Source organism: Gordonia aichiensis (genome assembly GCF_039946255.1).
Taxonomy (GTDB): Bacteria; Actinomycetota; Actinomycetes; order Mycobacteriales; family Mycobacteriaceae; genus Gordonia; species Gordonia aichiensis_A.
The window spans coordinates 1-57,671 of sequence record NZ_JBCDWL010000025.1; the positions used below are offsets into that span (position 1 = coordinate 1).

Sequence of the window (57,671 nt, forward strand, 5' to 3'; positions counted from 1 at the left end):
TGTAGGTGTGGCCGGCGAAGCTGATGCCTCCGGGAACCTTGTGGACGAATGGGTGTGCTTCTGCTGGTCTGCAGTCGTTGCAGTAGCGCGTGATGGACTTCGTCGTTCGGTTGCAGTCGATGCAGTATTTGGTCGGACGTTTGCGAACCATCAGGCGATCTCCTCTGTGTTCGATGTGACGGGTTGGCCGCTGCCTCGCCAGACTCCGACCGGGCGAGAGTCCTGGCGTTCGATGGCCCCGTTGTGGACGACGACGGGCCGGGGCCGGTCGGCTTCGGGGTGCTGCAGGAACTGGGTTGCTGGGTCGGCGCACTCGTCGCACTGGTCGTTGGTAGCGGTCGCCGGAAGGGCGATATTGCAGTCACGGCAGACCTTTGGACGCAAGGGAGCGGGGAAGGGGGTACACGTGCTCCCTTGCTCCCTTGGGGAAGGGAGCACCTCGGATACACCCTCTGACCTGGAAGGGAGCAAGGGAGCAAGGGAGCGCGCATGGGGTGCACCCTTGCTCTCTTCCTCGACTTCGCCGTCGACGATGGTGGGGAGCTGCCAGAACCAGCTGGGGCCTTCCTTGACCGCCTGGACTCCGACGCGCTTCTTGGCTCGCTTCACCTGATCCTTGGAGAAGCCGTTGGCGTCGGCGGCCTGGAAGACGTCGGTGGCCTTGCGCCGTTCGAGCTTGAGGTAGTCCGCGAGCCAGTCGTCGACGTCCCGGTTCGACTGACCGTCTTCACCTGAGAGGAAGTCTCGGGCATCCGAGGTCGTCTCTCCCAACCATTCGAGTGCACCGATCTCGGTCTGCTCGCCGTCGATCATGACCGCCTTGGAGACGATGTGCGCCTCGACTGATCGGGTACGAGGAGCGAGGTTGCCCTTCGTGTTGGTCACGACCAAGTTGCCGGTATCGGGGTCGGCGGCGACGGACAGGACCGAGCGTGCGACCTGGGACCAGGCGATGCTGCCGAGGATCAACTTGCCGCTGTCGGCTCCGTCTCGCTTGCCGAAGTGGACGAGCCCGAGAATCACAATGTTGTGCCGCGCAGCGAGTTGGGACAGCGGTTCAAGGTACTGGCGAACCTGGCGGTCATCCTTGCCCGAGAGGTTCGAGGACATGGCGCTTGTCGCCGCGTCCAGAACGATGAACGTGACCTGGTAGTCAACGATGAGTTCTTCGAGGGCTTCCAGGTCGTACGGCAAGATCACGGTGCCGTTGTCGGTGTACTCAGTCTCGACGTCGACGAAGATCACGTAGTCCAGGTCGGCACCGGCTGCGAGGAGTCGCGGGACGACCGTGTGCTCGCGGGAGTCTTCGGAATGGAAGTAGATGACGTATCGGCCGGCGCGGGTCTCTCGTGCGGCCCAGTGCACTGCGATCGTGGACTTGCCGAGGCCTTCTCGTCCAGCGAGGAGTGTCAGTGCTCCGAGGGCGATCCAGAACGGTTCCCACCATTCGATGCGCTTGGGCTGTACGGCTGCACCGAGGGTTACCCGGAGCCGACGACCCGTGTGTGAGTCGGTCAAGATGCTTTCCTTCGTAGGTCGGGGTGCTCGCGGTAGAAGGCGTCTCGGTCTGCGATGACCTTTGAGACTCGCTTCCAGTCGATTTCCTGCGAGGCGATGACAGCTGCTTCTTTCAGTGCTTCTCTGGCCTGCTGACGCTGTAGAAGGTCTTGTTCGAGTGCCCATCGGTCACCGGCGACGAGGATGGCGGCGACCTTGGCCGGATCACTGTCTTCGAGGTCTTGCCATTCCTGGGTGCCGAGGATGGGGAGGTTTCCGTACTGGCCCCGGAGGACGCGGCGCACGTACGGGTGCACCGCGTCCCAGTTGACCGCGTAGGTCACTGGCTACCGCCGGTTCCTGCAGGGCTTGCAGTGGAGGGCCGGTTTCAGTCCCAGCTTGACTGCGATGCTGGCGAGGGCGTTCGAGACGAGCCATTCACTGCAGGCGGCGGGGATCGGGGTGCCGGTCTGGCGGGAGAAGGCGACGTCGCCGATCTTGAAGCGGTGGAGGACGACCGGCTCGTCGTCCTCCTCGTCGTCGGCTTCGGCGGGGGCGATCATCAGATCGGCGGCGGCGATGCACCCGCGGTGGATCTGACCTTTGGAGTCGATCAGGTCGACCTTGACCATGTACTCGCCGAACAAGTCGTCCCAGTAGTAGCCGTGAATCGAGTCGATCATGTCGACTCCGCAGCGGTCGATCAGGGTAAGATCAGGCATATCTTCTGTCTCCTTCTGTGTGGTGGAAGTGGTGGAGCTGGTGGCGTTCTTGGCGGAGTGCACCAGCTCCTTTTTCATGTCGAGGTCGGTCATGCTGCGCCGCCAGGGACGACAGTGTTCGCCGTGATGTAGGCGTCGACGTCGGACCAGCGGTAGAGGACTTTGCGGCCGTGCTTGATGTACGGGATGCCGCGGCCGAGGTACCGGTCCTGTGCGAGCGCACTCGTGGTGGTGTGCATCGCTTCTGCGACTTCCTTCGGTGTAGCGAGGTTGGTCATTTCTCGTCTCCATTCAAGACTTCCTCGGATTTCCGAGGCTTGAGAAGAATGACAGCACATCACTACTCATCTCGTCAAGCCTCGGAAAATCGAGTACCGTTCTTTGGCATGGACGAAGGCGAGACGATCTCGGTGATCGTTGGCGAGAACGTAAGGCAGCTACGGACCGGCGGAGGACACACCGGCGACGCACTTGCTCGAGAGCTAAGACGGTTCGGGAAGTGGAACTCCGCGCGCGTTTCAGACCTTGAGAAAGGTCGCGTATCCCCTACCATCCCAACACTCTTCATCCTTACCCAGGCTCTCGGAACACTCCTTCGCAGGCCGGTAATGGTCGCTGAACTTCTCGATGCCACGGGCTGGGTGTCGCTGGGTTTCGTCGCTGTACGGGCCGAACGAATCACCGAGGCGTTCGACGGCAAGGGGTTCGCCCTGACGAATGCCGACGTCATGGGATGGGAGGAAGCACCTTCATACACGGGGCCGATCGTCGATTTGTCCGTGCTCACAGCAGTTCGCCAGGCAGCTGGCGAAGCAGAAATGCGTACGGCGCGCGAACTCGGGCTCACCAGCGATGAGATGGCCGGATATTCAACACTCCTTTGGGGGCAATCCCTCAGCGCACGCCGGGACCAACTCGCAGGTGACGGGGCCAACGCCCAGAAACGAGGCCGCATCAGCCGCGAGCTCAAGGCGGAGCTGCGCGAACTCGTTGAGAACGTCACGCGGAATTTCGACGATCAGGACGACCCCAGTGGCGACGATTGAGCCGTACGACACCAAAGCCGGTCGCCGCTACCGGGTGATCTACCGGCGGCCAGACGGGAAGCAGACCAGCAAGCGCGGCTTCACAACGAAACGGGACGCCGAACAGTGGTCGGCGAAGAACACAGTCGACATAATGACGGGCGCGTACGTCGCACCAGCAGCTGGTCGACGACTGTTCAGCGACGTCGCCGCCGACTGGGCCGGATCACAGCATCACCTTGCGCCGTCGACGACCGCTCGCTACAGGCACATCGGCGACCAGCTCACCGAGAAGTTCGGTCATCTCCCCCTGTCCAAGGTCACCAGACCGCTACTGCGCTCGTACGTCGCCGAGCTCGTCGACGACCGCACCCCGGCCGAGACCATCCACAAGACGGTAGGTGTCCTGCGCCGCATTCTGGCGCTCGCTGTCGAAGATGGTCGTCTCGCAGTCAATCCGGCCGAGGGGCTGCGTCTACCGCCGATCGTTGCCACAGAAATGCGGTTCCTAGACCTTGAGCAGCTGCGGGCGCTCGCCGAGGCGGCAGGACCGGATCAGGCCACCATTTGGACGCTCGGAGTGTGCGGGCTGCGCATGGGTGAACTCGTCGGCCTGCAGCACCAGGACGTGGACAGGTCCGCCGGCGTCCTGCACATCGTGCGATCGGTGACCATCGTCAACTCAAAGCTGACAGTCGGCCCGCCGAAGAACGGAAAGCGTCGAGCCGTACCACTGCCGTCGTTCGTCGCCGAACAACTACCGGCCGGGATAGGAGAGTCGCCGGTGTTCCCGTCCCCAACCGGCGGGCTGATCCGTCACAACAACTGGCGGCGGCGCGTGTTCGACCCAGCCGTCAAGAGGGTCGGCCTCGAGCTGCATCCCCATGAGCTGCGGCATACCGCGGCATCGCTGGCAATCGCCGCAGGGGCGAACGTAAAGGCCGTTCAGGCGATGCTTGGGCACGCTCGGGCGTCGATCACGCTGGACCGGTACGGACACCTCTACCCGGCCGACGTCGAGGCGATCACCAGCACCTTGAACACCCTGCTGATGCCCTCTACGTGACTGTGCATCACCGGCCGTTGTTGCCGGAATGTTGCCACGAATGAATCAGGCCCGGCATGAGAACGTCTCTCGTACCGGGCCTGACCTCTGTCTTCATTTGTGGAGCCTAGGAGATTCGAACTCCTGACATCTGCCTTGCAAAGGCAGCGCTCTACCAACTGAGCTAAGGCCCCGAACCGGGTGTCCGGTCGGTGAAATTGTGGTGGGCCTAGGAGGACTTGAACCTCCGACCTCTTCGTTATCAGCGAAGCGCTCTAACCGCCTGAGCTATAGGCCCTTGACCGAGACTGAAGATTACCCGAACTCGGATAGTTCTCCAAAACGGCTGGTCAGAGACTCAATCCAGATCGGCGAGCGTGACCTCGACGCCACCGACCATGTCGGCGAAAACGTTGTAGATGTACGCCGAGATGGTCGTGAGCGCCGTCACGAGGACCGCGGAGACGACGCCGAAGAGTGCGCTGAACATGAACACTTGGCCACCGCTGATCAAGTCCTGACCGCTGGTGCTTCCATCGCCGTTGACGATGGTGCCGAACGAGCTGTTGATCTGATCCCAGATGCCCATTCCGCCGAGCACGCCGTACAGGATCGCCACCGCGATCATCCAGATCAGGAAGCCCGTGACCGACAGCACGCCGGCGACCTTGAACACCGACCACGGGTCCACGCGGCGGACCTGAACCGATGCACGCAACGGAACCCCGACCGCACGGGCCGGGATCGTCTGGCTCGACGCCCGCGCGATCGCCTCCTCCTTCGCGTGCTCTGCGTGGTGGATGGAGTCGAGGTCGGGCAGCTCGTCCTTCGGCGCCAGATCCTCCCGCGGAATGTTGCGGGTCGCCGACTCCACGAAGGGTGCCGGTCCGGCCGACGGCGCCGATGCACCCGGCGCGGCCGGGTTCGGTTTCGCCGGTCCGGGTTGGCCGGGCCCCTGCCCAGCCGGTCCCCGCTGGCCGGAACCGGGCGGGGTCGGCGCCGGCCTGCCCGACGAATCCGAGGCCGACGGCTTGGCCACCGGCATCGGCCCGGACGCCGGACTCGACGCAGGCCGGGGAGCAGCCACTGGATTCGGCCCGGTCGCAGGATTCGGACCCGTCGGCGGCTTCTGCCCAGACTGCGGATTCGGGCCGGACTGCGGATTCGCTGCCGGCATCGGTCCCGATGCGGGCTTGCTCACCGGGATCGGCCCGGACGCCGGACCCGTTGCCGACTTCGGTGCGGCCTGTTCGCCCGGATCGGTCTCCGGTCGCGGCGTCGACCCCGAGACCACTCCGCGCGGGGGCGGCCCGCCGGCGCGTTGACCCTTCAACGCGCCGGCGGCCTTGGCCATCTCCCCCGCCGTCAGCCCGGTCGCGGCGGCGTTCTCGGCGCGCTTCCACGGCGGGGGCACCGCCCCGCGTTCGACGTTGCTGTCGTCCGGCTGACTCGGTGTGCTCACAGGCCAATCCTCACAGGGCGATTCCTCACTGAACAGGTGCTACCCAACACTAACCGCTGAACGGGTCAGTTCTCGTCTGCCGCGCCCTCGTCCTCGTCGGGCTCATCGGCGTTGCGGGCGATCGCGATCAGCGTGTCGCCGTCCGACAGGTTCATCAGACGCACGCCCTTGGTCTGTCGGCCGGCCTTGCGGACCTGCTTGGCCTTGGTGCGGATGACGCCGCCGCCGGAGGTGATCGCGTAGATCTCGCTGTCGATGTCGACCACCAGGGCGCCGACCAGGTCGCCGCGCTTGGGATCGTGCTGAATCGTCAGCACGCCCTTGCCGCCACGACCCTGCGCCGAGTACTCCTCGATGTCGGTGCGCTTGGCGTAGCCACCCGACGTCGCGACCAGCAGGAAGGTGTCGGGTCGGACGACGGTGAGGCTGAGCAGCTCGTCGTCGTCGTTGAACCGCATGCCCTGCACGCCGGAGGTCTGCCGCCCCATCGGCCGCAGCGTCTCGTCGTCGGCGGTGAAGCGGATCGACTGGCCCTTCTTCGACACCAGCAGCAGATCGTCGTCGGCGCTGCACAGGCGCGCACCGACCAGCTCGTCGTCGCCGCGCAGGTTGATCGCAGCGATGCCGCCGGACCGGTTGGAGTCGAAGGCGTCCAGGCGCGACTTCTTCACCAGACCGTTGCGGGTCGCCAGCACCAGGTACGGCGCGTCCTCGTAGCCGGAGATCCGGATCACCTGGGCGATCCGCTCCTCCGGCTGGAAGGCCAGCAGGTTCGCCACGTGCTGACCGCGCGCGGTGCGGTTGGCCTCGGGCAACTCGTACGCCTTGGCGCGGTAGACGCGCCCCTTGGTGGTGAAGAACAGCAGCCAGTCGTGCGTGCTGGAGACGAAGAAGTGGGCGACGATGTCGTCCTGCTTCAGGCCGGCTCCCTGCACGCCCTTGCCGCCGCGCTTCTGGCTGCGGTACAGGTCGGTCTTGGTGCGCTTGGCGTAGCCGGTCTCGGTGATCGTGACGACGACGTCCTCGCGGGCGATCAGATCCTCGTCGGTCACATCGCCCTCGGCGGGGATGATCTTGGTCCGACGCTCGTCGCCGTACTTGTCGACGACCTCCTTGAGCTCGTCGCGGACGATGGCCCGCTGCCGCTCCGGACGATCCAGGATGTCCTTGTAGTCGGCGATCTGACGTTCGATCTCTTCGAGTTCGTCGATGATCTTCTGACGTTCCAGCGCGGCCAGGCGACGCAGCTGCATCGCCAGGATCGCGTCGGCCTGGACCTCGTCGACGTCGAGCAGATCCATCAGGCCGCTGCGGGCGATGTCGACGGTCGCCGACGCGCGGATCAGCGCGATGACCTCGTCGAGCGCGTCGAGCGCCTTGACCAGACCGCGCAGGATGTGGGCGCGTTCCTCGGCCTTGCGCAGCCGGTACCGGGTGCGTCGGACGATGACCTCGATCTGGTGCGCCACATAGTGCCGGATCATCTGATCCAAGCGCAGTGTGCGCGGCACGCCGTCGACGATCGAGAGCATGTTGGCGCCGAAGTTGGTCTGCAGCTGCGAGTGCTTGTACAGGTTGTTCAGCACCACGCGGGCGACGCCGTCGCGGCGCAGCGTGATGACGATCCGCAGGCCGGCGCGGTCGGACGACTGGTCCTCGATCTTGCTGATGCCCTTGAGCTTGCCGTCGTTGACCTGCTCGGCGATCGAGCTGATGAGGTTGTCGGGGTTCACCTGGTACGGCAGCTCGGTGACGACCAGCTGGGTGGTGCCCTTGACCTCTTCGATGTCGACGACCGACCGCATCCGGATGCTGCCGCGCCCGGTCATGTACGCGTCGCGGATGCCCTGGCTGCCGACGATGAGCGCGGCGGTCGGGAAGTCCGGCCCCTTGACCGCGTCCATGCACGCGGCGAGGGTGCTCTCCTCGTCGGCGTCGGGGTTCTCCAGCGCCCAGAAGACCGCCTCGGCGACCTCGGTCAGGTTGTGCGGCGGGATGTTGGTGGCCATGCCGACCGCGATGCCGCCCGAGCCGTTGATCAGCAGGTTCGGGATGCGCGAGGGCAGGACCGTCGGCTCCTGCGTCTTGCCGTCGTAGTTCGGGACGAAGTCGACGGTCTCCTCGGTGATGTCGCGCAGCATCTCCATGGCCAGCGGCGTCAGCCGGGCCTCGGTGTAACGCATGGCGGCGGCGCCGTCGTTGCCGCGCGAACCGAAGTTGCCCTGACCGTCGATCAGCGGATACCGCATCGACCACGGCTGAGCCAGTCGGACCAGCGCGTCGTAGATCGAGCTGTCACCGTGCGGGTGGTAGTTGCCCATCGTCTCCGACACCGGGCGCGCCGACTTCACATAGCCGCGCTCGGGGCGGAACCCCGCGTCGAACGACGCGTACAGCAGGCGGCGGTGCACCGGCTTGAGGCCGTCGCGGACCTCCGGCAGGGCACGACCGACGATGACGCTCATGGCGTAGTCGATGTAGCTGTTCTGCATCTCCTGCCCGAGGTCGACGGGCTCGATGCGATCGCCGCCGTTGTTGTCGGGCAGATCAGTTTCGTCGCTCATGAATCACTTTCCTGCGGCGCGTGCCGCTCAGCTGGCATCGGTGCGGAGCCGGGCGCATCGTCGGCCCCGCGGTTTCGAAGTCGGTCGGTGGCGATCAGACGTCCAGGAAGCGGACGTCCTTGGCATTTCGCGCGATGAAGGTGCGGCGCGCGGCGACGTCCTCGCCCATCAGGATCGAGAAGAGCTCGTCGGCCGCGGCGGCGTCGTCGAGCGTGACCTGCTTGAGCACGCGGACTGCCGGATCCATCGTGGTCTCCCACAGCTCGCTGGCGTTCATCTCGCCCAGACCCTTGTAGCGCTGGATGCCGTCTTCGGTGTTGATCTTCTTGCCGGCTGCCTTGCCCGCCTCGAGCAGCGCGTCGCGCTCGCGGTCGTTGTAAGCGAACTCCGGCTCGGCGCCCTTCTGCCACTTGAGCTTGTACAGCGGCGGCATGGCCAGGTACACGTGCCCCTGCTCGATCAGCGGCCGCATGAAGCGGAACAGCAGCGTGAGCAGCAGCGTCGCGATGTGCTGACCGTCGACGTCGGCGTCGGCCATGAGCACGATCTTGTGGTACCGCAGCTTGCTGATGTCGAACTCGTCGTGGATGCCGGTGCCGAAGGCCGTGATGATCGACTGCACTTCGGCGTTCTTCAGGACGCGGTCGATGCGGGCCTTCTCGACGTTGATGATCTTGCCGCGCAGCGGCAGGATCGCCTGGTACATCGAGTCGCGTCCCGACTTGGCCGAGCCGCCTGCCGAGTCGCCCTCCACGATGTAGACCTCGCACTTGGTGGGGTCATTGGAGCGGCAGTCGGCCAGCTTGCCGGGCAGACCGCCGATGTCGGTGGCCGTCTTGCGACGGACCAGCTCGCGGGCGCGACGCGCCGCCAGGCGCGCCTGCTGGGAGTCGGACGCCTTGCGGATGATGGTCTTGGCCTCGGCCGGGTTGGCGTCGAACCACATGGCCAGATGCTCGTTGCAGGCCTTCTGGACGAAGCTCTTGACCTCGGTGTTGCCGAGTTTCGTCTTGGTCTGACCTTCGAACTGCGGGTCGGCGACCTTGACGGAGATGACCGCGGCCAGCCCCTCGCGGATGTCGTCGCCGGAGAGCTTCCCGTCCTTCTCCTTGACCAGCTTCTTATCGGTGGCGTAACGGTTGACGGTGCTGGTCAGCGCCGCACGGAAACCCTCTTCGTGCGTGCCGCCCTCGGCGGTGTTGATGGTGTTGGCGAAGGTGTGCACCGATTCGGCGTAACCCTCGTTCCACTGCATCGCGATCTCGACCTCGTGGCCGGTGCCCTTGGCGGTGAACCCGATGACCGTCTTGTGGATCGGAGCCTTGGTGCGGCTGTTGAGGTGCTTGATGTAGTCGACGAGACCGTCCGGGTAGTGGTAGGTCCGCGTCTTGACCTTGGCGATGGCCGAGGCCTTCTCCTCCTCGGTCTTGATGCTCGCGTCACCGTCGTCGGACTCGTCGGCCTCGGCCTCGAGCACCGACTCGTGGACCCGCTCGTCGGTCAGGGTGATGGTCAGTCCCTTGTTGAGGAAGGCCATCTCCTGCAGGCGGCGGGCGATCGTCTCGATGTTGTACTCGACGGTCTCGAAGATCTGCGGATCCGCCCAGAAGCGGACGGTGGTGCCGGTGGCGTCCGTCGGTGCGCCCTCGGCCAGGGGCCCCGGTTCGGCATGGGTGTAGGTCTGCGCCCAGTGCGAGCCGTTGCGCTTGATCTCGAGCTCGACCTTGGTCGACAACGCGTTGACCACCGAGATGCCGACGCCGTGCAGACCGCCGGAGACCGCGTACGAATCGGAGTCGAACTTACCGCCGGCGTGCAGCTGGGTCATGATGACCTCGACCGCGGGAACACCGGTGGCGTGCATGCCGACCGGCATGCCGCGGCCGTCGTCGACCACTTCGATGCCACCGTCGGCCAGCAGGGTGACATCGACGCGGGACGCGTATCCGGCCATCGCCTCGTCGACGGAGTTGTCGACGACTTCCCAGATCAGGTGGTGCAGGCCGCGCTCACCGGTGGAGCCGATGTACATGCCGGGACGCTTGCGGACCGCTTCCAGACCCTCGAGGATGCTGATCGAGTCGGCACCGTACTCGCTCGACGTCGACTTTCCTGACTTCTTTGATGCGTTGCCGCTGGTGTCTGCCACGGAGGGTCAGCTCCCGTTCGTCTTGGGGACAGTTACCGCCCAGTGTACTGGGTAATGAACGCAGAGCGACGCTTACCACGCCCTGACTGCGACGGAGAACGACGATCTTCGCCACAGACGGGGCCGATCATGCCTCTGACGCGTTTCAGGCCTCTGGCGCCGAAATCGAGGGGTGGGTCGGGCCTACCCGTACGTGTCGCGCGGTCCGCGTCCGGAGATGTGCCGCGGCCCCTTGCGCCATGACGGCGCCTGCGGTCCGGTGATCCGCAGACTGGTGACCATGCCGTGGCCGATCACCTTGGCGATCTTGGCCAGGATCTGACTCTGCATGTACCGCAGCTGGGTCGCCCACGCCGTCGACTCCGCGCTCACGTGCAGGACCGTGCCGTCCAGGCGCTTCGGCTCGGCGTGCGAGGCGATGTCCTCCCCCACGATCTGCGGCCACATCCCGAACAGGGCGCCCTCGGAGATCCGCGGTTCCCAGCCGTGCTGTTTGGCGACGCTGCCGATCATGCTGCCGAAGGACTGCGGATCGCGGGTGTCGGGACCGGCGCCCGACCATCGCCTCCGCGAGCGGTCGCCGCTGCGGCGGGTACCGCGCAGCGGCGCTGCTCGTCCCATGCCGACCGGTTTGCCCTGGGCCCGGGCATCGGCGCGGGCCTCCTCGAGGGCCGCGCGTGCCAGGTCGTAGCCGGACAGGCCCGCAAGTGGTGTGGGAGCGCCGTCAGCGTCGCCGGTCGACGGGGTCGGATGCGGTTCAGTCATCGTCAACCTCCTGTTCGGGCGATTCGCGTGCCGGGAGTCCGAGCTCAGCCGATTCCGGTTCGGGAGATCCCGTCGCCGCGGGGTCACCGGTCTCGGCCCCGATCGCCTCGTCGGCGGTCACCACCGAATGCCTGAGGTCATCTTGCTCCAAGACTCCGACACCGATCCTGCGGCCCACGACCGAGGCGGGGATGTCCTCGGCGACGGCCGCGGTGATCAGCAGTTGATCGGCGTCGGCGGTGGACTCCGCGAGCAGTTGCCTGCGCTTGACGTCGAGTTCGGCGAAGACGTCGTCGAGCATGATCACCGGTTCAACGCCGTCGGCGCGCAACAACTCGACGCTGCCCAACCGCAGGGCCAGGGCGAACGACCAGCTCTCACCGTGACTGGCGAATCCCTTGGCCGGCTCGTCGCCGAGAGTGAGCAGCAGGTCGTCTCGATGGGGGCCGACCAGACACATCCCGCGGTCGATCTCCTTGCTCCGCAGCTCGACGAGTCGGGCGGCGAGGACCTCGCGGATCTGCTCCACGCTGCTCTCACCTCCCGGATCGGAGTCGACCTCGGGTCCGGTGGCCGATCGGTATGCGATCCGGGCCGGACGCGAGTGCGGGGCGATCGACGCGTAGGCGTCGGTCACGAACGGAGCCAGCTGGGCGACCACCGCGAGCCGGGAGGCCGTCACCTGTGCTCCGAGGTCGGCCAACTGCAGGTCCCACGCATCCAGGGTGCTCAGGATCGAGTCGGCCTGACCGCCTCCTCGGCGCAGCGCGGCTCCCGCGCTCTTGAGCAGCGCCGACCGCTGCCGCAGCACCCGGTCGTAGTCGGCTTTCGCGCCGGCGGCGACCGGCCGGAGCTGCGCGACCAACTCGTCGAGGAACCGGCGACGGTCGCCGGGTTCACCGCGGACCAGGGCCAGGTCCTCGGGCGCGAACAGCACCGCGCGAAGAATGCCCAGCACCTCGCGGGTGCGCCGCACCGGCCGGGTGTTGATCGTGGCCTTGTTGGCTCCCTGCGCGGGAATGGTCAGGTCGACGGTCAGCTCGCGCCCGTCGTTCTCGACCGTGGCACGCACGCGGGCGGCATCGGTTCCGGTGCGGACCAGCGGTCTGTCGGACGACACCCGGTGCGACCGCAGCGTCGCCACGTAGAACAGCGATTCCAGCAGGTTGGTCTTACCGAAGCCGTTGCGGCCGACGAAGATCGTGGTGCCGGGAGTCAAGGTGAACTCGGCTCGCGGCCACGACCGGAAGTCGTGCAATGCGAGTTCTCGAACGAACAATCCGTCTCACCTCGATGACGACGGCGCCAGGGTCGTGTCGGCACCGTTCATCGATCCCAGAATCATCGCTGCACCCTTTCGTCAGTCGCCGGTCTCACTCACGAACGCCCAGGTCACAGACCCGGGACCCCCGTCTGGGTCAACCCGGCAGACGGACCGGCATCAGCAGGTAGCTGAACTCGCTCGCGGCAGCCGGGTACGCACCGGACTCGTCGGCGACGGGCTCTTCACCGACCGACGGCCGCAGGACCGCGGGTCGGATCGCCGCGCGCGGCTGTCCGGAGCCGTCGGGCTCGGGATTGGTGAAACCGAACTCGACCGACTCGGTGCCGATCGCAGCCAGACCGTCGAGCAGGTAGTGCGGGTTGAAGGCGATGATGATCGGCTCGCCGTAGAAGTCGACGGGCAGGACCTCTTCGGCCTTTCCGGCCTCGTCGCCGCCGGCGGTGAGCAGCACCGATGAGCTGGTGAAGTCGAGCCGGACCTGGGCGCCGCGTTCGGCGACCAGCGAGACGCGCTTGATCGATTCGATCAGCGGTGCGCTCTCGATCACGGCGACCGAGGAGTGCGTGGCCGGGAACAGCTGCCGGAACTTGGGGAACTCGGCGTCGAGCAGCCGAGTGGTGGTCTTCTTGGCGTTGTTGGTGATGCCCAGCATCCCATCCGAACCGATCGCGTGGACCGAGCCGAAGGCCAGCTCCACGTTGCCGGTCGCGTCGGAGCCCGCCGATTTGGCGGCGTCGGAGAGGGTCTTGGCCGGCACGAGGGCGGCTCCGGAGGCGCCGGCGTCTGCGGGCAGCCAGTGGAGTTCGCGGACCGCGAGCCGGAATCGGTCGGTCGCGGCGAGGACGACCTTGTCGCCCTCGATCTCGACTCGGACACCGGTCAGCATCGGCAGGGTGTCGTCCTTGCCTGCGGCGATCGCGACCTGCGCGACTGCTTCGGCGAACAGATCGGCCGGGATGGCGCCGGTGTTCTGCGGGACCTCGGGAAGCTCGGGATAGTCCTCCACCGGCATCGTGGGCAGCGAGAACTTGGCGCTGCCGCAGCTGATGGCGACGCGCGAGCCGTCGATGGTCACATCGACGGGCTTGTTGGGCAGTGCCTTGGTGATGTCGGCGAGCAGCCGGCCGGAGACCAGTGCCTTGCCCGGTTCCATCACCTCGGCGGAGATCGTCTGGGTGGCCGAGACCTCGTAGTCGAAGCCTGCGACCTGCAGTCCGGTGTCATTGGCGGTCAGGACGACGCAGCCGAGGACAGGCACCGGTGGGCGCGAGGGCAGGCTGCGGGCAACCCACGCGACTGCATCGGCGAATTCGTCGCGCACGACACGGAACTTCATCGGTGGTGTAACCCCTTCTCGACGTGCCGGTGTCCCGCAGGGTGCAGCGGGTCCGGCGATGGTTGCTCGCCGAGTCCCACTGTAGAGCGCTTCGGACCGGTTTGCGGAACCGGATGCCGAACTCGCCCCGGCCGCGAAGGCGGCCGGGCAGCGCTGGGTGCGGGGGGTGTCGATCGGCTGTGCATGCACACAGCTTCTTTTAAAAGATGTTCTTAAAAGATGATCCAGTAGTAGTGATAGGCACTGTGAAAACTGTGGATTCTCACGCGTCTTCGGTGGTCACCGCGAGAATCCGGGTGTGGAGGGGCGGTGGAGCAGGACGGTGGATGAATCGGGTCCGCTGTGGATGGAAAAATCTGATCCACCGAAAAGCGCCCGCTGTCCACAGAAAACACCCCTGTTGTCACCAGGAAGTCCACAGGTTCGACGCTGCCGCCTCCGCGCAGCAGCCGCGAGGTCCCCTACCGGGTCGAAAACAGGAAAACGGCCGCACCCGCGAGGCGGAGTGCGGCCGTTGGTGCGAGGCGCCCGGTCAGCGGTTGGCGCGCTGCTTGATCCGCGCGGTCAACTCCTGAACCTGGTCGTAGATGTTGCGGTTCTCGTGCATCTGCTTGCGGATCTTCTTGTCCGCGTGCATCACCGTCGTGTGATCGCGGTCGAAGGTCTCACCGATCTTCGGCAGCGACAGGTCGGTGAGCTCGCGGCACAGGTACATAGAGATCTGTCGAGGCAGTGTCAACGCGCGGACCTTGCTCGGTCCGCACAGGTCATCGACGGACAGGTCGTAGAACTCCGCAGTCTGCGCGACGATGCTGGCGGCACTGATGTCCATCGGCCCGGAGTCGGGAATCAGCGCCTTGAGCACCACCTCGGCGAGCCCGGTGTCGAGTTCGGTGTTGTTCAGCGACGCGAACGCGGTGACGCGGATGAGCGCGCCCTCGAGCTCGCGGATGTTGCGTTCGATCTTCGACGCGATCAGCTCGAGCACGTCGTCCGGCGCGGCCATCTTGTCCATCTGCGCCTTCTTGCGAAGGATCGCGATGCGCGTTTCGAGGTCGGGCGGCTGGACGTCGGTGATCAGACCCCACTCGAACCGGGTGCGGAGCCGGTCCTCCAGGGTCGCGAGCTGCTTGGGCGGACGGTCTGACGAGACGACGATCTGCTTGTTCGCGTTGTGCAGCGTGTTGAAGGTATGGAAGAACTCCTCCTGGATGCCTTCCTTGCCTTCGAGGAACTGGATGTCGTCGATGAGCAGCATGTCGATGTCGCGGTAGCGGCGCTTGAAGGCCACCCGTCGGTCGTCGCGCAGCGAGTTGATGAAGTCGTTGGTGAACTCTTCGGTGGACACGTACTTGACGCGCATCCCGGGGAAGAGCCGCTGCGAGTAGTGGCCGGCGGCGTGCAGCAGGTGCGTCTTGCCCAGCCCCGACTCGCCCCAGATGAACATCGGGTTGTAGGCGCGCGCCGGGTTCTCGGCGACGGCGACCGCTGAGGCGTGAGCGAACCGGTTCGACGCACCGATGACGAAGGTGTCGAACGTGTACTTGGGATGCAACGACGTGGTGCTGTTGTCCGGTGCGGTGGTCTCGCGCTGCTCGAAGTAGGTGGTCCACTCGCGCGGTTCGACCGGTCGAGTGCGCTGTGACTGCTGATAGTTCAGCGCCGCGAGCTCCTCGTCGGAGGGAATCGCCGGACTCGCCGGGTATGTCGGGGTGGGAATCCCGCCCGAACCGACCGTCACGGGGTCGTACGGGGAGCCCGTGACAGGGGTGCCGGGTGTGACACTTGTTGCACCCGTGGCACCTGAGTGTGGATGTGCATCCCCAAACGACGACCCCGACTCGGCCCCTGCCTGTGGAGTCTCCTCGGGTTCGTCGACGCGCACCGCGATATCCACACTCTGGCCGAGATGACGGCTGAGAGTCAGGCGCACCGCGTCGCGCAGATTGCGTTCGATCTGCTCCTGCACGAGCGCCGACGGCACCGCCAGCAGCGCGAAACCCTCGGTCATGGTCAGCGGTCGAACCAGCGACAACCAGGCCTTTTGCTGCCGCGTGAGCGGCTCGGCCTCGGCGGGGCCCGCGCCGCTGGACAGATCGGCGACAACAGCACTCCAGATGTCGCTGAACGACTCCCGGTCCCCGGCCACTAGCTCCCCCTTGGGTATCGAATCGGTTGGCTTCCGTGAATGAGAGTGCCACGAAGGGGCGCCTCGGCGCGAGTTGTCCACAAAGTTGTCCACACCTGTGGATGGATCTGTGAGTGAATTCCACAGGTGTAGTTCGCTGTGGGGACATATGCGCTGGTAACCCCTCGTTTGATTTGGCTTCCCGGTCCCAGTACCCTCGAAAGGTCGCCTGTACATGGACTGCGGTAACGCGCGCTCGTCACGAGCCGGCCCCGGCCGATCCATGAGGGGCCGAAAGACCGCCTGCAGTACCAACACAAGGAGTTCCAGTGGCCAAGGGAAAGCGCACCTTCCAGCCGAACAACCGTCGTCGCGCTCGCGTGCACGGCTTCCGTCTGCGTATGCGGACCCGCGCCGGACGCGCCATCGTGAACGCACGTCGTTCCAAGGGCCGCGCCCAGCTGACCGCCTGAGTCGCGAATCCGGCCCGGGTAATCGGTGTCGGCCGACGCGGCGCGGATTTCGCGGAAGTCCGATTTCACCCGCACACTCTCCAAGGGTGTGCGGGTTTCGGCACGTGGACTGACAGTACACGTCGCGCCGGTCGGTGGCTACTGGCCTGACGAGCGCGAACTGCGGCCCGACGTCGCCTTGACCGGCGGGCCGTGGCTCGGCCTGATCATCTCGAAGAAGGTCGGCAACGCGGTGATCCGTCATCGGACGGCTCGGCGCCTTCGTCATGCCTTCGCCGCCGCGGCGCCTGCTCTGCCCGCCGAGAGCTACGTGGTGCTTCGCGCGCACCCGGGCATCGTCGAGTTCACGAGTACCGAGCTGACCGAGATCTTGCAGAAGGCGTTCAGCCATCGCAAGGTGCTCGCCGCGACGGACTTGGCGAACGCTGCTCATCGAACCGTGATCGACGGTTCCGGCGGGGAGGCCTGATGTCGTTCGTGCGTTGGCTCTACCGCCTGCCGCGGCTGAGTCTGATCTTCCTCATCGAGCTGTACCGAACCTGGATCTCACCGATGCGCATGCCTACGTGTCGGTTCGAGCCGACCTGCAGCGGCTACGCCGTCGAAGCACTCGACAAGCACGGCTTCGTCTGGGGGTCGGTGCTCGCCACCTGGCGCCTTCTGAAGTGCGGACCGTGGCACAAGCCCGGGTACGATCCGGTCCCCGAGATGGGGCCGGTGCAGTGGCTGCGCAGCAAGACTTCAAACAGTGGTGCCACCGCACCAACTTCAGATAGGGGTAAGTGAGCCGTGCTCAACTTCATCTACTACCCGGTGTCCTGGATCATGTGGGTCTGGCACTGGCTGTTCGACAGTATTCTGCCGAACACCCCCGGCTGGTCGGGTCTGGCATGGGCACTGTCCGTGGTCTTCCTGGTCGCCTCGCTGCGCGCCATTCTGTACAAGCCCTTCGTCAAGCAGATCCGCACGACGAAGCAGATGCAGGAAATCAACCCGCAGATGCAGGCGATTCGCAAGAAGTACGCCAATGACCGGGTCAAGATGACCGAGGAGATGCAGAAGCTCCAGAAGGAGCACGGCTTCAATCCCCTCCTCGGCTGCCTGCCGATGTTCATGCAGATCCCGGTGTTCATCGGCCTGTTCCATGTGCTGCGCTCGTTCAACCGGTACGTCCCCGAAGGCGGCGGCGGCTTCGGCCTGCCCCACACCGGCGCCAACTTGGGGCTGGAAGTCAACCGGCACGTCGGGAACTACGCGTTCAGCCCGGAGCAGGTGCAGAACTTCCTCGACGCCCGTCTGTTCGGTGTTCCGCTCTCGTCGTTCATCACCCAGCCGATGGAGCAGTGGCGGGCGTTCGTGCCGTCGGGCAACCTCGCCGACGTCGACTTCACCCGCTGGCAGATCGCACTCGTCGTGGTGCCGCTGATGATCATCGCCTCGTTCGCCACGCACATGAACTCGCGCGCTTCGGTGGCGCGTCAGAGTGCGGCCGCTGAGGAGAACCCGCAGACGCGGATCATGAACAAGCTCGCGCTGTACGTCTTCCCGCTCGGCATCTTGGTCACGGGCGCCTTCTTCCCCGTCGCCATCCTGCTCTACTGGGTGTCGAACAACGCGTGGACCTACGGCCAGCAGCACATCGTCTTCGGCAAGATCGCGAAGGAAGAGGAAGAGGCCAAGCTCGCCAAGGAGGAGCGGCTGCGAGCTGCGGCGCCCAAGCCCGGAGCGCGCCCGGACAAGACCAAACGTCAGGCGTCGGCCACGCTCACCAAGTCCGACGCCGACGATGCGGACGATTCGGCACCCGCCGACGACGCGGCTGAGAAGGCCGGCGGCAAGACTGCCGCGGGCACCGGGTCGGCGAACTCCGCGCCGGCCAAGCCTCAGCGCAACAAGCCCGCCCCCGGACAGAAGCCGGCCAGGCCCGGCGGTGCGCGGCAGTCGGGCAGCAAGCGCAACAAGAAGAAGGGTCGGCCCGGCGGCCGATGACGGCGCCGCGACCTACGAGACGTTTCCCTAAAGTGAGGTAGAACATGACTGACCAGACTGTGTCGGCCGCGGACGACGAGAAGGTCGAGCCGGTAGCGCCCGCCGAGCCCGATACCGAACTCGTCGATGAGGATGACGTCGACGAAGAGGATCAGCTCGTCGAGGAAGGCGAGATCGCCGGCGACTACTTGGAGCAGTTGCTCGACATTCTCGACTTCGACGGTGACATCGACCTCGACGTCGATGGCGATCGTGCGATCGTCAGCATCGACGGCGGCAAGGATCTCAACAAGCTCGTCGGGCGTAACGGTGAGATCCTGGACGCGCTTCAGGAACTGACCCGCCTGGCCGTCCAGCAGGCGACCGGCGATCGCAGCCGACTCATGCTCGACGTCGCGCGGTGGCGTGCGGATCGGCGTGATCGACTTGCTCGTGTCGGCACCGAGGTCGCCGAGCGGGTGCGCGATTCGGGCGAGCGCGAGTCGCTTGATCCGATGACCCCCTTCGAGCGGAAGATCGTTCACGACGCGGTCGCTGCTGTCGCCGGCGTCTACAGCGAGAGCGAGGGCGCCGAGCCCAACAGGCGTGTGGTCGTCATCAAGGAATGACGCAGCACTCCCCTGCCAAGAGAACCCCGACCGTCGCGGTCGGGGTTCTCTGCTCTTCGGTGGGTGTCGGCATCGGAGTCACTCGCGGGTTGAGATCGGTGGGATCTCACCGGAGATTCACTTTCGACACAGTGACTTAATGGCCTGGTTGCTCGGTGTGGCCCTCGGCGTGCTGCTTTTTCGCCTACCTCGGGGTTCAACGATGCGGCGACGAGCTACAGCGTCGTGGACCACCGGGAGGCCGCGGGCAGACCGATCATGCGGTCTCTGCATCCTCACCGGCCCCCTGCCGACGCCCCGCCGACGTCGCCGGTCACCGGACGACCCCGCGACCCTCAAGACGACCATCGGCGAATTCATCGTCTGCGCTGACTCTCGACGGAATCGTTTCCGGTACGAGCGCTGCTGATGGTGGCGACGGCGGCCTGGTTCCGGTAGTGGTCCACGAGGCGGTTGATGTCCGCTGCTGCTTCGGTGGCACCGCAGATCCCTTCGCGTGTCATCGGAACCTCTCATCCCTTCCAGGTGTTGAGCATCAGGGCGCAACCGGACTGGAACCAGGTCCATCGTGAACTGGCAATGGTCAGCGTCAATTCATCCCCTGTCAACGACCGGTGAACCCGACGACCGACGGCACTCGGCTGCAAGACGGTAATCGCCGCCAGATCCGGCTCGAGGAAATCGACCGGCCGACCGTCTAATGATCGCGCCGTCCGACTGTTCGCCTTCGGCAGCCACGGGCCCAGCTGCTCGGTGAAGTCCGCCGGCGAGGCGAACTCACGAACCGGCAGGAACGAGGTCTCGCAGTAGCTTGGCCGCGTCAGGCCATCCCCCTTGAACTCACCGGTCTCGCAGTGGCGCCAGGACGATCCTCGTGCCGAGGCTGTTCGCGAGAAACGTGGCCGGATCAGGTTTGCTTTCCTCGCCCACCGATTGCCGACTCGCGGTCCCACACAAGAGTTTTCGAGACTTTGCCGACTACGGCGACCAGTTGCCGCATGCCGATGCGGATGCCTCCGGTCTGCCGTGACGCGATCATCGTCGCGGACAGGAGCTTCGAGAACGTCAGCGCGTCATCACCAGCACCGGCAAGATGGCTGCCTGCCCGTGACCGGTCGGCGATCACCGTCGCCGGCGTTCGCGCATCCAGCATCGATTGCGGCCGGATCGCACATTCGACCACGTCGAGCGTCGGTCCCTCGTCGTCCGCCTACGTCGGCGGTTCCTCTGACCGCAGCGCCGCCCGCACCGTGTTCCTGGCGACACCAGCCCACTGGAAACTGGATCACGACCGGAGCGAAGGACATTCGTGAAGAAGCCGCTGCCCAGAGACCGATGCCCCAGACCCACTGGATACCCACCGGCGCGATTGGCGGCGCTCAGAGGCGACAACGGGTGGTGTTTCCGCACGCGCGACTTGCGTACTTCATCCGATGCCCCGGAGCATCGCTCAGACTCAGTCGCCGGTGTCTCCCCTCCTTCGGAAGATGGGCCCACTGTCCGATCGATTGCGGCCGAGGTACCAGGAACAGAGATGTGCAAGCATCCGAGGATCCGCAGTGGACGCAGGTCGATCGGTCGCCTCGACTTGAACCGTCGTCGGGACCGGGGTCGGAGCGACTCCTCAAGCTGTTCGGGATGGCGATGATTCACGTGAAACATGCGCCGAACATTCGCATCGACCGTAGGCCTCGGCCTACTCGACCACCCTAGGAGGCTCCGCTCAGGCCGGTCAAGTCCCGGGTAGTGGTGTAACTGGTTTGTGATCCTTCGTTGGTGTTCAGGCGGGTAGTTCTATCAGCGGGTCGGTACTCACCTCCGTCTTCGGGTCGGTGTCGGTGTCGGTGGTCAGGGTTAGTCGGCATCGGCCCAGGACTTCCAGGCCGAGGTATCGGCGTCCTTCGGCCCATTCGTCGGTCTGTTCGGCCAGGACGGCGCCGATGAGCCGGATGATGGCGTCTCTGTTGGGGAAGATGCCTACGACGTCGGTGCGGCGGCGGATCTCGCGGTTGAGTCGCTCGGTGGGGTTGTTGGACCAGATCTGTCGCCACACGTCGTCAGGAAACGCGGTGAACGCCAGTAGGTCCTCGCGAGCATCGCCGAGGTGCTCGGCCACATCGGGGAGCCGTCCTTCGGTGTACTCGATGAGCCGGTCGAACTGGGCGTTGACGGCCCCTGCGGTGGGCTGGTCATACACGCTGTGCAGCATCGCCTTCACCGCTGGCCACATCGACTTGGGGCACACGGCCATCAGGTTCGCGGCGTAGTGGGTGCGGCAGCGCTGCCACGCCGCTCCCGGCAAGTTCGCTGCGATCGCTTCGATGAGGCCGGCGTGCGCGTCGGAGGTCACCAGCCGGACTCCGCCGAGGCCGCGGGCCACCAGGTCGGCGAAGAACGTGTGCCACGAGGCTTTGCTCTCGCTGGTGGCCACCTGCATACCGAGGACTTCGCGGTGGCCGTCACCGTTGACGCCGGTGGCTAACAGTACGACGGCTTTGACGACCTGCTTGTTCTCGCGGACCTTGATCGTCAACGCATCGGCGGTGACGAACGTGAACGGGCCAGCCTCGTCGAGACGGCGATGACGAAACGCAGCGACCTGTTCATCAAGATCTTCGGCCATCCGGGAGACCTGCGACTTCGACAACGAATCAATGCCCAAGGTCTTGACCAACTTGTCCATCCGGCGGGTCGAGACTCCGGCCAGGTAGCAGTCCGCCACGACAGTGATCAGTGCGGCTTCGGCGCGTTTGCGGCGTTCGAGCAACCACTCGGGGAAGTAGGTGCCCGAGCGCAGCTTCGGCACAGCGACGTCGATCGTGCCGACGCGAGTGTCGAGGGGGCGGTGCCGGTAGCCGTTGCGGTGGTTGGTGCGGTCTTCGGAGCGGCGGCCCCATTCGGCGCCGCAGACGGCGTCGGCATCGGCCGATAACAGGGCGTTGATCATCGTCTGCAACAGCTCGCGCATCAGATCCGGTGATGCATCGGCGAGGGCTTGGCTCAGCAGGCCAGCAGGGTCGACAATATGGGGTGCGGTCATCGTGATGACTCCGTTCGAGGATTCTGTGGAAGGTTGACTCGAAGGATCACACGGTGACCGCTCCCGTCCCCGGCAACGACACGCTGCCGGCGACCGTCCTGGTCACCGAGTTACACCACTCTATGGGGCACCACCCTCAGGCCGGTCGAGTAAGCCTGCGAGCGCAGCGAGCAAGCGCATCGAGACCCCCACACCTCGTCTCGTTGTCAACGGCATCTCAAGGTTTCAACCATGAGGAACCCCCGGCTGTCTGTCTCATTGAACGTCAGTCTGCAGACAGTAGGCATCTCCTGGTTCGAGCCGTGAGACTTTCACCGACCGAGTGAGAAGACCGTGGGCGACATCAGCGGGCCGTGCTCGGCGGCTGATGATGCGCAGTCGGAGGGCGGCCAGCGTGGCTTCGACGATCCGTTCACGGGCCGCTTCTCGCGTCTGTCCTGCAAGGAGCCAGGAAGGTGCGCGGGAGGTGAAGCTGCCTGGAGGCGAAGATGCTTGGGAGACAAAGGCGCATCGAAGTTGAAGGAGCGCAGAGTCGGGCCCTTCGTGGAAGATGTCGGCGACGCCGACCGAGCTGGTGACGTCGAGCGGAAGCTCACGAATGTACTGACCGTCCAGCCGTCATCGGAACGTGGACCGTCGTGCGATTCCGGTTGATTGAGTGTGAACGAGCAGACCTCCAGCGTGCGCCGTCGGCTCGGTTGCCTGCCTGTATTCCAAGGCCGAACCTGTGTAGTCGGCGCCTCCCCTCCCCCACGCGTGGACTGGACGTGCCGCTTCAATGAGCAGCGAGCGAAGTTTATCGATCGACCGAGACCAACCGACTGGGACAAACCGAGTTGGTGCACGGGACAGGAGCGCCGCCGAAGACGGTCACGGTGAATGGGTCACGGTGAAGCAGATCTGCGGTGCGCGGACGACCCCTCCGACCATCACACTGGGCACCCGTCGGCCCGCGGATCGTGCGACAGCCGGTTCATGATCGTGCACCTCGCACGCGAGTGGACGGTGAGCCCGAGCATCCGGCCCGGTCGTGGACGGCGGATTCGGAGGGACGGAAGCGACGACTGCGAGACGCGTTGGCGTCGCCGCGATGAGGCCGGAGACTAGACGAGGTCGAAGACCAGACGAGGCCGGAGACCAGACGATGCCGGAGACCACTCGGCGGCAGAGGCGATGATCAGCGAGGTGAACTCCGGGCAGCGCCTTCTCTGATGCTCGTCTTGTGACGCGGCACGACCGCGTGGAAACCCCCGTGACACTGTGACGCCGCGACCCCGTGGGAGTGGGTGTCGGCGGATGGAGTCGGGGTCACCTGAATCAGTGGAGTGCGATGGAGGTTGCCTCTACTCCCCTGATGGCGGGTCCACTTGATCCGGCGATCGAGCGGTTTCACGTGAAACTCAGATCGAGATGCTCGTCGTCTCCGGCTGGGTCGGCCGGCCATCACATCGGCGTGTGCTGATGCGCGGACTGATTCCGTTCGACTGTGGGTCGCCTCAGGCTCACTGTTGCGCCCTGTCGCGCTACTCGGGTGTCGGACTTCGAGGGGGCGAGACCCTCGGGTCTCGCAGTCTCCCGATCTCGTAGTCTCCCGATCTCGTAGTCTCCCGATCTCGTAGTCTCCCGATCTCGTGGACCCCGGATGGCGTCGTCCCTCGGGGGCTGCACTTCCGGACGTTGCATTCCGAGTCCGTCGCCGCCGAGGTGTTGTCTTCCGCTGATGCGATCTTGATGCATTCGTGGTCGCTGCCTTGGCAGCGGCGACTTCGGTGCGTGACCGACACGTGCTCGTCGTTCCGCCGCCGAACTGTGACGATCAAAGAGTCTGGGATGGCGGTCGGCTACTGACGATTATCGTCGGGAACCATCGCCCGGAAACGGTTGTCCGAGATGGTCGGAGTGAGCTCGCGAGCGATGCGCGAACTGAACTCGGCAGTCGGATAACGGCAATGGGCGTGCATTCCATTCGGCGCTGTGGTTCCGCGTGAAACAGCAACAGTGGTCATGTGGGCGTCGGCTGTCGACCGTCGACAACGCGTGCGGCCGCACCTCGCCGCACGAGCGCTGCGTTGGGCTCCGCCCTTTCCGCCGGACTCGCGGTCGTGGGTGCGGCGACGCCGTCTGCCTCGCCGCACTGCCCCTGGTACGAGAATCGCAGGGACACCCATCGTCCACGTCCCCCCGCCGCATCACGACGACAATGGGCTGTACTGCCGTTCCGAGCGATCACGTGAAACACCCGCTGTCACTCTTCTGTCCGTCGCGGGCCGCGCCACTCACTTGCCTCATTGGGGATCGGCGACTCGGGGTGTCGGTTGAGTGGGTGGCGAACCACTGGCGATGTGGCCGTGCGGTCGTTGGTCGGCTCTCCCGATACGCGGTGGCGGACCCCATTCGTGAAGTGCTTGCTCGCTGCCCTCCCCCGACTCCATCGGGCCGGAGTGACCCGCCATTGCTGCTGTGGCGAGTGGTGGTCTACGGTTTGCCCGCAAGCCCGCAAGCCCGCAAGCCCGCAAGCCCGCAAGCCCGCAAGCCTGCAAGCCCGCTGCGCGTGTGTGTCTGTGGCAGGACTACCCGGAATCGACATGCGATCTGCGGCCGGGGTTCCACGTGAAACATGGATCCGCGACACCGAAGCATCGGAGTCTCGAGATTCTGAACAGCTCGCAGTTCGATCCCGATCCGGATCAGGTGTGCGGGAGTGTGGAGATGATTCACGTGAAACATGCCGGCGGAGCTTCGTCGCGATGCGGATGATCCGAAGGTGCCTGGCTCGGTTCTACGGACCAACAGTTCTCGCGATGGACCGCGCGCTATTTCGCCGTGACGCTCTAATGTGAACTACCGTCCCCGAGGTTCGGTGTCCGTCACCTCCCCTGCCGCGTGCTCGGTCGGGAGCCGCGTCGTTCGCGTGGACCGGGTGCAGCGACGGGGTGACCGAGGATTGATGATCGCGAGGAGATGACCTCGCGCGGCAGTCCGACGGATCTCGGGTGGGGCGGAGCGGCGTGCGATGTCTCGTTGTCGACCGCTTGTCGTGCTCCGCTCGCACAGGTCCCGAGTCGCTACACCGGGATGCTTCCTGTAGCTGGGTAGGGGTCCTCTCGCACCCACCGTTTCCCGTGAAACCTCGACGGCCGAGTGGCGTGTCTGGAGGGGCGATTTGCCCCCGCTAGTCGTCGGAAGATGACGACGTCAGACTCCTTGTAGTGACTCGCTACCGCCGGGTCGCAGCGGCAGCGCACGGACTAAACTAAAGGAGCTTCACCCAGCGTCGCGGATGCGTCTTGGACCGACTGTCGTCGGGTGACGTGCTCCCCGTGACTCTTCCGGGGTGAGGTCGAGTGCAGAAGCGATTCGGCCTCGGGGAGATGGATGTTGATTCGACACTGGTGTTTCACGTGGAACCCAGATGGTGACTCGAATGAGTTGTTCCACGTGAAACAGCGGAGGTAGCAAGATTGATGGATGACAACCCGGGAGCCAGTGAACCGACGCCGGCGATCGCCGTGGAGGTCTTCGGGCCGCGGTTGCCGCTCGCTGAGCATTACGCTCGGATGCTCACGGACGAGGGTGTTCTTCGCGGACTGATCGGCCCGCGGGAACTCCCCCAGTTGTGGACGCGCCACCTGTTGAACTGTGGTGTTCTTTCGGAGGCGATCGGCCCGGACGTGACGGTCATCGACATCGGTTCCGGTGCGGGCCTACCCGGCATCCCCCTCGCGATTGCGCGGCCGGACCTCCGCATCACGCTGATCGAACCGCTGCTGCGTCGGACGACGTTCCTTGAAGAAGTGGTGGCTGCCCTCCCCCTCCCCAACGTCACCGTTGTTCGCGGTCGCGCAGAGGAACGCGCCGTGTTGAAAGCGGTCGAACGAGCGGATGTCGTCACCTCGCGTGCGGTCGCGCCGTTGGAGCGGCTCGCCAAGTGGTCGGCTCCCCTGATCCGCGGCGGCGGGCGCCTCGTCGCACTCAAAGGCAAGTCGGCCGCGGATGAGATCGCGCGGGATTGGGAGAAGGTCATGAGGCTGGGCATCCGAGACCTGACGGTCGAACAATGCGGAACAATGTTGGAGACTCCGACCACGCTCATCGTGGGCCGACGCAACGAGTCGGCCCGGGATTCGCGCGCGTCGCGGAATTCGGACCGGCGGAACTGACGGGAAGGTTTGACAATTGGTGTCATTTCGCCGGAGGGCGCAGAATGGAATCACAGACCAAAGGAGTTCCGGGGTGCCCAACCACGAGCACATCGTTTCACGTGAAACGGCCACAACTACTTCGATGCACAACTACGACGACACCCCCATCGCCACCGCGGCGGCACGTGCGAGCCAAGTCTTGACCCCCGGCGGCACCGGCACTCTCCCCCGCCCGCCTCGTCCTCGCATCATGACGATCGCGAATCAGAAGGGCGGTGTCGGAAAGACGACGACCGCCGTCAACCTGGCCGCAGGCCTGGCTCTCCATGGACTGGGCGTCCTCGTCATCGACCTCGATCCGCAGGGCAATGCGAGCACGGCCCTTGGGATCGATCATCGCAAGCCGGGCATCTCTTCGGTGTACGAGATGCTTTTGGACGGGGTCGGTCTGCGCGAAGCGATTCAGCAGTCGCCGGCGAACGACAATCTGTACTGCGTACCCTCCACCCTGGATCTTGCGGGAGCCGAGATCGAGCTGGTCTCGATCGTCGCTCGAGAGAGCCGATTGCGCAATGCGCTCGACCCCGAGGTGCTCGCGGAGTTCAAGATCGACTACGTGTTGATCGACTGTCCGCCATCGCTGGGGTTGCTCACCGTCAACGCGATGGTCGCTGCGCGCGAGGTGCTGATCCCGATCCAGTGCGAGTACTACGCACTGGAGGGTGTCGGTCAGCTGCTCCGGAATATTGAGCTCGTGCAGGCTCACCTGAATCCTGATCTGCATGTGTCGACGATTCTGTTGACGATGTACGACGGACGCACAAAGTTGGCGGATCAGGTGGCCGTGGAGGTCCGCAAGCATTTCGCCGGCAAGGTTCTCTCGACCATCATTCCGCGCAGCGTGAAGGTCTCCGAGGCTCCCGGGTACGGAATGACGATCATCGAGTATGACCCGGGTTCACGTGGATCCATGAGTTACTTGGATGCAGCTCGGGAACTCGCCGAGCGCGGAGCAGCTGGAAGGAGAGCTGAATGAGCCAACGCGATACTCAGCGACGAGGCGGTCTCGGTCGAGGCCTGGCGGCGCTGATTCCGACGGGTCCCTCCGACGACGATCACGGTGTGAACACGACCCGGATGGGTGCGGCGGCCGCAGACGTCGTCATCGGCGGCGGTGTCGCCACCCGACCTCCCGCGGGCGCTCGGAAGCCGTCGACCGATCTGCTCTCCCCCACGGTGGGGACGGAGGCGCAGCCCTCCGCCGAGGAGATCGGTGCGGTCTACCGCGAGATCGCGCCGTCGGAGATCGAGCCGAACCCGAAGCAACCGCGTTCGGTGTTCGACGAAGAGGCACTGGCCGAGCTGGAGCATTCGATTCGCGAGTTCGGCTTGATGCAGCCGATCGTCGTCCGTGAGCTCCCCTCCCCCGCTCCCGGCGGTGCGCGGTATCAGCTCATCATGGGTGAGCGTCGTTGGCGGGCGAGCGGCAACGTCGGGTTGGAGACGATTCCGGCGATCGTTCGGGAGACGCCCGACGGCGACATGCTCCGCGACGCACTGCTGGAAAACATCCATCGCGCACAGTTGAACCCGCTCGAAGAGGCGGCCGCCTATCAGCAGCTGCTCGAAGAGTTCGACGTCACCCACGAGGAACTGGCCAATCGACTGGGACGATCACGCCCGGTGATCACGAATATGATCCGACTGCTCAAGCTGCCGATTCCGGTCCAGCGGAGGGTGGCCGCCGGAGTGCTGTCGGCCGGACACGCTCGGGCACTGCTGGCTCTGGAAGCCGGTCAAGAGGCGCAGGAGGCGCTCGCCGCACGGGTGGTGCGCGAAGGGCTGTCGGTTCGAGCGACCGAGGAAGCGGTCACCCTGGCCAACCATGACGGCGTCGACGACAAGCCGCAGCCGAAGAATCGGCAACCGATTCAGATGCCGGGACTTCAAGACGTCGCCGACCGCTTGTCGGATCGGCTCGACACGAAAGTGACCGTGAGTCTCGGTAAGCGGAAGGGCAAGGTGCTGATCGAGTTCGGATCGGTCGACGACCTGGAGCGAATCGTGAATGTGATCGCCGAGAACACCCAGAAGTAGTCGTGGAACGCTGATCGAAGGACACCCGGTCGATTCGTCACTGTGACTTCGGGTCGAAGGGCGGGTCGGACAGCGGTCGTCGAACGGTTCGACGGTGCGGACCGTTTAACGGTTCGGATCGGGTGAGTGGGACGCGAGAAGGAGGAGACGACAGCGATGGCTGTATCTGTGGTGCCACTGGATCTCGAGGACTTCGAGACGCTGCCGCTGCATGCGCGTCGCTGCGTTTTCTGGGAAGTCGACCGTGCCGGCAGCTCGCCCGCGATCGACACTGTGATCGTCGGAAAGGCACAGTCGTCGGCCGGTGAGACCACCGGACCGGAGAGCGAGTTCGACAAGGAGGCCTGGCTGTCGGGAGTGCTGCTGGAGTGGGGTGTGTGCTGTCAGGTCGCCGTCGAACCGACGACGAGCCGGGTCGTCGGCGCCGCCTTCTACTCACCGCCCGGTCGTGTGCCGCGGGCTCACCGCTTCCCCACCGCGCCGGTCGGTGCCGATGCGGTGCTCCTGACGACGGTGCAGATGGAACCCGGCTTCGAGACGGAGATCGAGACCGTGATCGACGCCGTCATCTCCGATCTGGTGCGTCGTGGTGTGCGAGCGGTGGAGGCCTTCGGCTTCAGCGGCGACGACGATTCGCTGGCGATGGATCTGGTGACCCTGTTGCTGGGCAGCGGACTGGCGGCCGACGTCTGCGGTCGCTGCATTCTGCCCACCGAGATGCTGACCGACCTCGGTTTCGAGGTGGTGGCTCAAGATCCGTACCTGCCCCGGTTGCGGCTGGAATTGGATGAGGGCCTCGGCTGGAAGAGTCAGGTGGAGCGGGCGCTTCGCAAACTGGTCGAACCGCTCTCCGCGAAGGCCCTGTCGGGGGCCGTCGCTCAGCCCGTGACCTGTTCTGCCGCAAGCAGTTCGGCGAAAGTATAGGTGCCGGTCGGCCGATCGTTCTCGCCGAGCAGATACAGCCGCTTGACCGCGACGAGGATCGCCTCGGCGATGGTGTCGCGAACCTCCGGCCGATCCAACTCGGCGGCGTCGCCGTCGTTGGTGATGTAGCCGGCTTCGATCACCACCACCGGCATCCGGGTCGACCGCAGAATGTTCCAGGTGCGGGCGTGGGTGCGGCAGTCTCGCAGTTCGGTCCGCGCGACGATCTCGCGCTGGATGTAGCCGGCCAGGTTCCGTCCGATGGTCGAGTACGAGCCGTGCGTGTTACCGAAGTAGAACGACGCGAGGCCGTTGGCCTTCTGGTTCGGGTAGTGGCCGGTCCGCAGTGAGATCATGAGATCGACGTCGGCGAGGTTGGCCACTCGGACGCGGTCGTCGTCGGTGGGCTTGTTCTTCGGGTCGTGCGACAGGAAGGTCTCCATCCCCGCCGCCGACATCCGCCCCTCCAGACGCGCGGCGAGGTCCCACAGCACCGCGTTCTCGGCGCCGACGGGGTCGTCGGCGCCCGGGTCGATCAGGATCCGCTTGCCGGTGAGCTGCGGGCCCGACTTGCGGACGTGCTCCTCCTCGCGGATGGCGTGTGGCGAGCCGCCGGTCACGCGGGTGCCGAGTCGTTCCAGCGAGCGCAGCGTGGCAGGTCCGCAAATGCCGTCGGGCGAGAGCCCGTACTCGGTCTGGTACAGGCAGACCGCGTTGTGGGTGACTTCGCTGAAGACGCCGTCGACCAGACCGTGGTAGAAGCCGAGATTCTGCAGGCGGGCCTGCAGGGTGGCGACATCGTCGCCGGTCATCGGTGCCGACAGCCGATACAGCAGGACGCGGGCGCCGAGCCGATACGAGGCCTCGCGCAGGGCGGTGTAGGTGGCGCGGCCGACGAGTCCGTCGACGATCAGGCCGCGCTCCTGCTGAAACGCACGGACGGCCCGGTCGCACGCGAGGTCGAAGACCGCTTCGGGCGGTGACCAGGGAGTCTGAGGAGTGCTGGGGGGTGTCTGCGCCGGTCCCGGCAGTAGGCCGCGATTGACCAGGATGGCCCTGATCTCGGCTACTGCGGATCCGTGGTCCCCCAGACGCAACACCTGCATACGTACATCCCACCTTCTCGACACGGCCGGCCCGGATCGTGGGCACGAACCCGGCCCCGCGGCTTGCACCATTCTCTCAGGCAGCGGCGGTGCCGACAAATGACGCGCGGGATCTGTGACCATCGACCCACGCCCGGAGAATCGGACGCGGGTCGGTGAACGACAGGCTATGCGAGGACGTCGGACAGCTCGCGCAGCAGTGCGGCCTTCGGCTTGGCGCCCATGATGGTCTTCACGGGCTTGCCGCCGGAGAACACCATCATGGTCGGAATGCTCATGATCTGGTACTCGCGGGCGACGTTCGGGTTCTGGTCCACGTCGACTTTGGCGACGGTGATCTTGTCGGCGTTGTCGCGGGCGATCTCCTCCAGGACGGGGGCGACCATCTTGCAGGGGCCGCACCAGGTGGCCCAGAAGTCGACGAGGACCGGCTTGGTCGACGACGATTCGATGACCGCGCTGTTGAAGGTGGCGTCGGTGACGGCGACGGTGTTCTCGGACATGAAGTTCCTCCTGTGGTGGGCGGGCACGGACGGCCCGCTTCGGGCTGGGTCAGGCGTCGGCCTGGTCGGCGAGCCAGCGTTCGGCGTCGATGGCTGCCGAACAGCCGCTCCCCGCAGCGGTGATGGCCTGGCGGTAGGTGTGGTCGACTAGGTCGCCGCAGGCGAAGACGCCGGGCAGGTTGGTGTAGGTGGTGCGACCGGTGACCTGGACGTATCCTTCGCTGTCCAGGGCGACCTGGCCCTTGACGAGGTCGCTGCGCGGGTCGTGTCCGATGGCCACGAACATGCCGGTCGCCTCGAGCGTGCTGGTCGCACCGGTGCGGGTGTCGGTGAGTTCGAGTTCGGTCACCGAGTTCTCCCCCTTGACCGCGGATACGGTCGCATTGGTGACGAACTTGATCTTCTCGTTGGCGCGGGCGCGTTCGAGCATGATCTTCGAGGCGCGGAACTCCTCGCGGCGATGGATCAGCGTGACCGACTTGGCGAACTTGGTCAGGAAGGTCGCCTCCTCCATCGCGGAGTCGCCGCCGCCGATGACGACGATGTCCTGGTCCTTGAAGAAGAAGCCGTCGCAGGTGGCGCACGCGGAGACGCCGCGGCCCAGCAGTTCCTGCTCGCCCGGAACGTTGAGGTAGCGGGCCGCAGCACCCATCGCCAGGATCACCGCGCGGGCGCGGTAGACCTGCCCGGCGACCTCGACCTCCTTGATGTCGCCTTCCAGGCGCATCGCGTCGACGTCCTCCATGCGCAAGTCGGCGCCGAAGCGGATCGCCTGTTCGCGCATCTCATCCATCAGGTCCGGGCCCTGGATGCCCTTCTGGAAGCCGGGGAAGTTCTCCACCTCGGTGGTGGTCATGAGGGCGCCGCCGAAGGACATGCCCTCGAAGACGATGGGCGACAGTTCGGCGCGCGCGGCGTAGATCGCGGCCGTATAGCCTGCAGGGCCGGACCCGACGATGATCACGTCGTGGATCTGGTTCTCGGTGTCGCTCATCAATCCTCCGTTATCGCATCAACTGCAGGCACCACCGCATCGGCCGGTGGTGTCGGTGCAGACGAATCAGTCAACACCAGGATATGGCCCGATGTTCCCCCGTCGATGATCGTGTCGTGCGGAGGCTGGAGCGGCGCCGCCCCTACCGCCGGGTGAGATCGTCGATCAGCGCATCGAGTCGGGTGGCGACGTGGTCGGGCAAGGGCGGTGCGAGCTGCCCGTAGTCGCGCAGATCGGATTGAACGCGATCGAGCGCGGACAGGACCTGTGCGGCGCGGGGGTCGGCCGCCAACCGGCTGCGGACATGTTCTGCGATGACGGGATCGAGCGCCTGGGCGTGCAGATCGGCCAGGAGGGTCGTCGAATACGGTGGTTCAGGCAGTGCGAAGTCCGGGTCGTTCCTCGCTGAAGCAGCCATGATGTGTTCGTCGCCCTTCCGGTGTCGGTCGCCGTTTCCCACAGTACTTAGACGCAGCGGTCGGGGATACGGTTCCGCCGATCGCATTCCGGGCGAGTCGGGATCCGGGGCGTCGGGATCGGGGGGCGGGGCGCCGACACCCTCCTAATCGTCGTGACGCATGTACGCGAGCACCAGTGCGAGCTTCTCCCGACCGCGCGAACACCGACTCTTGACGGTTCCGCAGGCGATGTCGAGCGCGGCCGCGGCGTCTCGGATCGAGTAGCCGTGCAGATCGACCAACACGACGGCGTCCCGTTGGTCGGGTGGCAGCACGTCCAACGCCCGGCCGATCGACAGGGAGACGTCGATGTCGTCGGTGTAATCGTGTTCGTCGGCCAGAACCGAGCTCTCGAGCTCGATGAGCGGCACGGTCTCGTGGCATCGGATGCGGCGGAGCCGGTCCAGACAGGAGTTCACGACGATCTTGTACAACCAGCTCGACACGGACGCGTCTGCGCGGTACGAGCGTGCCGTGCGGTGAATGGATATCCATGCATCCTGCAGGGCGTCGGCGGCGTCGTCCTGGTTGCCGGTGGTGCGCAGCGCGATGGCCCACATCCGGTGTCTGTGCCGCTCATACAGTTCGCGAAAGGCGTTTCCGTCGCCGGCGATGTGCGCGTTGAGCAGGTCGACATCACTGGTCTGATCGATGATCCCCCGAGTCATGCGGATGAGACTAAGGCGGAGTACCTGCCGGTTTCGAGCTTTTCGGCAAGTTGTGGATGGAATCCATCAACCTGTGGATGAATCCGTCGACAGAAGAATTCTTATGCACACTGGCGTATGCGTGAACGACTGGAAACGAGTGTCGCCGCCGATCCACCGGAGGCGAGATCCCCCACGGGCGCCGTGAGATTCGGACTTCGGGGGCGCACTATGCTGACTGCCATGAGCGACGACAAGCCGCTGGCGACGTGGCCGGCCGCCCGATCGATGGGAAAGCTGGCCGTACCGGGGGAACTCGCCCTCACTCGCACGCACGTGGTGTTCGAGCCGAAGTCGAAGCGTGCCGCCGGGACGCGGTTCTCGGTGGCGTTGACCTTCGTGGCGGCCGTCGGCAGCGCGCCGGGGACCGGGAAGTTCTTCTCCGGCGGCAAACGGGAGCGGCTGTGCCTGACCCTGGGCGACGGCTCGGAAGGGCTGTTCGTCATGACCGACCTCGCCGACGCGACGACCCGGATCCGGGAGCGACTGGGCCGCTGAGCCCATTCGATCAGGTCAGCTTGAACAACCGGTCGTAGGTCGCCACGAACATCTCGGTGACGACCTCGTGGACGGCCTCCACCCGAAACAGATCCGGGCCCGCACTGTCGCTGATCGGGTCGCTGATGGCCATCTGCCAGTCGACGAGCAACTGGGTGATGGCGCCGACGAGGCCGATCGCCGCGATCTTCTGCCGCGGCGTGGTCGGTTGGCCGTTGCTCGCGAAGCCGGCGATCAGGTCGGCCCAGTCGTGAATGGCCGCCAGGCGAAGCTTCTCGATCTCCGGGGCCACCCCCACCACTTCGATCAGGATCACCCGGGCGCGGCGCGGATCGTCGACCAGTGACTGGATGAATCCGCCGAGCGCCTCCTGGGCGAGGGACGGGATCACCGCCGCCGGGACCGGGCCCTCGCCGACGCCATTGCGTTCCAGCACCTGGGCCGCGGCCAGGATGGAGGCGTTGCGCGCGATCTCCACGCAGTGCTCGTATGTGGCCGCCAGGAGGTTGATCCGGTCGGGGAAGGACTCGTAGAAGTATCGCTGAGTCAGCCCCGCCTCGTCGCAGATCTTCTTCACCGACACGTTGAGATAGCCCTGCGTGCCGAACAATTCCAGCCCCGCCGCGATCAGCGCAGCGCGCCGTTGCTGCTGCCGTTGCGTAGCGGAGACACCCCCGTATGTGCGCCCACCACTCTTCGTCGTCATCATGGCCGATCCTACGTGGCCGGAATCGGCGATGCCCCTTGGCATCGATTATCTGACACGATACGATGTCAGTTAATGGTCGCGAACTACTGCTGCGTCCGTCCGCCCGAGAGAGTGAAGCATGCTGGACTTTCTGCCCGAGCCGATGCGGGATCCGACCGTCGTCGCGATCCCGTTCTTCCTGACGATGCTGCTGCTCGAGATCTTCGCGGCATGGAAGCTCGAGCGCGTCGACGAGACCGACGAGCGGCCGGCGAAGGGCGCCTACGAGTTCGCCGACGCCCGTTCGTCGATCACGATGGGGCTGATCTCGATCGGCACGTCGGCATTCTGGAAGTTTCTGGCGCTGTTCGGCTACAGCGCGCTGTTCGCCTACGTCGCGCCCTGGCAGCTGCCCGAGAACGCCTGGTACACGTGGGTGATCGGCTTCGTCGCCCTCGACTTCCTCTTCTACTGGGAGCACCGGATCGCTCACCGCGTCCGCCTCGTGTGGGCGACCCACCAGGCGCATCACTCCAGCGAATACTTCAACTTCGCGACGGCGCTGCGGCAGAAGTGGAACAACAGCATGAGCATGATCATGTGGGCGCCGCTCCCCCTGCTCGGCGTTCCGCCCGCGGTGGTCTTCGCCGTGTACTCGCTCAACCTCGTCTATCAGTTCTGGATCCACACCGAACGGGTCGGCACCATGTGGCGGCCGATCGAGTTCGTCATGAACACCCCGTCGCATCACCGGGTCCACCACGGCAGTGACGCCGAGTACCTCGATCGCAACTACGGCGGCACGTTCATCGTCTGGGATCGCCTCTTCGGCTCGTTTCAGCCGGAGGTCTCGCGCCCCCGCTACGGGCTGACGAAACCCGTTGGAACGTACAACATCTGGAAGCTGCAGACTCACGAGTACGTCGCGATGGGCCGCGATGTGCGGTCGGCGCCGACGCTGCGGGCCAAGCTCGGCTACGTCTTCGGGCCGCCCGGTTGGACCCCGGCACCCGCCGCGACCACGACCGACGTGCGGCCGCAGCACAGCTGATCAGGAGACGCTGATCTTGGAGATCACGGCCTGGTAGTCGCCGCTCGGGCCCACCGGCAGCGAGGTCAGCCAGACGATGAAGTAGGGCGCCGACGCCGGATTCTCGACCTTCAGCGTCGTCGACCGCGAGTCGACGACGCCGGATCCGACGCGCGTGGTCTGCTCGAGGTCGGTCGGAGTCGGCTCGGTGCTGGTGCGCAGCTCCACCTGGAAGTCGGGAGTCGAGGTCGCGATCGTCACCGAGTGCACCGTCTTGTCGCCGCCGGTGGCGAAGATGAGGCCCAGCCCCGACTTGAGACCGCCGAACTGCGGGCTGCCGCGGTAGGCGTCCGTGCGCCACGCAGGGGCGGCGCCGGTGATCAGATTCGCCAGATTCGGTGACGACTCGGCGGGCTGGCCCGACACGTCGAGCAGGTTCACCGACCGCAGGCTCACCGACCCCGTCGGCGCCGACCGGGTCGGTGGCGCGGCGGCCGACGACGAATTCGTGTCCTTCGGGAGGAACGAGTTGATGTCGGAGTCGGTGTTGCCCGAACCGCCGAAGACGTTCGTCAGTGCGACCAGGATCGCAATGATCAGGAAGACGACGAACAGCCCACCGCCGGCCAACAGGGCGACATTGCGTTTGCCCTTCTCCCCCTCGCCCATCAGGCGTTCCTTGCGGGTCCGCGAGATCGGTGCGACCGACAGCGGCGCCTGTCGCGATTCGACGCGCGGCAGCATGTCGGTCTTGAGATCGACGACGGTGGCCTGGTCGAGCACGTGCTGCACGGTGGCGGCGGTGCGGATGCCGCGGTCGCCCTCCAGCGCGCGCGAGGCGACCGCGGAGATCTCGAACGGGATGTCGGGCTTCACCTCGCGCGGCGGAATCGGCCGATCGGGGTTCTTCGGGTCGGGTTCGGCCGGCCGTATTCCGCCGATCGGGTCGCCTGAGGTCACCAGATGCCCGCCGGTCGCGGCGTCGAGCGGCCACCGGTTCAGCAGCAGCGAGTAGAGCACCGCGCCCAACCCGCGCACATCGCCCGCCCGGTCGTCGCCCGGCATCACGGCCGGGAACGCCAGCACCGCGTCGCCGTCGGAGCTGACCCTGATCCGGTCGGGATGGTCGATGGACAGGGTGGTGCCGGTCCGGTGCGCGGCCTCGGCGCCCGCGGCGAGCGCACGCACCGCCCGCGCGGCACCCATCGCCGACGGCGCGGTGGCGGCCACCTCCTTGAGGGAGGACCCGTGAACCCATTCGGTGACGATGACACCGCCGGAGGCACTGCGAACCACATCGAGAACCCGCGCGACGCCCGCCGAATGGAGCTGGCCGAGCCTGCGCGTGTGGTTCAGGATGGCCTGCGGCCCGTCGTCGGGCACCGCCTGACCGGGTTGGATCGGCGGCGCCTTCTGCTCGGGATCGACGAAGGTCAGGCCCACCTCGCGGTCGAGACCGGTGTCCTTGGCGCGCCAGAACTCGAGGCCGCGGGCGCCGCCTTCGCGCTCGAGCAGTCGATATCGGCCGCCGACGATGCCCGCACCGGGGACCAGCCGCGGTCCGCGCGGCGGACCCATCACCCGTGTCTGATCACGGGACGGGCCCGGCCCGCTGTCCGGAGTGGGCGCGACGGGGCCGAGCGGTCTGCCGCTGTCGTTGCCCTGCTGACCCATCGGTCCAACTCCTCGTCGAGGTGACGGCCGATTCGGTCGGGGCGGACGCGGCGGATACCCGACCACCGGAATCACCATGGTCTCGCCCACGGCTCCGCCGGACATCACCGAATACTGCTGCCACGTCGCCGTGCCCCGGTCGAATCGGCGACGAACGTCTACTTGACCAGCGTACGGGACCGAATCGTCGGAAGTGATCCGCGGAATCTGGACGGTCATGGTGCGCGAATCGCGATCATCGGAGCCGGTTGTCGGCGCCGGCGCCAGGGCCGGGATGAACCGGCCCAGCAGTCGCATCACCGAACTGCTGATGGTCACCATCTCCGGGATCTCCAGCGCGGTGAGCAGCAGGTATACGACGCCGAGCACCACCAGCGCGGTCAGTGCCAGGTAGACGACGGAACCGATCTTGCCCGCTTGCGTCGACATGGCGGCCAACCCGGTCAGATCGGACACCAGCCAGACGGCCGCCGCCACGACGACCGACACCCCGATCGTGACGTAGGTGGTTCGGGCGACATCGGACATTCGGGAGACGCCGAGGCGTTTGTGCAGCAGGATCTGACCGACGATCGCACCCACCAGATAGCCGAGTCCGTTCGACAGCGACAGCCAGCGCACCACCAGCTCCTGATCGCTGAAGATGACCGGCCCGAGGTACGACGACGCCACCTTGACGGCGGTGATCCCGACGACCATCAGGGTGGGTGTCCAGGCGTCCTCGCGCGCATAGAACACCCGCAGCTGCACGAGGGTCATCGCATACGGGATCAGGGTGAAGGCGCCCCACGACAGGACCGATCCCAATTGCGAGGCGGTATCGGCGTCGAACTTGCCGAAGTTGAAGATCGCGATGCCGATCGACGGACCGAAGAAGGTCATGAACGCGACGGTCGGGACCAGCGCGATCATCGTCAATCGGGTGGCCAGCGACATGTCGTCGATGACGGCGGAGGTGTCGTCGGCTGCGGCATTGCGCGACAGCCGCGGCATGATGGCCGTCAGGATGGTCACGCCGAGGACGCCGTACGGCAGTTGCAGCAGCTGCCAGTGGGTGGCGTACACCGAGATGCCCGACGCGGTCGCGTGCGCGGCGATCCGGTAGGTGATGACCATGCCGACCTGCAGGACCAGCACGTAGGCGACGATCGCCACCGCCATGCCGCCGAACTGGCGCAGGCGCGCGTCGATGCCCCACTCGAGTCTGAGGTTGATGCCGACCTTGCGTAGGAAGGGAAGCAGAATCGCCGCCTGCATCACCACGCCGAGGGTGGTGCCGATGCCGAGCACCAGGATCTTCGGCTCCGACATCCGGACCGGATTGAGCGTCATCTCGCCGGGCATCGCCCAGTACAGCACCAGCGTCGTGATCTGGACGATGTTGTTGAGCACCGGCGCCCACGCACCGGGTTTGAACAGGCCCTTCATGTTCAGGATGGCGATGAACAGCGCGGACAGGCCGTAGAACAGGATCTCGGGCAGCAACAGGTACGCCAGCGCGGTGGTCAGCGGTCGGTTGACCTGGCCGTCGCCCACGTTGAGCATGGTCAGCAGGGGTGCGGCGACGATCGCCACCACGCTCGCCGTGCCCAGTAGCAGCACGGTGAGGGTGAAGATCCGGTTGATGAAGCCGGCGCCGCCGTCGTCGTCCTCGTTCTCGGCGCGCACCAGCACCGGGATGACGATCGCGGTGAGCACCGCACCCAGCACCACCTCGGCGATCATGCTCGGCAGCACGTACGCGGCCTGGAATGCGGAGGCGACGGCGCCGCCCAGCATCGCCAGGACCAGGACCGTCCGGACGAAGCCGGTGATGCGGCTGATCAGGGTGGCGAAGGCGATGGATCCGCCGGTGCGCATGATGCTCGCATCGGAGTCGTTGCTGGTAGCGGAGTCGTTGCTGGTGCCGGTCGTCGCGGCGGCGTCCGATCGGGTCGTCGGTTCCGCGTCCTGCTCGTGCCGATCAGTCATGAACCCTCCCCGTGGTTCCCTGGCTCGGTGGTTCCCCGGCTCGGTGGCTGCGTGTGTTCGCTGTCGGTTCCTGTCCGGCCGGTCTCTGTCATGTCGCGGTCTGTCATGTCGGGATCTGCCCTGTCGGGATCCGGCCTGTCGGGTTCGGCCCGGCCGGGTTCGGCCGCGCGGCCTGCGGCCAGCCGATCCTGGTAGCTCAGCCGGTCCTGATAGCCCAGGGTGGCCTGCTCCAAGTGTTCCTCGTCGGGCTCCGGACGATCCTCGTCGGCCGGATCGGGCTCGCCGCGGAAACGGTGCCACAGGCGTCGGGCGGTCAGCAGGACGAGGATGACGGCCGCGGCCACGGTGATCCAGAACAGCGGCTTCCCGTACGCGTTCGCATACACCGACAGTTCGATCGGGGTGCTGAGCGGGAGATCGTTGACGGTCACCAGCCCGATGTGGACGGACGCCGGTTCGGAACTGGTGGCGTGGGTCGGGATCTGCAGTTGGCGGGTGCCGATCGCGGGGATCTCGAAGGTGCCGAGGTCACCGATCTCCAGGGTGGCGGGCGCATCGATGTCGAGCCGGACCCGAATCGGCAGGGCCAACTCGTTGCGCACCACCAACAGCAGCGGACTGCGTTCGGAGGCCAGGGTGTAGCGGCCGCTCGGGTCGAGCAGCGACACCGCCTGCTGCATCCCGGTGAGTGCCTTGCCGACGGCGGTGAGCCGCTGGTCGCGCTGAGGGCGGTCGGCCTCGTCGCCGGTGGTCGAGATGCTGGAGACGGCGCGGATCAGATCATCGCGCAGCGGTTGGACGTACTCGGCGGGCGTGGTGACGGTATCGGCGTTGCCGACCAGCGCGGACTGCATGTGCCCGATGAGATCGAGGCGCTGACGAACGGTCTCGGCGTTGTGCTGGGTGATCGGAAAGCCCGCGGCGACGTCGGGTTGGACGTCGCCGGGGACGGTCAGCCGCACCGGGGCGTCGGCAGCCGGCAGCTCGCCGACCAGCGTCGACAACGGTACCGCGCGGGCGGTGCCGCTGGACAGCATCAGGGCGGCGGTGTCGCGGAGCATGCGTGCGTCGTCCACGGTCGGCGACCAGTAGGTGGGCGGCATGATGAACGCCGAGCGACCGGTCGTCGGCAGGTCGCTTGCGCCTGACGAACTGTCTGCGCCCGAGGAGTCTGTGCCCGAGGAATCTGCGGCGGTGGGCGCCGGTGCGTTCAGCATCGGGAAGGCGAGCGCGGCGGCGGCGGCCTGCCTGCGGCTGACGGCCGACTCGTTCGACAGGTTCGGCTGCTGCCAGTTCGGCATGATCGCCGGAACGCTCGGCGTCAGTCCGGCGCCGCCCAGCGCCGCACTGATCGCGACGTCGTAGCTCTGCACCGCCATGGCGTCGACGGTGTAGCGACCCGATGCGGTTCCCGACGTGGGACTGCGGTCGGTCGGCGACAGCGGTGTCAGCGCCGAGGAGGCGATCGCTGTGGCGTGGATGCCGATCCCGGAGAGCAGTGCCCGGCCGTCGCCGGTCATGGTGCCGGTGGCCGGGATCGTGAGGCCGCGGACCGATCGCACGCCCAGGAGCCGGTCGACGATCGCCGACGGATCGAGGATCGCCCGCTCGGACAGGCCGGTGTCGCCGACGGTGTGCAGCGAATCGAGTCCGGCCTGCGCGAAGGGCAGGGCGGTGACGCACATGCGGGCGGCCACGGCGGTGAGTCTGCGCATCCAGTCGGCGGCGGCCTGCGCGCCCTGACCCGGGTGATCGGCGGCGTCGGGATCGGCCGGATCATTGGTGACGACGTAACCGGCGGCCATCTGTTCGACGGTGAGCAGCAGGTCCGGGTCGACGGCCAGGCAGATTGAGTCGCGCACCGGATCGTCGGCGACCGGTGGGCCGTCGATGCCGACCAGGTTCTCCAGGGCACGCAGCGAATTGCCGAGTCGGCCGTCGGCCTGCAGGGAGTGCGCGAGCGAGTCGTTGGTCAGGCGCAACGGTTCGGTCCGACCGCCGAGGGTGCCCGCTGCGGCCTGCGGCGGTGCCGCCAACGGCCACATCATCGTGAACGGTGCGGGAGCCGACGTGTTCGGCGCCAGCGATCCGTCGCGGCCCAGGAGCGGGACGCCCGGGACGTCGCCGCCGGGGGCCACGTAGTCGCGCGCCCGATTCTGATCGGAGGGCAACGACAGCACCGGGAGCAGCGTCCGCGAGTCGGCGATCGTGGCGGTGCTCGCGTTCTGCGGGGTGCCGGTCACGTTCACCAGCAGCGGATAGACCCCGGCTCTGGCCAGCCCCAGCCCGCCGGCCGCGGAGATCGGGGCGGTGACGGTGAAGTCGACCGATCGCCCGGCCCCGAGTGATCCGGTGACCGACTTCGTCGGTCCGACCACCCCGAAGTCGGCGGCGGAAGCGGTGAGCGTGCTGCGCAGCTGGTAGGACTCGGTCACCCGTGAGCCCCGCTGCAGCCGGACCGCCACGTCGCTGATCGGGTAGCCCGCCGTGTTGACGATCCGGCCGCGGACCGTCACGGTGTGCCCGGTGGAGCCGGTGACGGTGCTGGGCGTGACCTGTGTCAGGCCGACCGTCGCATACGAGCTGGGCGCCGCATGGGAGCCGGGTGTCGAAGTACGCGGCGCGGTGGGTGCGGCGACCGCGGCCGGGACCACCCCGAGCATGAGTGCCACCAGGGCGATGACCGCCGACAACGCCGGTACCGACACCGGCCGCCGCGCCGCGCTGAGGTCAGCTCTCACCGGAGGCGGCGCGACGCGGGCGCCGCCGGCGTCGACGAGGTTTCGGCGCGGGAGGCGGTTCATTGCGTCGCTGATTGCGTGCGGCTGCGGCTTTCTCATAGTCGTTCGGCTCGGTGCGGAGACAGTTGGCCTCTGACTGCGCCAACCGGTGAGGGTCGCTCTGCAGATCGGCGATCACCGACTCGGCCATCCGCGCCAGACGTCGCTCGTCAGAGTACGTGAGACGCCGCGGCAGTTCCGTCAACGGGACCCAGGCGACGGCGCTGACCTCGTAGTCCGCGTCCGACAACTCGCCGCCGGTGAAACGCAGCAGGTAGTGGTGCACGGTCTTGTGGATCCGCTTGCCCTCGCTGACGAACCAGTAGTCGATCTTGCCGAGCGGAGCGACGATGGTCCCGGAGATCCCCGTCTCCTCGGCGACCTCGCGCATCGCGGTCTGTTCGGCGGTCTCGCCGGTCTCGATGTGCCCCTTGGGCAGCGACCACATCATCCGGCCGCGACGGTCGATCCGACCGATCAGTGCGGCCGACAGTTCGTCGAACGGCGCATCGATGTCGGAGAGCACCAAGCCGCCGGCCGACGTCTCGCGCACGGTGTGCAGCCGCGGCGCGGTCTCCCCCTCGGCTCGACGCGCCGTCCGTCGCCGGGTGCGCGGCATCGAGGCCGGCGTGTTCGCGCCGGAGGGTGCCGGACCGGTGCCCTCGGGCGTCGGGCTCTCGATCTCGGCGGCTCTGCCGTCCGTGCCGGGCAGAATGTTCTTCCCGGCGCCGGACTTGCCGCCGTTCTTGCCCGCCTGGCCCCGGTTCGAGCCGTTTCTGGTCGCGGAGTTCTTCGGGCCGCCCTTGGCGCCGTTCTTGCCCGCGGCGCCCCGCGGTCCGCCGCTCCTCGAGTTCGAGGGCTTCGCGGTTCCCTGACCTTCGCCTGCGGTGGGCGACGGCTGCGCGTCCGCGCTGCGGCCCGACCCCGCCTCCGGGGCCGTCTGCTGGGCCTGCTGCTGACCGCCGCCGCGTCCCGACCTGCGTCCCCTTCGTCGTCGACCGCGACGGGCGTGTCGGGAACGTCCGGCCTGGCCGCTTCCGTCGCTCGGCTGGTGGGCATTATTCTTAGTGGTGGAATCGTTGCGGCCGGAGGCACCCTTGACCGCCGGAGCGTCGACACCGACGTCCGGGCGCTGCAGTGAGGGTTCAGCGGACACACCCCGATGCTAGCCGCTTGTAACCGCGCGTTAGCCGAACAGGTTGAGCGGGTCGGGAGTCGGTAGTCTCTCATCACATGACAGACACTGCGCCCGGAGGACAGACGCGCGACGTCGAGCGCGCCGAGCGTCGGATGCGGCTGCTCGCGTCGGCGGCAGTGACGCTGCAATCGCTCGGTGACGTCCTCACCCCGCTCGCCGACCGATTCGCCGACCGCGGTCACGAGTTGTACCTGGTAGGCGGCTCGGTCCGCGACGCAGTGCTGGGCAGGCTCGGCAACGATCTGGACTTCACCACCGATGCGCGGCCCGAGGTCATCGCGCAGATCCTCGCCGGTTGGGGCGACGCGGTCTGGGACACCGGCATCGAGTTCGGGACCGTCAGCGCCACCAAGGACGACGCGACCGTCGAGATCACGACCTTCCGGTCGGACCTCTACGACCAGCAGTCCCGCAATCCCGTCGTGACCTTCGGCGACACGCTCGAAGACGATCTGATCCGACGGGACTTCCGGATCAATGCGATGGCGGTCAAGCTGCTGCCCGGCGGAGAGCAGCAGTTCTGCGATCCCCTCGACGGCATGCACGACCTGCTGGTCGGTGTCATCGACACCCCCGCGGCACCCGAGTCGTCGTTCAACGACGACCCGCTGCGCATGCTGCGGGGTGTGCGTTTCGTCTCCCAGCTCGGTTTCCGCCTGGCCGACCGGGTCGTCGTGGCGACGCGCGAGATGGCGGAACAGATCGACCGGATCACCGCCGAACGCATCCGCGTGGAGCTGGACAAGATGATCTGCGGCGAGCATCCCCTCGAGGCGATCGACCTGCTCGTGGACACCGGCCTGGCCGACCGCGTGATCCCCGAGGTGCCGGGGATGAAGCTGACGATCGACGAACACCACCAGCACAAGGACGTCTACCAGCATTCGTTGACCGTGCTGAAGCAGGCCATCGACCTCGAGACGGGCGATCCCGACCCGGTGCTGCGGTGGGCTGCCCTCCTGCACGACATCGGCAAGCCCGCCACGCGCAGGCACGAGGCCGGGGGCGGGGTCAGCTTCCACCACCACGAGGTGGTCGGCGCGAAGCTGGTGCGCAAACGGATGCGCGCACTCAAGTACCCGAAGGCGGTCGTCGACGACGTCTCGCAGCTGGTCTTCCTGCACCTGCGGTTCCACGGATACGGCGACGGGATGTGGACCGATTCGGCCGTGCGGCGCTATGTGACCGACGCCGGGCCGCTGCTGGAGCGGCTGCACAAGCTGGTGCGGGCCGACTGCACCACGCGCAACAAGCGGCGGGCGCGTCGCCTGCAGGAGACCTACGACTCCCTCGAGGAGCGGATCGCCGTGCTCAAGGCGGCCGAGGACCTGGATCGGGTCCGGCCCGACCTGGACGGCAACGCGATCATGGAGCTGCTCGGACTGCCGCCGGGCCCGGTGGTCGGTGAGGCCTGGAAGTACCTCAAGGAGCTTCGGCTCGACGTCGGCCCGATGAGTCGGGAGGACGCCGAGGCGGCGCTGCAGGCGTGGTGGCGGGCCCGCGAAGGCGGTGCGTGAGCCGGACGTCGCCGGCGGCAAGGGTAGATTCGAGGCATGTACTGCAGCGATCTCGGTGAACAGTGGCATGCAGCAAGGGTCGAGCCGTCGATCGGACACCTGGACTCGGCGTCGGCCGGGCGGTCGTCGAATGCGGTGATCGAGACGTTGCATGAGCACTTGATCCGCGAGGCGCGCACCGGTTCGTACGTGGCCGCCGACGAGCAGGCCGAGGTCTTGGCGGTCGGGCGTCGGGCGCTCGGTTCGCTGATCGGTCACCGAGCCGAGGAGGTGTCGTTCCGCGACAGCGCCCGCGCGGCCTTCCGCGCCCTGCTCAACGGGATCGCCCTGCCGCTCTCACCCACCGTGTGGGTGGCCAAGAACGAGTTCGGTCCCAACCTCGACGAGTTCGAGCGCCGCGACTTCGCCGTCCGGACCATGCCCGAGAACGACGTCTACGGGCACGTCGACGTCGACTCCCTCGAGAACATGCTGCAGTTCGAGCAGCCGGACTTCATCCACGTGTGCCAGATCGGGTCGGCGAGCGGCATCGTGCAGCCGGTGCGGGGCATCGTCGAGGTCGCGCACAACGCCGGGGTGCCGGTGATCGTCGACATGGCGCAGGCCGTCGGCCACGTCCCGACCGTCACCGGCGCCGACATCGTGTACGGCACCTCGCGCAAGTGGCTGGCCGGGCCGCGCGGGGTCGGTTTCGTCGCCGTGCGACCCGATTCGCTGATCGCGGTGCAGGTGCCGCCGTCGGACGCCTTCATCGCCGGCCAACTGGCGTTGTCGACGGCCGTCGCCGAACTCCTGGAGGTCGGACAGCAGCGCGTCTTCCGTGAGCTGGCGGCGATCGGTCGGACCACCCGTGAGCGACTGCACGGCATCGCCAGCTGGGAGGTCGTCGAACCGCTCGACGAGCCGTCGGCCCTGGTCACCCTCGCGCCGCCGCCCGGGTGGCGCCCGGCCGACGTGCTCGCCGCCCGTGACCGACTGCGAGAGGTCGGGCTGTTGGTGACGGCGGCCGACTCGTGGCGGGCTCCGCTCGCCGGCGAGGACTCGGTGCTCCGGGTGAGTCCACACCTCGACGTGCGGACCGAGCAGCTCGACCAGCTGGCCGGCGCCATCCGCACCATGGGGTACTGACCCGGGGGTACTGACCCCGAAGGTTCAGCGCAGGGCGACGAGCTCGTGCAGGGTGGAGCCGTCGACGGTCTCCGTGCTGCCGTCGTCTCGGGTCACCGACAGGGTGAAGTCGGACCGGAAGCGGAAGTAGCCGGGCCGACCGATGAGCCGGTCGGTCAGCGGTCGGAGGAACCGGCTGCCCAGGAGCGGGACCTGCTCCAGCAGGGCTTGCGCGTGCAGCACCTGCGTCACGGTCATCTCCAGGGAGAACTTGCCGGGGCAGTTCAGCGACAGGCTCGTCGGATGGGTTCGCCCGGTGGTCTCGTCGTACACGGCGGGGCCTTCGGTGAAGTCGACCTCCCCGGTGCTCAGGATCACCCGGTCGCCCTCGGCGAGCATCACCGGCATGATCTGCAGGTTTCCATACTTTTCCTGGGTGGCGACGACGGCGTACAGGAGCGTGAAGTCCTCGGTGTACAACCGTCCCCAATGCCACTGGTCGATGATGCGCGGCATGGCTCCTCGACCCCAGTTGTGATCGGCGTAGCCGGTGCCGGTGACCTCCCATTCCCGTGTACCGATCGCCATGCGCCCGCGGACCGCCGCCCGCGGCGCCCCGACGCACCAGCCGAAGACGCCGCCGTCACCGAAGCGGGTCTCGCCGCGGCCGGGCATCCACGGCGCCAGCAGATTCGTGAACTCCAGCTCGAGTCGGACATCGTCCTCGTCGAAGACCACCAGGTAGCGGGGCAGTTCGCCGTCGAAGACGACCCGCGCGGAGTTGGGGCCGATACGGACGTCGACCTCGTCGGCGGCGAAGTGGGCGGCCCGGTTCGGATAGCGCTGCGCCAGCTGCCTGCGCGACCCGTCGGGGTGGTAGACGATGATCTCCACCCACGGCCGAGACAGTGGCGGATCCTCCGGCCGACGCCTCACCAGGAAACCGACGACCGTGTACCCGTTGTCGAGGTGCGCGTCGAAGTACCAGTGCTCGAAGGCGTTCGCTTCGGGGCCTGCCCGGCGGGCGTTGTGCGACGGGCTGACGGTGGTGAGGGTGCCATCGTGGCGGCCGGGGCCGTTCCAGGCTTCGACGACGTCAACGGTCATGGTGGGGGTCTCCTCGAGTGGTGGACGGCTGCGGGCTCAGCGGCGCAGGGGGTTCAGCGACGCAGGAGATTCAGCGGCGCAGGGCGCCAGAGGCGTCGAACTCCGCTTCGCGGCCGGACATCTGCGCGCGGTACCAGCTCTCCCGGTGCGCCACCATCACGGCCTCGTGCAGTCGGCCGATCGGCGGAATCCGCCGTGCCGTCTCGACCGCTGCCAGCAGCGGGAACCGCAGTGCGATCCAGGCGAGGCCGGGCCACGCGTTGGGCATGCGGTACTTCGCGTACGTCCACGGCATCATGAACAGGCGCGAGTAGGCCGCGTAGATTCGGCCGTTGTACTCCTCGCGGAGTCGCTGGAGCCCGGTGTGCCCGCCGCGCGGGGCGAAGGCCTTCGGGAAGGACTCGATGAGCTCGGCGCCGTGCTCGCCCGAGTCATGACTGCGGGCGGTGGAGACCAGTGCCAGGAGCCGCAGCGTGTCGGCGATGGTCTCCGGGTACCAGGTGTTGCGGACGCCGACGATGTGTCCCATGTACCGCTGGAAGTGGATCAGTGCGTAGATCTCCCGGCGGGTGGTCTGCACCCCGACCAGCCACAGGGCCAGGGCCGGGACGACGCTGCCGCCCGACAGGGTCAACAGCATGTATGCCTGACTGATCGGGATGCCCCACCGGTCGATGTGCCACTCGGGATGGTCGGCGACGCGGCGCCGGACCGAGACGTGCATCACCCGCACCAGCATCGCGGTCGCCCGTCCCTTACTGCCCGGCGTCAACAGGGCACCCGGTTCGGAGACGTCGATCCAGAAGCGGGAGGTCTCCAGAAACCGACGCAGCGCGTTGTCTCCCGCATAGCCGCCGGCCAATGACAGGGGTGTCGCGACGGCCGCTTCGGTGTACATCTCCAGCGTCTCGCCGCCTGCGACGCTGAACAGGAAGGTGCCCCACCGGCGCCAGATCTGGGCGCCGGCCTCGACGAGCGCGGGATCCACCCACTCGGGGACCTCCTCGAACTCGCGGAACAGCGCGACCATCGATTCGGGCGGATCCTCGATGCTCTCGATGCCGTGCGCCAGGGCCTGCTTGAGGATCTCCCGGCCGCGCTCCTGACCGATCTCGCCGTAGAAGACCTCGTCGACGAACCGTTCGGCTATCGGATCGGCGTGGTACATGTCGCCGTGGAAGGCCTCGATCTGCTCGGCGGTCGGGAACAGATCCTTGCCGGTCAGGCGTTTGGCGAGCTTGCGGGCTCGGCGGATCATCGGTCGCGACATGGCTTCGCGGTACGGGAAGGCGGTCGGGGCGGGGCGCCTGACGGGCGTCGCCTCCGCTTCGATCGATCCGGGCTGTGTCTGCTGGTCGATGCTCATGCCGACTCCTTCGATTCGTCCGGGACGCGGCTCGCACGGGGGCCGTCGTCGGACCACAATGGCGAGAGCTGCATCACACCGGGACCGTACCATACCCTATGGTATGGACGGGCCGAGCGATCCCGAACCGGATCGATCGACCCCGGCACACGAGGAGGAGAGACACCGATGGCACAGTCGCGTCGTACCAGCCGCCTGTCGGCCACCGATTGGGTCGACGCGGCGCTCGACCTGATCGCGACCGAGGGGATGTCCGCAGTCAAGATCGCGCGCCTGTGCAGTCGGCTCGAGGTCACCAAGGGCAGCTTCTACTGGCATTTCCAGGACATCGACGCCCTCTGGGAGGCGATGGCCGAGCGGTGGCGCGAAACGAACGGCAGCCGGCTGGCCGAACTGCACGAGCTGTCGAACCTGCCGCCGCAAGGTCGGTTGGTGGAGTTGGCGACCATGCTCATGAGCGACCGCAACCTCACGGTCGAGACGGCGATCCGTGACTGGGCCCGCACCAACGAGAAGGTGGCGCAGACGGTACGGATGATCGACGGCGAGGTCTTCAACGTCGTGCACGACTCCCTGCGGGAGTTGGAGATCGGCGACACCCGGGCGCGGCTGCTCGCCGGCCTTCTGGTGTACGCGGGAATCGGCTTCATCCACGGCCACGAGGGACTGCCGGTCCCGACCCCCGAGGAACTGCGGGCCGCCATCACCGGACTGCTGCCCGAGGGCGGCTCGTCGGCTGCGGCCGACGACGCCGGGTGAGCCGCGGTCACCGAATCATCGCGCCTACCGGAGAATACGGACATGCATTCGTTGACTGACCACCTGACCGATCTGGTCGACTCGGCGCCGGCGTGGATGGTCTACGTGATCGCCTGCGGAGTGGTCTACGCGGAGACGGCGATCGCCGTCGTCGGACTGGTCGCCCCCAGCGAAGCGGTCCTCGTCGCCGCGGGAGTGGTCGCGGCCATCGGCCGACCCCAGATCGGCGTCCTGGTCGCCGGGTGCGCGGTGGCCGCCGTGGCCGGTGATTCGACCGGCTATCTGATCGGCCGGCTGGCCGGTCCCCGACTGGCGCGGACGCGCGCGGGCCGGGCGCTGGTGCGCCGCACCGTCGCATCCGGGTACGAACCGCCGAGAGCCGGGGCGGCGCTCGCGACGATCGCCTCGGCGCGCTGGGTGGGATACGTCCGCAGCATCACGCCGCTGATCGCAGGCACTCGCCGAATGCCCTTCCACCGCTACCTGTTCGCCACCGCTCTCGGCGGCGTCTCATGGACGGCCACCATCCTGCTGGTGTCCTGGGGCGTCGGCGCCACGCTGGGCGGCGAGGTCGCGTTGATCATCGGCGTCTGTGTCGGCGTCGGCGTCCTCATCGCGATGCTGGTGCGACGGCGTCGAGTCCGGCGTCGCCGTCCGACCTGAGCGGTTACCCGGCTCAGTTCTCCTCGGGGTGCATCGGATACGTCGACAGCAGCGGCAGGGGCCACGGCTGACGCTGCAGCACGCGTTGCCACACGTCGACTGACGGGGCGGCCAGCAGATCGGTGGGAAGTCCGGGGGCGACGATCCAACTGCCCTCGGCCAGCTCGTCGCCGAGTTGGCCGGCGTCCCAGCCCGCGTAGCCGGCGAAGATGCGCACCCCGGTGAGCACCTGTGCGAGCTCCTCCGGGTCGGCGTCGAGGTCGACCATCGCGACCGGGCCGAGCACCTGGTGCAGACGAGGCTGCTTGCTGACGTCGACGCCGGTCTTCGCCACGCCCAGGCACAGCGCCGACGAGGTCGCGACCGGCCCGCCGACGAACACCGCCCGCGGACTGGCCGCCAGTTCGGCCCAGGCGGGCAGGACGTTGTAGACGGCGGCGTCGGACATCCGGTTCAACACGACCCCGAGCGTGCCCTGCTCATCGTGTTCGATCACGTAGATCACGGTGCGCGCAAAGGTGGGGCCGGAGAGTGCGGTGGACGCGATGAGCAGACTGCCCGCACTCACCTCGGGCTGGTTGGTCAGATAGTCGGCGCCGGACACCCTTCAATCATGACACCCGACGCCCCGCCGCGGCCTCACCCGACCCAAGTTGGGCCGTAAGCTCGACAGGTGAAGTATTTGCGGTCGGTGATGCACACTCCGGGCTTGTTCCGGCTGCTCGCCGTGCGTCTGCTGAGCCAGCTCAGCGACGGCGCGTTTCAGGCCGCCCTGGCGTTCTCGATCCTGTTCAATCCCGATCGGCACACCGATCCGATGGCGATCGCCGGCGGCTTCGCCGTCCTCCTGCTGCCCTATTCGCTGCTGGGACCGTTCGCCGGCGCGGTGCTCGACCACTGGGATCGTCGCCGCGTCCTGCTGTGGGTCAACCTGCTGCGAGCGGTCGCGATCGTGCTGGTCGCGATCACCATGAGCACCAGCACACCCGACACGGTGGTGCTGCTGGGAGCGCTGTTGGTGACCGGGTGCAGCCGCCTCGTGGCCTCCGGCCTCTCGGCGAGCCTGCCGCACGTGGCGCCGCCGCGGTTGATCGTGGAGACGAACGCCGTGTTCACCACCGTCGGTGCGGGAATGCTCGCCGTCGGTGCGGGCGTGTCCGGCGTGCTGCGGGCCGTCTTCGGGGCCGACAACGGCGGCTCGGGCGCCACCCTGCTGTCGGGGGCGGTCTTCGCCGTCTGCGCGGCGCTGCTGGCGATCAGATTCACTCATCGGCAGCTGGGGCCGGATCGGCCCGACGGCATCGGCCACACCGCCGTGTACTCCGTGGTCCGCGGACTCTCGCACGGTCTGCGCGCGGTGGTCGCGATGCCGTCGGTCGCCATCGTGCTGAGCGCGATCGGAGTGCACCGGGTGATCTTCGGCTTCAACACGCTGATGTTCCTCATGCTGGTGCGGCACACCGAACTGGGCGACGCGCTGGGGGCCAACGTCCGGGCGCTGTCGTTGATCGGCGGCTCGGTGGCCGCCGGCGCACTGGTGGCCGCCGGTACCACCCCGGTGTCGGTTCGGATGGCCGGCCGGCGAGGCACCATCACCTCGGCGCTGGTCTTGGGGGTGATCGCGGAGCTGATGCTCGTGACGGCTCGACCGGTGCCGGTCCTGATCGCGGCGGCCCTGATCGGGTTGGCGGGTCAGACGATCAAGCTGTGCGGTGACGTCGCGATGCAACTGGACATCGACGACTCGTACCGCGGGCAGGTCTTCGCCGTGCAGGACGCCCTGTTCAACACGGCTTTCGTCGGGGCGATCTTCATCGCCGCGCTGGCGATCCCGGCCGACGGCTTCAGCATCCCGCTCGTGGTGGTGGGTGCCTGCCTGTACCTGGCGGCGGCGGTCGGCGTCTGGCGCAGTCGTCAGCGGGTGGAGGGCCCACCGCTCGCCGAGGTGGCGGTTCCGGTCCCGATGTCGCGTTAGGGGATGTCGCGGTACGAGTCCGCGTATCCGTCGCCGTCGGCGTCGATCAGTACGAGGTCGTCGACCCCGTCGTCGTCGGTGTCGAGCACGGATTCGGGGCGACCGCCCGGCTGCCCGGCGGGACGGTCCCACAATCCGCGACCGGAGTCGGCGTAGCGGGCCTCGGGCACGCCGTCGTCGTCGAGGTCGAGCAGAACGAGGTCGGCCACGCCGTCGCCGTCGGCGTCCCACATCAGGTCGTCGAAGCGGCCGTCGCCGTCGAAGTCGAGTGCCACGGCGTCGGGCACTCCGTCGCCGTCGAAGTCGATTCCGGCGACGGTCCGCCAATGCGTCAGGGTGCCGTCGCCGGTGCCGAAGTAGTACTCGATGACGGGCTCCATACCGATTAGACGCACCGGCGCGAGGGTCGGTTCCCCGACACGCCGGGCGCCGACCGATCCGGTGTCAGGAGCCGTCGGCGGCCAGCGCCTGCTTCTCGTACCGGCTGGCCAGCATCGAGCACAGGATCAACTGCACCTGGTGGAAGATCATCAGCGGCAGCACGATGTAACCGACGGAGCCGCCGAGGAACATCACCGACGCCAGTGGCAGCCCGGTGGCCAGCGACTTCTTGCTGCCGCAGAACTGGACCGCGATCGTGTCGCCGCGGTCGAAGCCCATCCGGGTCGGGACCCAGCGGGTCAACAGCAGCATCCCGATCACGAAGACGGTCGAGACGGCCGTGACGATCACCACGTCCCAGGCGCTGACGATCGACCACATGCCCGACACCACGCCCTCGCTGAACGCCACGTACACCACCACGACGATCGAGGACCGGTCGACGTACTTGGTGGGTGCGGCGTACTTGCCGAGGAAGCCGGCGATCAGCGGGCGGCAAAGTTGGCCGACGAGGAAGGGCACCAGGATCTCGAGCAGGATCTTGGTCACCGACGAACCGGTGATCTGCACGCCGGCTCCCGAACCCATCAGAACGACCACCAGCAGCGGGGTCAAGAAGACGCCGATGAGGTTCGACGCCGATGCGCTGACGATCGCGCCGGGGACGTTGCCGCGGGCGATCGAGGTGAAGGCGATCGACGACTGGACCGTCGACGGAACGAGCGTCAGATAGAGCATCCCCTGAGCGAGTTCGTCGCCGATGATCGGTGCGAGGGCCGGCTTCAGAACGAGTCCCACGAGGGGGAAGGCGATGAACGTGAAGGTCAGGATCATCAGGTGCAGTCGCCAGTGCGTGAGGCCCTCGAGCGCTTCACGCGGATGCAGGCGCGCACCGTAGAGGAAGAACAGCAGCGCGATCAGGATCGTGACGACCCAGTCCATCACGCCGGCGAACGCACCCTCGGCGGGCAGGATCGCAGCGACGACGACGGCGAGCAGAATCGACAGGACGAAGCCATCGATCGGCGACCGATCGAGAAGTCGGCGCATCGACGGTTAGACGGTGTAGTTGTGCGGATTGTCCTCGGCCAGGCACATGCTGCTCAGCGCGCAGGAGCCGCAACTGGACTCGCCGCAGTCCGCGGCCGGGTCGTCATCGCTCGGCGAGGTGCTGTCGGAACAGGACGAGGGGGTATCGGCCGACCCCGAGCAGCAGCCGCAGCCGCCCTCGTCCGCCACCGGCACGCTCTCGGCCGCCTGGATCGCCATGCCGCCGACCGCCGAAATCACCAGGACGGCGACGACGATGCCGAACAGGGCGAACAGCCAGCCCCAGGCGCCGAAGGCCAGCCCGAGGCCGCCGGTCACCGCGAGGATGGCGCCCGCACCGAGGTAACCGGGGGCGGCGACCTTGTTGGCGACGGCGAAGGTCTCCTCCGATCGCAGGGTCTGCGGCGCTCGGACACCCGCCCAACGATTGCGGTGAAGCGACCCGGTCAGGGCGGCGATTCCGATTCCGAGCCAGCCGACCGCAAGCACCAGAGCGAGAACTGCGACGACGGTGGAGACGATAGACATGAGCCAACTCTACGACGGCCGCGGTGATGCGCGAAAAGTCGATGCTCGGCCCGCACCGCGCTGAGGCGCTTTTGAGTGCCGCGACGTGAGGATTTACGCTGGTCGGGTGACTTCTGCTGATCCGACGAATCGCCCGGCCGACGCCGCAGGCCATCGTTACACCGCTCAGAGCGCCGGCGACATCGAGGCTCGCTGGCAGGAGTTCTGGACTCGGAACCAGACTTTCGCCGCGCCGAACCCGGTCGGACCGCTCGCCGGCGACTTCACCGGATTCGCCGGTCCGCAGGCCGACGCCGACGACAAGCTCTTCGTCCAGGACATGTTCCCGTACCCGTCGGGCGCCGGCCTGCACGTCGGTCACCCGCTCGGATTCATCGCCAGCGACGTCTTCGCCCGCTACCAGCGGATGACCGGCAAGAACGTCCTGCACACGATGGGCTTCGACTCCTTCGGTCTGCCCGCCGAGCAGTACGCGGTCCAGACGGGCACCCACCCGCGGACCACCACCGAAGCCAACATCGAGCGGTACCTGCAGCAGATCCGTCGCCTCGGCCTCGGGCACGACGAGCGGCGCCGCGTCGCGACCACCGACTTGGACTTCTACCGCTGGACCCAGTGGATCTTCCTGCAGATCTACAACTCCTGGTTCGACGCCGAACAGCGCCGGGCTCGGCCGATCGACGAGCTCATCGAGGAGTTCGAGGACGGTTCGCGCGAACTCGAGGACGGTCGCGACTGGGTGGCGCTCAGTGCTGCCGAGCGCCGCGAGGTGCTCGACGAGTACCGCCTGGTCTACCTCAGCAATTCGCTGGTCAACTGGTGCCCCGGGCTGGGCACCGTGCTGGCCAACGAGGAGGTCACCGCCGACGGCCGCAGCGAGCGCGGCAACTTCCCGGTCTTCCGCAAGAACCTGCGCCAGTGGATGATGCGGATCACCGCCTACTCCGACCGACTGCTCGACGATCTCGATCTGCTCGACTGGCCGGAGAAGGTCAAGACCATGCAGCGCAACTGGATCGGCCGCTCGCGCGGTGCGCAGGTCCAGTTCCCCGTTCCCGGCGCGCAGGCCGCCGACGGCGGCGCCGCCGTCATCGAGGTCTTCACCACCCGCCCCGACACCCTGTTCGGGGCCAGCTACATGGTGCTCGCGCCCGAACACGAGCTGGTCGACGTGATCGTCGCCGACCAGTGGCCCGAGGGCGTCGACGAGCGGTGGACCGGTGGTGCGTCGAACCCGGCGGAGGCCGTCGCCGCCTACCGGGCGTCGATCGCCGCGAAGAGCGATCTGGAGCGGCAGGAGAACAAGGAGAAGACCGGCGTCTTCACCGGCGCCTACGCCACCAATCCGGTCGACGGTCGGCCCGTTCCGGTGTTCATCGCCGACTACGTCCTGATCGGCTACGGCACCGGCGCCATCATGGCCGTTCCCGCGCACGACACCCGCGACTACGAGTTCGCGACGGCCTTCGGGCTGCCGCTGCTCGAGGTCATCGGTTCGGCGGAGGGAATCGCCGAGGCCGCGTTCACCGGCGACGGCCCGCTGATCAACTCCGGTTTCCTCGACGGCCTGTCCGTCGACGAGGCCAAGGCGGCGATGATCGAGCGGCTGGAGAGCGAGGGCACCGGAACCGGGACCGTCCAGTACAAGCTGCGCGACTGGCTGTTCGCCCGCCAGCGCTACTGGGGGGAACCGTTCCCCGTGGTCTACGACGCCGACGGCGCGCCGCACGCGCTGCCCGAGTCGATGCTCCCGGTCGAACTGCCCGAGGTGGCCGATTACCAGCCGGTGGCCTTCGACCCCGACGACGCCGACAGTGAACCGTCTCCCCCGCTGGCCAAGGCCACCGACTGGGTGAGCGTCGAGCTGGACCTGGGCAACGGGCTGCAGACCTACACCCGCGACACCAACGTGATGCCGCAGTGGGCGGGCAGCTCCTGGTACCAGCTCCGCTACATCGACCCGACCAATCAGGAGACGCTGTGCGCCAAGGAGAACGAGGCGTACTGGATGGGGCCGCGGCCCGGGCAGCACGGTGAGAACGATCCGGGCGGCCTCGACCTGTACATCGGCGGCGTCGAGCACGCCGTGCTCCACCTGCTGTACTCGCGGTTCTGGCACAAGGTGCTCTTCGACCTCGGCTACGTCACCAGCCGCGAGCCGTACCGCCGCCTGTTCAATCAGGGCATGATTCAGGCCTTCGCCTACACCGACTCGCGCGGGGTCTACGTCGCGGCCGACGAGGTGGTCGAGAAGGACGGCAAGTTCTTCCTGGGCGACGAGGAGGTCCACCAGGAGTACGGAAAGATGGGCAAGTCGCTCAAGAACTCCGTCGCCCCGGACGACATCTGCCGCGACTACGGCGCCGACACCCTGCGTGTCTACGAGATGTCGATGGGTCCGCTGGATCAGTCTCGCCCCTGGGCGACCAAGGACGTCGTCGGTGCGCAGCGCTTCCTGCAGCGCGTGTGGCGCCTGGTCGTCGACGAGGAGACGGGCGGTGTCCGCGTCACCGACGACGTGCCGTCCGACGACGCCAACAAGGTGCTGCACAAGACGATCGAGGGTGTGCGCGACGACTTCGCGAACCTGCGGACCAACACCGCGGGCGCGAAGCTGATCGAGCTGACCAACTTCTTGACCAAGAACTACCCGGGGGGCGCGCCCCGCGCCACCGTCGAGGCGCTGCTCCTGATGCTCGCCCCGCTGGCACCGCACATCGCCGAGGAGCTGTGGAGCCGACTCGGACACGACGCCTCCCTGGCTCGCGGTCCGTTCCCCGAGGTCGACGAGCGCTGGCTGGTGGAGGACACCATCGAGATCCCGGTGCAGGTCAAGGGCAAGGTCCGCAGCCGCATCCAGGTGGCGGCCGACGCCGACGAGGCGACCGTCGTCGCCGCGGCGCTGGCCGACGAGAAGATCGCCGCGCTGCTCGACGGTGAGCCGCGCAAGGTCATCTTCGTCCCGGGCAAGATGGTGAACGTGGTCCCGTAGGACCCCCGGCTCGACGACAGGAGGCTGTCATTCGGTGCTGCCGACAGGCGCGCCGGATGACAGCCTCGTCTGCTCTCTCCGACGCCGGTGCGGAGTTAGGACACTAGACGCTGATCCGCTTCTGCTCCCCCACACCGAACATGCCGTCGACGGTGAGGGTGGCGTGCTGGGCGTGAATCGTGCCCTCGTACCAGCCGTACGGGGCGTAGTACTCGGCGAGCACCTTGCGGGGGCCGACGTGCATCGTCGATCGGACGGTGGGCGTGAAGGTCACGTCGACGGCGCCGTCCGCGTCGCGGATGTACCAGCGGCCCCACGGCCCGTCGGGCCGGGACACGGTGACGGCGGGCAGCCGGTGCACCCGATCGCCGATCCACACGGCGTTCTCGTTGTAGACGCCGGGATTGCGGATCTGATTGTCGGTGAGGTTGAACCCCTCCACCACTCCCGCGGCGTTGCGGCGAATCGCGGTGACCCAGTCGTACTTCATCGGTCGCGGGTAATCACCGTGGTGATCGTCGAGGATCAGGAAGCCGCGGTCGTCGGCCAGGCCGACGTGCTCGTCGCCGATCACCAGCGAACCCGTGGCGGGCATCATCGCCTTGTGCGAGTACAGGGCGTCGTTGTCGGCGAAGGGGTGCACGATCACCAGGTGCCCGGCGCGGTCGGCGGAGCAGTCGCCGGTCACGTGCAGCCCCAGCTTCGGCTTCAGCGCGGTGCCCGCGTGGACGGCGTCGACGGTGAGGACGCCGTCGGGCAGATTGTTGCCGATCTCCACTTTGAGCCCGGCGAACTCCCCTTCGGAGACGGTGTCGTCGAGACCGCGAGCCACGTGCAGCAGCGGCGCCGGCAGTTTGGTCTCCCAGCGGCGAATCGTCGCCGCTTTCTTGTCGACGACCAGAACCTGCAGCAGCCCAAGGGTTTTCGCGTTGTACACGGCACCGAGGACGAACCAGTCGTCGTCGCCGAGTTGGAAGGCCTCCCACTCCTTGAGGCCGGTGTTGCGGAGCTGTCGACGAGCCGGGGCCAGCGGTCCCCGTCCCGCGGCGTCGAGCGGGTTGACCTCGGCGATCGGCGCGTCGTAGGTGCCGAAGTTGTAGCGACCGGCGGTCACCAGGGACTCGGGCGGAGCGGTGGCGGCGGGAGGAAAGACCACGGTGTTCATCAGACCCGACGATAGCCCAGCGGCGCCGAGCCGTTCACCGGTCCTCAGCGGTCGTCGCGCAGTCGGGCCAGGTGAGCCAGCACCGCACTGATCTCGGCCAGCGCGATCATCGCGCGGAACTCGGGGGTGTGCGGGTGCGCTCCGGCTCGGTCGATGGCGTCGACGGCGTGGGCTGCGGTGTCACGCGCTCCGGGGGTGCGGTG

General features: G+C 67.0%; 50 protein-coding genes, 2 tRNA genes and 1 pseudogene (1 of these 53 running past the window's edge). 20 read left to right on the plus strand and 33 right to left on the minus strand.

The genetic code is table 11. The features are described 5' to 3' along the window. Positions 1–150: 150 nt before the first annotated feature. The 4 genes from AAFO60_RS19630 to AAFO60_RS19645 all read right to left on the minus strand — a co-directional run bounded on the left by AAFO60_RS19630 (position 151) and on the right by AAFO60_RS19645 (position 2,497). On the minus strand, positions 151–1,518 hold the full coding sequence (locus tag AAFO60_RS19630; protein ID WP_347957936.1) for an AAA family ATPase: 1,368 nt from the start codon (positions 1,516–1,518) through the stop codon (positions 151–153). Next, complete coding sequence (locus AAFO60_RS19635; protein ID WP_347957937.1) at positions 1,515–1,841, minus strand: DUF2742 domain-containing protein; 327 nt, start codon at positions 1,839–1,841, stop codon at positions 1,515–1,517. The genes AAFO60_RS19630 and AAFO60_RS19635 overlap by 4 nt, the downstream gene beginning before the upstream one ends. A 3-nt stretch (positions 1,842–1,844) precedes the next feature. Continuing rightward, positions 1,845–2,219, minus strand: a complete 375-nt coding sequence (locus AAFO60_RS19640; protein WP_347957938.1) for a hypothetical protein — start codon at positions 2,217–2,219, stop codon at positions 1,845–1,847. A gap of 89 nt (positions 2,220–2,308) precedes the next feature. Then, entirely contained in the window at positions 2,309–2,497 is a 189-nt protein-coding gene (locus tag AAFO60_RS19645; RefSeq protein ID WP_347957939.1) for a DNA-binding protein, read from the minus strand. Positions 2,498–2,545: 48 nt separating this feature from the next. Here AAFO60_RS19645 and AAFO60_RS19650 point away from each other — a divergent pair, with 48 nt between their 5' ends. Then, positions 2,546–3,265, plus strand: a complete 720-nt coding sequence (locus AAFO60_RS19650; RefSeq protein ID WP_347957940.1) for an XRE family transcriptional regulator — start codon at positions 2,546–2,548, stop codon at positions 3,263–3,265. Next, the gene (locus tag AAFO60_RS19655; protein ID WP_347957941.1) at positions 3,252–4,310 is read left to right on the plus strand and encodes a tyrosine-type recombinase/integrase; all 1,059 of its coding nucleotides are present in this window, start codon (positions 3,252–3,254) and stop codon (positions 4,308–4,310) included. Before AAFO60_RS19650 ends, AAFO60_RS19655 begins: the two co-directional genes overlap by 14 nt. A 100-nt stretch (positions 4,311–4,410) precedes the next feature. Here AAFO60_RS19655 and AAFO60_RS19660 read toward each other — a convergent pair. From AAFO60_RS19660 to dnaA, 9 genes are all read right to left on the minus strand, one after another. After that, positions 4,411–4,483: transfer RNA gene (locus AAFO60_RS19660), tRNA-Ala, on the minus strand. A gap of 27 nt (positions 4,484–4,510) precedes the next feature. Continuing rightward, positions 4,511–4,587 (minus strand) — tRNA-Ile (locus AAFO60_RS19665). 60 nt (positions 4,588–4,647) lie between these two features. After that, positions 4,648–5,751, minus strand: coding sequence for a DUF3566 domain-containing protein (locus AAFO60_RS19670; RefSeq protein WP_347957942.1), 1,104 nt, complete (start codon positions 5,749–5,751; stop codon positions 4,648–4,650). Positions 5,752–5,816: 65 nt separating this feature from the next. Beyond that, complete coding sequence (gyrA, locus tag AAFO60_RS19675) at positions 5,817–8,315, minus strand: DNA gyrase subunit A (RefSeq protein ID WP_347957943.1); 2,499 nt, start codon at positions 8,313–8,315, stop codon at positions 5,817–5,819. Positions 8,316–8,409: 94 nt separating this feature from the next. Then, positions 8,410–10,464, minus strand: a complete 2,055-nt coding sequence (gene gyrB, locus AAFO60_RS19680) for a DNA topoisomerase (ATP-hydrolyzing) subunit B (RefSeq protein WP_347957944.1) — start codon at positions 10,462–10,464, stop codon at positions 8,410–8,412. A 183-nt stretch (positions 10,465–10,647) separates the two neighbouring features. After that, the gene (locus tag AAFO60_RS19685; protein ID WP_347957945.1) at positions 10,648–11,229 is read right to left on the minus strand and encodes a DUF721 family protein; all 582 of its coding nucleotides are present in this window, start codon (positions 11,227–11,229) and stop codon (positions 10,648–10,650) included. Continuing rightward, positions 11,222–12,508 carry a DNA replication/repair protein RecF gene (gene recF / locus AAFO60_RS19690; protein ID WP_347957946.1) on the minus strand — a complete coding sequence of 429 codons (1,287 nt, stop codon included), beginning with the start codon at positions 12,506–12,508 and terminating at the stop codon, positions 11,222–11,224. The genes AAFO60_RS19685 and recF overlap by 8 nt, the downstream gene beginning before the upstream one ends. 139 nt (positions 12,509–12,647) lie before the next feature. Continuing rightward, positions 12,648–13,850: a DNA polymerase III subunit beta gene (gene dnaN / locus AAFO60_RS19695; RefSeq protein WP_347957947.1), complete on the minus strand. Its 1,203-nt coding sequence runs from the start codon at positions 13,848–13,850 to the stop codon at positions 12,648–12,650. A 532-nt stretch (positions 13,851–14,382) separates the two neighbouring features. Continuing rightward, entirely contained in the window at positions 14,383–15,999 is a 1,617-nt protein-coding gene (dnaA, locus tag AAFO60_RS19700; RefSeq protein WP_347957948.1) for a chromosomal replication initiator protein DnaA, read from the minus strand. A gap of 308 nt (positions 16,000–16,307) precedes the next feature. Here dnaA and rpmH point away from each other — a divergent pair, with 308 nt between their 5' ends. From rpmH to AAFO60_RS19725, 5 genes are read left to right on the plus strand one after another with little or no spacing between them, the layout of a single operon-like run. Next, positions 16,308–16,451: a 50S ribosomal protein L34 gene (rpmH, locus tag AAFO60_RS19705; RefSeq protein WP_347957949.1), complete on the plus strand. Its 144-nt coding sequence runs from the start codon at positions 16,308–16,310 to the stop codon at positions 16,449–16,451. 25 nt (positions 16,452–16,476) lie between these two features. Next, positions 16,477–16,920, plus strand: coding sequence for a ribonuclease P protein component (rnpA, locus tag AAFO60_RS19710; RefSeq protein ID WP_347957950.1), 444 nt, complete (start codon positions 16,477–16,479; stop codon positions 16,918–16,920). Then, positions 16,920–17,237 carry a membrane protein insertion efficiency factor YidD gene (gene yidD, locus AAFO60_RS19715; RefSeq protein WP_347957951.1) on the plus strand — a complete coding sequence of 106 codons (318 nt, stop codon included), beginning with the start codon at positions 16,920–16,922 and terminating at the stop codon, positions 17,235–17,237. The genes rnpA and yidD overlap by 1 nt, the downstream gene beginning before the upstream one ends. A gap of 3 nt (positions 17,238–17,240) precedes the next feature. Further along, entirely contained in the window at positions 17,241–18,440 is a 1,200-nt protein-coding gene (yidC, locus tag AAFO60_RS19720) for a membrane protein insertase YidC (RefSeq protein WP_347957952.1), read from the plus strand. Between the two features lie 44 nt (positions 18,441–18,484). Further along, the gene (locus AAFO60_RS19725; protein ID WP_347957953.1) at positions 18,485–19,048 is read left to right on the plus strand and encodes a protein jag; all 564 of its coding nucleotides are present in this window, start codon (positions 18,485–18,487) and stop codon (positions 19,046–19,048) included. 356 nt (positions 19,049–19,404) lie between these two features. Here AAFO60_RS19725 and AAFO60_RS19730 read toward each other — a convergent pair whose 3' ends face one another. The 3 genes from AAFO60_RS19730 to AAFO60_RS19740 form a co-directional block, all read right to left on the minus strand. Then, on the minus strand, positions 19,405–19,551 hold the full coding sequence (locus AAFO60_RS19730) for a hypothetical protein (RefSeq protein ID WP_347957954.1): 147 nt from the start codon (positions 19,549–19,551) through the stop codon (positions 19,405–19,407). A gap of 404 nt (positions 19,552–19,955) precedes the next feature. Then, positions 19,956–20,231, minus strand: a complete 276-nt coding sequence (locus tag AAFO60_RS19735; protein ID WP_347957955.1) for a hypothetical protein — start codon at positions 20,229–20,231, stop codon at positions 19,956–19,958. A gap of 597 nt (positions 20,232–20,828) precedes the next feature. Next, a complete protein-coding gene (locus AAFO60_RS19740; protein WP_062391848.1) occupies positions 20,829–22,088 on the minus strand; it encodes an IS256 family transposase in 1,260 nt (419 codons plus the stop codon). 3,464 nt (positions 22,089–25,552) lie between these two features. On the opposite strand from AAFO60_RS19740, the gene rsmG reads away from it, so the two are divergent. The 5 genes and pseudogenes from rsmG to AAFO60_RS19760 all read left to right on the plus strand — a co-directional run bounded on the left by rsmG (position 25,553) and on the right by AAFO60_RS19760 (position 29,251). After that, positions 25,553–26,248 (plus strand): 16S rRNA (guanine(527)-N(7))-methyltransferase RsmG, encoded by a 696-nt coding sequence (rsmG, locus tag AAFO60_RS19745; RefSeq protein WP_347957956.1) that lies wholly within the window; start codon positions 25,553–25,555, stop codon positions 26,246–26,248. A 124-nt stretch (positions 26,249–26,372) separates the two neighbouring features. Further along, positions 26,373–27,266 (plus strand): ParA family protein, encoded by an 894-nt coding sequence (locus tag AAFO60_RS19750; protein ID WP_347957984.1) that lies wholly within the window; start codon positions 26,373–26,375, stop codon positions 27,264–27,266. Continuing rightward, positions 27,263–28,327 (plus strand): ParB/RepB/Spo0J family partition protein, encoded by a 1,065-nt coding sequence (locus AAFO60_RS19755; RefSeq protein WP_347957957.1) that lies wholly within the window; start codon positions 27,263–27,265, stop codon positions 28,325–28,327. Before AAFO60_RS19750 ends, AAFO60_RS19755 begins: the two co-directional genes overlap by 4 nt. 36 nt (positions 28,328–28,363) lie before the next feature. Further along, a pseudogene (locus tag AAFO60_RS21025) lies at positions 28,364–28,453 on the plus strand (hypothetical protein); the annotation flags it as partial. A gap of 30 nt (positions 28,454–28,483) precedes the next feature. Continuing rightward, on the plus strand, positions 28,484–29,251 hold the full coding sequence (locus AAFO60_RS19760) for a hypothetical protein (protein ID WP_347957958.1): 768 nt from the start codon (positions 28,484–28,486) through the stop codon (positions 29,249–29,251). Here the strand turns inward: AAFO60_RS19760 and AAFO60_RS19765 are convergent. From AAFO60_RS19765 to sigM, 5 genes are all read right to left on the minus strand, one after another. Then, on the minus strand, positions 29,206–30,357 hold the full coding sequence (locus AAFO60_RS19765; protein WP_347957959.1) for an N-acetylmuramoyl-L-alanine amidase: 1,152 nt from the start codon (positions 30,355–30,357) through the stop codon (positions 29,206–29,208). The genes AAFO60_RS19760 and AAFO60_RS19765 overlap by 46 nt on opposite strands. A 167-nt stretch (positions 30,358–30,524) precedes the next feature. Further along, complete coding sequence (gene trxA, locus AAFO60_RS19770) at positions 30,525–30,860, minus strand: thioredoxin (protein WP_347957960.1); 336 nt, start codon at positions 30,858–30,860, stop codon at positions 30,525–30,527. Between the two features lie 49 nt (positions 30,861–30,909). Next, the gene (gene trxB, locus AAFO60_RS19775; RefSeq protein ID WP_347957961.1) at positions 30,910–31,854 is read right to left on the minus strand and encodes a thioredoxin-disulfide reductase; all 945 of its coding nucleotides are present in this window, start codon (positions 31,852–31,854) and stop codon (positions 30,910–30,912) included. 142 nt (positions 31,855–31,996) lie between these two features. Then, positions 31,997–32,272 (minus strand): hypothetical protein, encoded by a 276-nt coding sequence (locus AAFO60_RS19780; RefSeq protein WP_347957962.1) that lies wholly within the window; start codon positions 32,270–32,272, stop codon positions 31,997–31,999. Between the two features lie 144 nt (positions 32,273–32,416). After that, complete coding sequence (gene sigM / locus AAFO60_RS19785) at positions 32,417–32,980, minus strand: RNA polymerase sigma factor SigM (RefSeq protein ID WP_347957963.1); 564 nt, start codon at positions 32,978–32,980, stop codon at positions 32,417–32,419. A gap of 222 nt (positions 32,981–33,202) precedes the next feature. On the opposite strand from sigM, the gene AAFO60_RS19790 reads away from it, so the two are divergent. Beyond that, positions 33,203–33,517, plus strand: coding sequence for a hypothetical protein (locus AAFO60_RS19790; protein WP_347957964.1), 315 nt, complete (start codon positions 33,203–33,205; stop codon positions 33,515–33,517). Positions 33,518–33,527: 10 nt separating this feature from the next. Here AAFO60_RS19790 and AAFO60_RS19795 read toward each other — a convergent pair whose 3' ends face one another. Beyond that, positions 33,528–34,223 (minus strand): TetR/AcrR family transcriptional regulator, encoded by a 696-nt coding sequence (locus AAFO60_RS19795; protein WP_347957965.1) that lies wholly within the window; start codon positions 34,221–34,223, stop codon positions 33,528–33,530. Positions 34,224–34,344: 121 nt separating this feature from the next. Between AAFO60_RS19795 and AAFO60_RS19800 the strand changes: the two genes are divergently transcribed. After that, positions 34,345–35,256, plus strand: a complete 912-nt coding sequence (locus AAFO60_RS19800; protein WP_347957966.1) for a sterol desaturase family protein — start codon at positions 34,345–34,347, stop codon at positions 35,254–35,256. Here AAFO60_RS19800 and AAFO60_RS19805 read toward each other — a convergent pair whose 3' ends face one another. The 3 genes from AAFO60_RS19805 to AAFO60_RS19815 are packed head-to-tail and all read right to left on the minus strand — an operon-like array spanning position 35,257 to position 42,816. Then, positions 35,257–38,880 (minus strand): lipid II flippase MurJ, encoded by a 3,624-nt coding sequence (locus AAFO60_RS19805; RefSeq protein ID WP_424307250.1) that lies wholly within the window; start codon positions 38,878–38,880, stop codon positions 35,257–35,259. It abuts the gene before it with no gap. After that, positions 38,877–41,684, minus strand: a complete 2,808-nt coding sequence (locus AAFO60_RS19810) for a DUF6049 family protein (RefSeq protein WP_347957967.1) — start codon at positions 41,682–41,684, stop codon at positions 38,877–38,879. Before AAFO60_RS19810 ends, AAFO60_RS19805 begins: the two co-directional genes overlap by 4 nt. Beyond that, the gene (locus tag AAFO60_RS19815) at positions 41,611–42,816 is read right to left on the minus strand and encodes an NUDIX hydrolase (protein ID WP_347957968.1); all 1,206 of its coding nucleotides are present in this window, start codon (positions 42,814–42,816) and stop codon (positions 41,611–41,613) included. Before AAFO60_RS19815 ends, AAFO60_RS19810 begins: the two co-directional genes overlap by 74 nt. 77 nt (positions 42,817–42,893) lie before the next feature. Here AAFO60_RS19815 and AAFO60_RS19820 point away from each other — a divergent pair, with 77 nt between their 5' ends. Beyond that, positions 42,894–44,375 (plus strand): CCA tRNA nucleotidyltransferase, encoded by a 1,482-nt coding sequence (locus AAFO60_RS19820; protein WP_347957969.1) that lies wholly within the window; start codon positions 42,894–42,896, stop codon positions 44,373–44,375. A 36-nt stretch (positions 44,376–44,411) separates the two neighbouring features. Then, on the plus strand, positions 44,412–45,503 hold the full coding sequence (locus tag AAFO60_RS19825) for an aminotransferase class V-fold PLP-dependent enzyme (RefSeq protein ID WP_347957970.1): 1,092 nt from the start codon (positions 44,412–44,414) through the stop codon (positions 45,501–45,503). A 24-nt stretch (positions 45,504–45,527) separates the two neighbouring features. On the opposite strand, the gene AAFO60_RS19830 is transcribed toward AAFO60_RS19825, so the two are convergent. Then, complete coding sequence (locus AAFO60_RS19830; RefSeq protein ID WP_347957971.1) at positions 45,528–46,589, minus strand: lipocalin-like domain-containing protein; 1,062 nt, start codon at positions 46,587–46,589, stop codon at positions 45,528–45,530. A 70-nt stretch (positions 46,590–46,659) separates the two neighbouring features. Next, entirely contained in the window at positions 46,660–47,955 is a 1,296-nt protein-coding gene (locus tag AAFO60_RS19835; RefSeq protein ID WP_347957972.1) for an oxygenase MpaB family protein, read from the minus strand. Positions 47,956–48,123: 168 nt separating this feature from the next. Between AAFO60_RS19835 and AAFO60_RS19840 the strand changes: the two genes are divergently transcribed. Next, a complete protein-coding gene (locus AAFO60_RS19840; protein ID WP_347957973.1) occupies positions 48,124–48,714 on the plus strand; it encodes a TetR/AcrR family transcriptional regulator in 591 nt (196 codons plus the stop codon). Between the two features lie 42 nt (positions 48,715–48,756). Beyond that, positions 48,757–49,377, plus strand: a complete 621-nt coding sequence (locus tag AAFO60_RS19845; RefSeq protein ID WP_347957974.1) for a DedA family protein — start codon at positions 48,757–48,759, stop codon at positions 49,375–49,377. Between the two features lie 13 nt (positions 49,378–49,390). On the opposite strand, the gene AAFO60_RS19850 is transcribed toward AAFO60_RS19845, so the two are convergent. Beyond that, entirely contained in the window at positions 49,391–49,981 is a 591-nt protein-coding gene (locus tag AAFO60_RS19850; RefSeq protein ID WP_347957975.1) for a YqgE/AlgH family protein, read from the minus strand. 90 nt (positions 49,982–50,071) lie between these two features. Here AAFO60_RS19850 and AAFO60_RS19855 point away from each other — a divergent pair, with 90 nt between their 5' ends. Beyond that, positions 50,072–51,352, plus strand: coding sequence for an MFS transporter (locus AAFO60_RS19855; protein WP_424307258.1), 1,281 nt, complete (start codon positions 50,072–50,074; stop codon positions 51,350–51,352). On the opposite strand, the gene AAFO60_RS19860 is transcribed toward AAFO60_RS19855, so the two are convergent. From AAFO60_RS19860 to AAFO60_RS19870, 3 genes are read right to left on the minus strand one after another with little or no spacing between them, the layout of a single operon-like run. Further along, entirely contained in the window at positions 51,349–51,747 is a 399-nt protein-coding gene (locus tag AAFO60_RS19860; RefSeq protein WP_347957977.1) for a hypothetical protein, read from the minus strand. The genes AAFO60_RS19855 and AAFO60_RS19860 overlap by 4 nt on opposite strands. A gap of 49 nt (positions 51,748–51,796) precedes the next feature. Then, positions 51,797–52,783, minus strand: coding sequence for a bile acid:sodium symporter family protein (locus tag AAFO60_RS19865; protein ID WP_347957978.1), 987 nt, complete (start codon positions 52,781–52,783; stop codon positions 51,797–51,799). 6 nt (positions 52,784–52,789) lie between these two features. After that, positions 52,790–53,311, minus strand: a complete 522-nt coding sequence (locus AAFO60_RS19870; RefSeq protein WP_347957979.1) for an SdpI family protein — start codon at positions 53,309–53,311, stop codon at positions 52,790–52,792. A 106-nt stretch (positions 53,312–53,417) separates the two neighbouring features. Between AAFO60_RS19870 and leuS the strand changes: the two genes are divergently transcribed. After that, positions 53,418–56,303, plus strand: coding sequence for a leucine--tRNA ligase (leuS, locus tag AAFO60_RS19875; RefSeq protein WP_347957980.1), 2,886 nt, complete (start codon positions 53,418–53,420; stop codon positions 56,301–56,303). Positions 56,304–56,406: 103 nt separating this feature from the next. On the opposite strand, the gene AAFO60_RS19880 is transcribed toward leuS, so the two are convergent. Together AAFO60_RS19880 and AAFO60_RS19885 are read right to left on the minus strand one after the other, a co-directional pair. After that, complete coding sequence (locus tag AAFO60_RS19880) at positions 56,407–57,468, minus strand: DUF2804 family protein (protein ID WP_347957981.1); 1,062 nt, start codon at positions 57,466–57,468, stop codon at positions 56,407–56,409. Between the two features lie 44 nt (positions 57,469–57,512). Continuing rightward, on the minus strand, positions 57,513–57,671 hold the 3' portion of the coding sequence (locus AAFO60_RS19885) for an FUSC family protein (RefSeq protein WP_347957982.1). It continues 1,725 nt past the right edge of the window; the window shows 159 of its 1,884 coding nt (coding positions 1,726–1,884); the start codon falls outside the window, past its right edge; the stop codon is at positions 57,513–57,515.

Coding starts and splice junctions, on each gene's coding strand:
- AAFO60_RS19865 (WP_347957978.1), bottom strand. CDS start 52,783: ATGCGCCGACTTCTCGATCGGTCGCCGATCGATGGCTTCGTCCTGTCG.
- AAFO60_RS19780 (WP_347957962.1), bottom strand. CDS start 32,272: ATGGCTGCTTCAGCGAGGAACGACCCGGACTTCGCACTGCCTGAACCA.
- AAFO60_RS19640 (WP_347957938.1), bottom strand. CDS start 2,219: ATGCCTGATCTTACCCTGATCGACCGCTGCGGAGTCGACATGATCGAC.
- AAFO60_RS19805 (WP_424307250.1), bottom strand. CDS start 38,880: ATGACTGATCGGCACGAGCAGGACGCGGAACCGACGACCCGATCGGAC.
- AAFO60_RS19795 (WP_347957965.1), bottom strand. CDS start 34,223: ATGACGACGAAGAGTGGTGGGCGCACATACGGGGGTGTCTCCGCTACG.
- sigM (WP_347957963.1), bottom strand. CDS start 32,980: ATGACTCGGGGGATCATCGATCAGACCAGTGATGTCGACCTGCTCAAC.
- AAFO60_RS19825 (WP_347957970.1), top strand. CDS start 44,412: ATGTACTGCAGCGATCTCGGTGAACAGTGGCATGCAGCAAGGGTCGAG.
- gyrA (WP_347957943.1), bottom strand. CDS start 8,315: ATGAGCGACGAAACTGATCTGCCCGACAACAACGGCGGCGATCGCATC.
- AAFO60_RS19730 (WP_347957954.1), bottom strand. CDS start 19,551: ATGACACGCGAAGGGATCTGCGGTGCCACCGAAGCAGCAGCGGACATC.
- AAFO60_RS19810 (WP_347957967.1), bottom strand. CDS start 41,684: ATGAACCGCCTCCCGCGCCGAAACCTCGTCGACGCCGGCGGCGCCCGC.
- yidD (WP_347957951.1), top strand. CDS start 16,920: ATGTCGTTCGTGCGTTGGCTCTACCGCCTGCCGCGGCTGAGTCTGATC.
- AAFO60_RS19750 (WP_347957984.1), top strand. CDS start 26,373: ATGCACAACTACGACGACACCCCCATCGCCACCGCGGCGGCACGTGCG.
- AAFO60_RS19870 (WP_347957979.1), bottom strand. CDS start 53,311: ATGTCTATCGTCTCCACCGTCGTCGCAGTTCTCGCTCTGGTGCTTGCG.
- AAFO60_RS19835 (WP_347957972.1), bottom strand. CDS start 47,955: ATGAGCATCGACCAGCAGACACAGCCCGGATCGATCGAAGCGGAGGCG.
- AAFO60_RS19645 (WP_347957939.1), bottom strand. CDS start 2,497: ATGACCAACCTCGCTACACCGAAGGAAGTCGCAGAAGCGATGCACACC.
- AAFO60_RS19650 (WP_347957940.1), top strand. CDS start 2,546: ATGACAGCACATCACTACTCATCTCGTCAAGCCTCGGAAAATCGAGTA.
- AAFO60_RS19790 (WP_347957964.1), top strand. CDS start 33,203: ATGAGCGACGACAAGCCGCTGGCGACGTGGCCGGCCGCCCGATCGATG.
- AAFO60_RS19725 (WP_347957953.1), top strand. CDS start 18,485: ATGACTGACCAGACTGTGTCGGCCGCGGACGACGAGAAGGTCGAGCCG.
- dnaN (WP_347957947.1), bottom strand. CDS start 13,850: ATGAAGTTCCGTGTCGTGCGCGACGAATTCGCCGATGCAGTCGCGTGG.
- AAFO60_RS19880 (WP_347957981.1), bottom strand. CDS start 57,468: ATGAACACCGTGGTCTTTCCTCCCGCCGCCACCGCTCCGCCCGAGTCC.
- AAFO60_RS19740 (WP_062391848.1), bottom strand. CDS start 22,088: ATGACCGCACCCCATATTGTCGACCCTGCTGGCCTGCTGAGCCAAGCC.
- trxB (WP_347957961.1), bottom strand. CDS start 31,854: ATGAGCGACACCGAGAACCAGATCCACGACGTGATCATCGTCGGGTCC.
- AAFO60_RS19765 (WP_347957959.1), bottom strand. CDS start 30,357: ATGCAGGTGTTGCGTCTGGGGGACCACGGATCCGCAGTAGCCGAGATC.
- AAFO60_RS19840 (WP_347957973.1), top strand. CDS start 48,124: ATGGCACAGTCGCGTCGTACCAGCCGCCTGTCGGCCACCGATTGGGTC.
- AAFO60_RS19755 (WP_347957957.1), top strand. CDS start 27,263: ATGAGCCAACGCGATACTCAGCGACGAGGCGGTCTCGGTCGAGGCCTG.
- AAFO60_RS19800 (WP_347957966.1), top strand. CDS start 34,345: ATGCTGGACTTTCTGCCCGAGCCGATGCGGGATCCGACCGTCGTCGCG.
- trxA (WP_347957960.1), bottom strand. CDS start 30,860: ATGTCCGAGAACACCGTCGCCGTCACCGACGCCACCTTCAACAGCGCG.
- AAFO60_RS19830 (WP_347957971.1), bottom strand. CDS start 46,589: ATGACCGTTGACGTCGTCGAAGCCTGGAACGGCCCCGGCCGCCACGAT.
- rsmG (WP_347957956.1), top strand. CDS start 25,553: ATGGATGACAACCCGGGAGCCAGTGAACCGACGCCGGCGATCGCCGTG.
- AAFO60_RS19820 (WP_347957969.1), top strand. CDS start 42,894: ATGACAGACACTGCGCCCGGAGGACAGACGCGCGACGTCGAGCGCGCC.
- AAFO60_RS19760 (WP_347957958.1), top strand. CDS start 28,484: ATGGCTGTATCTGTGGTGCCACTGGATCTCGAGGACTTCGAGACGCTG.
- AAFO60_RS19845 (WP_347957974.1), top strand. CDS start 48,757: ATGCATTCGTTGACTGACCACCTGACCGATCTGGTCGACTCGGCGCCG.
- AAFO60_RS19685 (WP_347957945.1), bottom strand. CDS start 11,229: ATGACTGAACCGCATCCGACCCCGTCGACCGGCGACGCTGACGGCGCT.
- AAFO60_RS19855 (WP_424307258.1), top strand. CDS start 50,072: ATGCACACTCCGGGCTTGTTCCGGCTGCTCGCCGTGCGTCTGCTGAGC.